The sequence below is a fragment of the Nocardioides hankookensis genome (assembly GCF_042658885.1).
In the GTDB taxonomy this organism is placed as follows: Bacteria; Actinomycetota; Actinomycetes; order Propionibacteriales; family Nocardioidaceae; genus Nocardioides; species Nocardioides hankookensis.
Genome location: NZ_JBHSRJ010000002.1, coordinates 56,594 through 112,633, shown reverse-complemented (window position 1 = coordinate 112,633; position 56,040 = coordinate 56,594). Strand labels below are relative to the sequence as shown.

The 56,040-nt window shown below is 72.5% G+C and carries 51 protein-coding genes and 1 tRNA gene (2 of these 52 only partly in view); 21 read left to right on the top strand and 31 right to left on the bottom strand.

The window, feature by feature from the left end:
• A protein-coding gene (locus ACFPYL_RS03445) for an alpha/beta hydrolase (protein ID WP_379150358.1) crosses the window boundary here: on the bottom strand, positions 1-432 show its 5' portion. It extends 186 nt beyond the left edge of the window; only the first 432 of its 618 coding nucleotides appear in the window; it begins with the start codon at positions 430-432; the stop codon falls past the left edge of the window.
• A 231-nt stretch (positions 433-663) separates the two neighbouring features.
• Between ACFPYL_RS03445 and ACFPYL_RS03440 the strand changes: the two genes are divergently transcribed.
• Both ACFPYL_RS03440 and ACFPYL_RS03435 read left to right on the top strand, forming a co-directional pair.
• Positions 664-1,461 carry a peptidoglycan DD-metalloendopeptidase family protein gene (locus ACFPYL_RS03440; protein ID WP_379150356.1) on the top strand — a complete coding sequence of 266 codons (798 nt, stop codon included), beginning with the start codon at positions 664-666 and terminating at the stop codon, positions 1,459-1,461.
• 16 nt (positions 1,462-1,477) lie between these two features.
• On the top strand, positions 1,478-2,179 hold the full coding sequence (locus ACFPYL_RS03435) for a hypothetical protein (RefSeq protein WP_379150354.1): 702 nt from the start codon (positions 1,478-1,480) through the stop codon (positions 2,177-2,179).
• On the opposite strand, the gene ACFPYL_RS03430 is transcribed toward ACFPYL_RS03435, so the two are convergent.
• Entirely contained in the window at positions 2,176-2,775 is a 600-nt protein-coding gene (locus ACFPYL_RS03430; protein ID WP_379150352.1) for an NADPH-dependent FMN reductase, read from the bottom strand. The genes ACFPYL_RS03435 and ACFPYL_RS03430 overlap by 4 nt on opposite strands.
• Before the next feature lie 137 nt (positions 2,776-2,912).
• Between ACFPYL_RS03430 and ACFPYL_RS03425 the strand changes: the two genes are divergently transcribed.
• Entirely contained in the window at positions 2,913-3,302 is a 390-nt protein-coding gene (locus ACFPYL_RS03425; protein WP_379150350.1) for a winged helix-turn-helix transcriptional regulator, read from the top strand.
• A gap of 12 nt (positions 3,303-3,314) precedes the next feature.
• Here ACFPYL_RS03425 and ACFPYL_RS03420 read toward each other — a convergent pair whose 3' ends face one another.
• The 3 genes from ACFPYL_RS03420 to ACFPYL_RS03410 form a co-directional block, all read right to left on the bottom strand.
• Positions 3,315-4,490 carry an MFS transporter gene (locus tag ACFPYL_RS03420; RefSeq protein ID WP_379150348.1) on the bottom strand — a complete coding sequence of 392 codons (1,176 nt, stop codon included), beginning with the start codon at positions 4,488-4,490 and terminating at the stop codon, positions 3,315-3,317.
• Between the two features lie 42 nt (positions 4,491-4,532).
• Positions 4,533-4,608 (bottom strand) — tRNA-Thr (locus ACFPYL_RS03415).
• 197 nt (positions 4,609-4,805) lie between these two features.
• Entirely contained in the window at positions 4,806-4,988 is a 183-nt protein-coding gene (locus tag ACFPYL_RS03410) for a hypothetical protein (RefSeq protein WP_379150347.1), read from the bottom strand.
• 144 nt (positions 4,989-5,132) lie between these two features.
• On the opposite strand from ACFPYL_RS03410, the gene ACFPYL_RS03405 reads away from it, so the two are divergent.
• The 4 genes from ACFPYL_RS03405 to ACFPYL_RS03390 are packed head-to-tail and all read left to right on the top strand — an operon-like array spanning position 5,133 to position 9,019.
• Positions 5,133-6,050 carry a LysR family transcriptional regulator gene (locus ACFPYL_RS03405; RefSeq protein WP_379150345.1) on the top strand — a complete coding sequence of 306 codons (918 nt, stop codon included), beginning with the start codon at positions 5,133-5,135 and terminating at the stop codon, positions 6,048-6,050.
• A 19-nt stretch (positions 6,051-6,069) separates the two neighbouring features.
• On the top strand, positions 6,070-6,462 hold the full coding sequence (locus tag ACFPYL_RS03400; protein WP_379150343.1) for a limonene-1,2-epoxide hydrolase family protein: 393 nt from the start codon (positions 6,070-6,072) through the stop codon (positions 6,460-6,462).
• 20 nt (positions 6,463-6,482) lie between these two features.
• Entirely contained in the window at positions 6,483-7,676 is a 1,194-nt protein-coding gene (locus ACFPYL_RS03395; RefSeq protein ID WP_379150341.1) for a carcinine hydrolase/isopenicillin-N N-acyltransferase family protein, read from the top strand.
• On the top strand, positions 7,673-9,019 hold the full coding sequence (locus ACFPYL_RS03390; RefSeq protein WP_379150339.1) for a flavin monoamine oxidase family protein: 1,347 nt from the start codon (positions 7,673-7,675) through the stop codon (positions 9,017-9,019). Before ACFPYL_RS03395 ends, ACFPYL_RS03390 begins: the two co-directional genes overlap by 4 nt.
• 14 nt (positions 9,020-9,033) lie before the next feature.
• Here ACFPYL_RS03390 and ACFPYL_RS03385 read toward each other — a convergent pair whose 3' ends face one another.
• The 6 genes from ACFPYL_RS03385 to ACFPYL_RS03360 are packed head-to-tail and all read right to left on the bottom strand — an operon-like array spanning position 9,034 to position 17,723.
• A complete protein-coding gene (locus ACFPYL_RS03385; RefSeq protein ID WP_379150337.1) occupies positions 9,034-11,376 on the bottom strand; it encodes an arylsulfatase in 2,343 nt (780 codons plus the stop codon).
• Positions 11,377-11,386: 10 nt separating this feature from the next.
• Complete coding sequence (locus tag ACFPYL_RS03380) at positions 11,387-13,036, bottom strand: dipeptide ABC transporter ATP-binding protein (RefSeq protein WP_379150335.1); 1,650 nt, start codon at positions 13,034-13,036, stop codon at positions 11,387-11,389.
• A gap of 14 nt (positions 13,037-13,050) precedes the next feature.
• A complete protein-coding gene (locus tag ACFPYL_RS03375) occupies positions 13,051-13,935 on the bottom strand; it encodes an ABC transporter permease (RefSeq protein WP_379150333.1) in 885 nt (294 codons plus the stop codon).
• On the bottom strand, positions 13,932-14,891 hold the full coding sequence (locus ACFPYL_RS03370) for an ABC transporter permease (RefSeq protein ID WP_379150331.1): 960 nt from the start codon (positions 14,889-14,891) through the stop codon (positions 13,932-13,934). Before ACFPYL_RS03370 ends, ACFPYL_RS03375 begins: the two co-directional genes overlap by 4 nt.
• A 12-nt stretch (positions 14,892-14,903) precedes the next feature.
• On the bottom strand, positions 14,904-16,478 hold the full coding sequence (locus ACFPYL_RS03365; RefSeq protein ID WP_379150329.1) for an ABC transporter substrate-binding protein: 1,575 nt from the start codon (positions 16,476-16,478) through the stop codon (positions 14,904-14,906).
• Between the two features lie 57 nt (positions 16,479-16,535).
• The gene (locus tag ACFPYL_RS03360) at positions 16,536-17,723 is read right to left on the bottom strand and encodes an ROK family transcriptional regulator (RefSeq protein WP_379150327.1); all 1,188 of its coding nucleotides are present in this window, start codon (positions 17,721-17,723) and stop codon (positions 16,536-16,538) included.
• 182 nt (positions 17,724-17,905) lie between these two features.
• Here ACFPYL_RS03360 and ACFPYL_RS03355 point away from each other — a divergent pair, with 182 nt between their 5' ends.
• Entirely contained in the window at positions 17,906-18,859 is a 954-nt protein-coding gene (locus tag ACFPYL_RS03355) for a TauD/TfdA dioxygenase family protein (protein ID WP_379150325.1), read from the top strand.
• Between the two features lie 56 nt (positions 18,860-18,915).
• Here the strand turns inward: ACFPYL_RS03355 and ACFPYL_RS03350 are convergent, their stop codons facing one another.
• The 3 genes from ACFPYL_RS03350 to tmk are packed head-to-tail and all read right to left on the bottom strand — an operon-like array spanning position 18,916 to position 22,297.
• A complete protein-coding gene (locus tag ACFPYL_RS03350; RefSeq protein WP_379150323.1) occupies positions 18,916-20,496 on the bottom strand; it encodes an alpha/beta hydrolase in 1,581 nt (526 codons plus the stop codon).
• Positions 20,493-21,647: a DNA polymerase III subunit delta' gene (locus tag ACFPYL_RS03345; protein WP_379150321.1), complete on the bottom strand. Its 1,155-nt coding sequence runs from the start codon at positions 21,645-21,647 to the stop codon at positions 20,493-20,495. The genes ACFPYL_RS03350 and ACFPYL_RS03345 overlap by 4 nt, the downstream gene beginning before the upstream one ends.
• A complete protein-coding gene (gene tmk / locus ACFPYL_RS03340) occupies positions 21,644-22,297 on the bottom strand; it encodes a dTMP kinase (RefSeq protein WP_379150319.1) in 654 nt (217 codons plus the stop codon). The genes ACFPYL_RS03345 and tmk overlap by 4 nt, the downstream gene beginning before the upstream one ends.
• A 518-nt stretch (positions 22,298-22,815) precedes the next feature.
• Between tmk and ACFPYL_RS03335 the strand changes: the two genes are divergently transcribed.
• Positions 22,816-23,097 carry a GIY-YIG nuclease family protein gene (locus ACFPYL_RS03335; RefSeq protein WP_379150317.1) on the top strand — a complete coding sequence of 94 codons (282 nt, stop codon included), beginning with the start codon at positions 22,816-22,818 and terminating at the stop codon, positions 23,095-23,097.
• A gap of 415 nt (positions 23,098-23,512) precedes the next feature.
• Here ACFPYL_RS03335 and topA read toward each other — a convergent pair whose 3' ends face one another.
• A complete protein-coding gene (topA, locus tag ACFPYL_RS03330) occupies positions 23,513-26,224 on the bottom strand; it encodes a type I DNA topoisomerase (protein ID WP_379150315.1) in 2,712 nt (903 codons plus the stop codon).
• Positions 26,225-26,485: 261 nt separating this feature from the next.
• On the opposite strand from topA, the gene ACFPYL_RS03325 reads away from it, so the two are divergent.
• Both ACFPYL_RS03325 and ACFPYL_RS03320 read left to right on the top strand, forming a co-directional pair.
• A complete protein-coding gene (locus ACFPYL_RS03325) occupies positions 26,486-30,706 on the top strand; it encodes a carboxypeptidase regulatory-like domain-containing protein (RefSeq protein ID WP_379150313.1) in 4,221 nt (1,406 codons plus the stop codon).
• A gap of 62 nt (positions 30,707-30,768) precedes the next feature.
• Positions 30,769-31,509 (top strand): hypothetical protein, encoded by a 741-nt coding sequence (locus tag ACFPYL_RS03320; RefSeq protein ID WP_379150311.1) that lies wholly within the window; start codon positions 30,769-30,771, stop codon positions 31,507-31,509.
• 4 nt (positions 31,510-31,513) lie between these two features.
• On the opposite strand, the gene ACFPYL_RS03315 is transcribed toward ACFPYL_RS03320, so the two are convergent.
• The 3 genes from ACFPYL_RS03315 to ACFPYL_RS03305 all read right to left on the bottom strand — a co-directional run bounded on the left by ACFPYL_RS03315 (position 31,514) and on the right by ACFPYL_RS03305 (position 35,944).
• Positions 31,514-32,971, bottom strand: coding sequence for a DUF7059 domain-containing protein (locus ACFPYL_RS03315; RefSeq protein WP_379150309.1), 1,458 nt, complete (start codon positions 32,969-32,971; stop codon positions 31,514-31,516).
• 76 nt (positions 32,972-33,047) lie between these two features.
• Complete coding sequence (locus ACFPYL_RS03310; protein ID WP_379150307.1) at positions 33,048-35,402, bottom strand: sodium-translocating pyrophosphatase; 2,355 nt, start codon at positions 35,400-35,402, stop codon at positions 33,048-33,050.
• A gap of 203 nt (positions 35,403-35,605) precedes the next feature.
• Positions 35,606-35,944 (bottom strand): anti-sigma factor antagonist, encoded by a 339-nt coding sequence (locus ACFPYL_RS03305; RefSeq protein ID WP_056157267.1) that lies wholly within the window; start codon positions 35,942-35,944, stop codon positions 35,606-35,608.
• A 212-nt stretch (positions 35,945-36,156) separates the two neighbouring features.
• Between ACFPYL_RS03305 and ACFPYL_RS03300 the strand changes: the two genes are divergently transcribed.
• Complete coding sequence (locus ACFPYL_RS03300) at positions 36,157-38,484, top strand: DEAD/DEAH box helicase (protein ID WP_379150305.1); 2,328 nt, start codon at positions 36,157-36,159, stop codon at positions 38,482-38,484.
• 175 nt (positions 38,485-38,659) lie between these two features.
• On the top strand, positions 38,660-38,968 hold the full coding sequence (locus ACFPYL_RS03295; RefSeq protein ID WP_379150304.1) for a hypothetical protein: 309 nt from the start codon (positions 38,660-38,662) through the stop codon (positions 38,966-38,968).
• Here ACFPYL_RS03295 and ACFPYL_RS03290 read toward each other — a convergent pair.
• The 7 genes from ACFPYL_RS03290 to ssd form a co-directional block, all read right to left on the bottom strand.
• Entirely contained in the window at positions 38,962-39,321 is a 360-nt protein-coding gene (locus ACFPYL_RS03290; protein ID WP_379150302.1) for an Rv3654c family TadE-like protein, read from the bottom strand. The genes ACFPYL_RS03295 and ACFPYL_RS03290 overlap by 7 nt on opposite strands.
• Positions 39,318-39,692: a TadE family type IV pilus minor pilin gene (locus tag ACFPYL_RS03285; protein WP_379150300.1), complete on the bottom strand. Its 375-nt coding sequence runs from the start codon at positions 39,690-39,692 to the stop codon at positions 39,318-39,320. The genes ACFPYL_RS03290 and ACFPYL_RS03285 overlap by 4 nt, the downstream gene beginning before the upstream one ends.
• The gene (locus ACFPYL_RS03280; protein ID WP_379150298.1) at positions 39,689-39,874 is read right to left on the bottom strand and encodes a DUF4244 domain-containing protein; all 186 of its coding nucleotides are present in this window, start codon (positions 39,872-39,874) and stop codon (positions 39,689-39,691) included. Before ACFPYL_RS03280 ends, ACFPYL_RS03285 begins: the two co-directional genes overlap by 4 nt.
• A gap of 152 nt (positions 39,875-40,026) precedes the next feature.
• A complete protein-coding gene (locus tag ACFPYL_RS03275; RefSeq protein WP_379150296.1) occupies positions 40,027-40,743 on the bottom strand; it encodes a type II secretion system F family protein in 717 nt (238 codons plus the stop codon).
• Positions 40,740-41,522 carry a type II secretion system F family protein gene (locus tag ACFPYL_RS03270; protein WP_379150294.1) on the bottom strand — a complete coding sequence of 261 codons (783 nt, stop codon included), beginning with the start codon at positions 41,520-41,522 and terminating at the stop codon, positions 40,740-40,742. Before ACFPYL_RS03270 ends, ACFPYL_RS03275 begins: the two co-directional genes overlap by 4 nt.
• Positions 41,519-42,676 carry a TadA family conjugal transfer-associated ATPase gene (locus tag ACFPYL_RS03265; protein WP_379150292.1) on the bottom strand — a complete coding sequence of 386 codons (1,158 nt, stop codon included), beginning with the start codon at positions 42,674-42,676 and terminating at the stop codon, positions 41,519-41,521. Before ACFPYL_RS03265 ends, ACFPYL_RS03270 begins: the two co-directional genes overlap by 4 nt.
• On the bottom strand, positions 42,673-43,722 hold the full coding sequence (ssd, locus tag ACFPYL_RS03260; RefSeq protein WP_379150290.1) for a septum site-determining protein Ssd: 1,050 nt from the start codon (positions 43,720-43,722) through the stop codon (positions 42,673-42,675). Before ssd ends, ACFPYL_RS03265 begins: the two co-directional genes overlap by 4 nt.
• A gap of 119 nt (positions 43,723-43,841) precedes the next feature.
• On the opposite strand from ssd, the gene ACFPYL_RS03255 reads away from it, so the two are divergent.
• A complete protein-coding gene (locus ACFPYL_RS03255) occupies positions 43,842-44,636 on the top strand; it encodes an HAD family hydrolase (RefSeq protein WP_379150288.1) in 795 nt (264 codons plus the stop codon).
• Positions 44,637-44,957: 321 nt separating this feature from the next.
• Here ACFPYL_RS03255 and ACFPYL_RS03250 read toward each other — a convergent pair whose 3' ends face one another.
• A complete protein-coding gene (locus ACFPYL_RS03250; RefSeq protein ID WP_379150286.1) occupies positions 44,958-45,683 on the bottom strand; it encodes an oxidoreductase in 726 nt (241 codons plus the stop codon).
• Between the two features lie 35 nt (positions 45,684-45,718).
• Between ACFPYL_RS03250 and ACFPYL_RS03245 the strand changes: the two genes are divergently transcribed.
• Genes ACFPYL_RS03245 through ACFPYL_RS03215 form a run of 7 tightly spaced genes read left to right on the top strand, consistent with a single transcriptional unit; the run spans position 45,719 to position 51,338 of the window.
• Positions 45,719-46,081 carry a hypothetical protein gene (locus ACFPYL_RS03245; protein ID WP_379150284.1) on the top strand — a complete coding sequence of 121 codons (363 nt, stop codon included), beginning with the start codon at positions 45,719-45,721 and terminating at the stop codon, positions 46,079-46,081.
• A gap of 14 nt (positions 46,082-46,095) precedes the next feature.
• The gene (locus ACFPYL_RS03240; protein ID WP_379150282.1) at positions 46,096-46,914 is read left to right on the top strand and encodes a class I SAM-dependent methyltransferase; all 819 of its coding nucleotides are present in this window, start codon (positions 46,096-46,098) and stop codon (positions 46,912-46,914) included.
• Between the two features lie 18 nt (positions 46,915-46,932).
• The gene (locus ACFPYL_RS03235) at positions 46,933-48,048 is read left to right on the top strand and encodes a histidine kinase (RefSeq protein WP_379150280.1); all 1,116 of its coding nucleotides are present in this window, start codon (positions 46,933-46,935) and stop codon (positions 48,046-48,048) included.
• Positions 48,045-48,776, top strand: a complete 732-nt coding sequence (locus ACFPYL_RS03230; protein WP_379150279.1) for a LytR/AlgR family response regulator transcription factor — start codon at positions 48,045-48,047, stop codon at positions 48,774-48,776. Before ACFPYL_RS03235 ends, ACFPYL_RS03230 begins: the two co-directional genes overlap by 4 nt.
• Positions 48,773-49,162 carry a hypothetical protein gene (locus ACFPYL_RS03225; RefSeq protein WP_379150277.1) on the top strand — a complete coding sequence of 130 codons (390 nt, stop codon included), beginning with the start codon at positions 48,773-48,775 and terminating at the stop codon, positions 49,160-49,162. The genes ACFPYL_RS03230 and ACFPYL_RS03225 overlap by 4 nt, the downstream gene beginning before the upstream one ends.
• Positions 49,159-50,664, top strand: a complete 1,506-nt coding sequence (locus ACFPYL_RS03220) for a sodium/solute symporter (protein ID WP_379150275.1) — start codon at positions 49,159-49,161, stop codon at positions 50,662-50,664. The genes ACFPYL_RS03225 and ACFPYL_RS03220 overlap by 4 nt, the downstream gene beginning before the upstream one ends.
• A gap of 23 nt (positions 50,665-50,687) precedes the next feature.
• Positions 50,688-51,338: a histidine phosphatase family protein gene (locus ACFPYL_RS03215; protein WP_379150273.1), complete on the top strand. Its 651-nt coding sequence runs from the start codon at positions 50,688-50,690 to the stop codon at positions 51,336-51,338.
• A gap of 1 nt (position 51,339) precedes the next feature.
• Here the strand turns inward: ACFPYL_RS03215 and ACFPYL_RS03210 are convergent, their stop codons facing one another.
• The 5 genes in view from ACFPYL_RS03210 to ACFPYL_RS03190 are tightly spaced (each overlapping or abutting the next) and all read right to left on the bottom strand, a layout consistent with a single transcriptional unit that may run on beyond the window.
• On the bottom strand, positions 51,340-51,963 hold the full coding sequence (locus ACFPYL_RS03210) for a sirohydrochlorin chelatase (RefSeq protein WP_379150271.1): 624 nt from the start codon (positions 51,961-51,963) through the stop codon (positions 51,340-51,342).
• Positions 51,960-53,075, bottom strand: a complete 1,116-nt coding sequence (locus tag ACFPYL_RS03205; RefSeq protein ID WP_379150269.1) for a uroporphyrinogen-III synthase — start codon at positions 53,073-53,075, stop codon at positions 51,960-51,962. The genes ACFPYL_RS03210 and ACFPYL_RS03205 overlap by 4 nt, the downstream gene beginning before the upstream one ends.
• Positions 53,072-53,413 carry a nitrite reductase small subunit NirD gene (gene nirD / locus ACFPYL_RS03200; protein ID WP_379150267.1) on the bottom strand — a complete coding sequence of 114 codons (342 nt, stop codon included), beginning with the start codon at positions 53,411-53,413 and terminating at the stop codon, positions 53,072-53,074. The genes ACFPYL_RS03205 and nirD overlap by 4 nt, the downstream gene beginning before the upstream one ends.
• Positions 53,410-55,926 (bottom strand): nitrite reductase large subunit NirB, encoded by a 2,517-nt coding sequence (gene nirB / locus ACFPYL_RS03195; RefSeq protein WP_379150265.1) that lies wholly within the window; start codon positions 55,924-55,926, stop codon positions 53,410-53,412. Before nirB ends, nirD begins: the two co-directional genes overlap by 4 nt.
• Positions 55,923-56,040, bottom strand: the 3' end of a protein-coding gene (locus tag ACFPYL_RS03190; RefSeq protein WP_379150263.1) for an FAD-dependent oxidoreductase. It continues 1,232 nt past the right edge of the window; 118 of the gene's 1,350 nt are visible here — the last part of the coding sequence; the start codon falls outside the window, past its right edge; its stop codon occupies positions 55,923-55,925. The genes nirB and ACFPYL_RS03190 overlap by 4 nt, the downstream gene beginning before the upstream one ends.

Below are 56,040 nucleotides of genomic sequence, written 5' to 3'. Positions count from 1 at the left end.
CACGACCAGGACCCGACGGCCCGCGAGGTCGGCACGGTCGGTCGGGTAGACCCAGGGGTTGAGGGCGACCACGGCGCGCACGCCGTCGAGGCTGCCGGCGAGCAGCGCCGCCCGACCGCCGAGCGAGTGGCCCACGAGGCCGACCGGCAGGTCGCCGTACCGCTCGCGCACCTGGCCGATCGCCCAGGCGACGTCGTCGATCGGGGTGTGCGTGGTGTCCCAGCCGCGGTGCGAGTTCAGCAGCCGGAGCACGGCCACCCGGCCGCGACCGGCACGGGCGATCCGGCGCGCGAGCGGCACCATCCGCAGCACCGAGAGCTGGGCAGGGTGCACGGCGGTCCGACCCGGACGGGCGGCGCCTCCGTGCAGCAGCAGGACGACCGCCTCCGGTCGCTCCGGGGCGTACGTCGTGATCAGGCGGCTCGCGGGCACCCGACCAGTGTGTCCGGGCGGTGGTAGCCCCCGCGCGCAACGGCCTTTCCTCAAGACCTCCGCAAGACTCCGGCGAGAGGCTTCCCGGACGCCGTACCGCCGCCTAGAGTTCTGATCGACCCGCTGGAGACCCGAGACTCCAGCGGGTCACTTACATTTCGGGCCGGCTCGGACGCGTCGATCCCCCATCCGTGTCTACCGACTGGCAGCTGTCCGAGGCCAGCATCGGACATGGTCACTCCACTCGCTCCCAAGATGATGCAGCTGGGCACGACGTGGCGGTACAGCGATCACAGCCTCCACGCGGCCTACGACTACCCCGTCCCCGTCGGCACCACGGCGCGAGCCGTCCGCGACGGGACGATCCTCGCGACCCACGACGGTGTCGCCAACAACGTCGCGCCGAACCACGGGTTCTCGGGCGCCCCGGTCAACTTCGTGATGCTGGGCAGCACCTTCCGCGGCAGACCGATCTCGATCCTCTACCTGCACCTGTCCCCGGGCCTCAGCGTCCGCACGGGCCAGCAGGTGAAGGCCGGCCAGAAGATCGGGAGGTCCGGCAACTCCGGCCACAGCTTCGGCCCGCACCTGCACGTCGCCGTGATGTTCGGGCACCACGACGAGGCGAGCAAGTTCGCCTACCTCAGCGGCATCCCGCACGACGAGGCGCCGCCGAAGCGGGTCGCCTCCAACGGCGTCACGATCTACCCGCCCAACCAGGTCTACGGTCGCGCGAAGCCGGGGCCGTTCGACGCGGGCCTCGTCGTCGTCGACGACCTCCACTTCGGCGTCCGCGACTCCGACAGCGTCCGCCGGCTCCAGCAGCGGCTCAACCACATCAGCCTGGACCGCGGCGTCGAGCTGCCGGTCACCGGCAACTACCTGAAGATGACGCGCGACGAGGTCCGCAAGTGGCAGGTCCAGAAGGACGTGGCCGAGCCCGGCACGGAGGCCGCGGACGGGAACCTCGGGCCGCTCCAGGCCAGGAAGCTCTTCCCGAAGGCCTACCGCGTGCGGGACCACGCCTGAGCGAGAAGGAGGGGCGATGGGGCTGACCGTCCTGCACGCTCCGCTGCACGCCCCCTCGGCCCGCCTGCACCCGACCGTCGTGACCCGGCAGATCCACAAGCACCGGGCCACGATGGTCGGGCTCACCGAGGCCTACGGGATCCTGCCCGCCCTCGGCCGGATGCGCGGCTACCGGCTCGTGGTCGAGAGCGGCGGCAAGGACCGGCACCGGGGACAGAAGGACAACCCGATCCTGATCCGTACGGCGATGCGCTCGCTCGGCTCGGGGCAGGTCCTCGGCTGCGACGCCGCGACCCCGCTGCGGATCGCGCCCGAGCGGTGGTTCACCTACTCGGCGTTCGAGGTGCCGCACGTCGGGGCCGTCTGCCACGTCGTCCTGCACCCGCACGCCGGCGTGCAGGACAAGGCCAGCGGCCTGCTCCGCACCGACAACGACCGGGCCCGTCAGTACGGCCGCCAGATGAAGGGCCTCGAGGCGATGCTCGACTTCGCGGCCGCGGTGGGCTGGCGCGCCGTGGTCACGGGCGACCTGAACTTCCGCGACCACGGCACCGACCCGCGCTCGCCGTACGACATCCTGCGTGGGCACGGCCTCAAGGTCGTGTCCCGCGGGCTCGACTGCATCGCCTTCGCCCCGGCGCTCGGCCTCGACGTCGACGTGGTCCACGCCCCGGCGTCGATCACCGACCACCCGTGGCTGGTGGGCCGGAGCCGCTAAGCCGCGACGCCGGCGCTCCGGGCCGCGCGCAGGGTGGTGGACCACCACACCAGGTCGTCGAACATCGCGTCGACGGAGGGGCGGATGGCGTCGGCGACGTCGTCGATCGGACCGTTGCCGCCGAACGGGTGGACCTTGAAGAGGTCGCTGCCGCTCAGGTGCACCGAGAACTTCGACGGCACCATCTGCAGCTCGATCGCGGCGCCGCGCAGGTGCTCGATCGCGCGGGCGCCACCGACACTGCCGTAGCCGAACGCCGCGAACGGCTTGCGCACCCACTCGACGTACGCCTGGTCGAGCGCGTTCTTCAGCGCGGCGGCCATCGAGTGGTTGTACTCCGCGACCATGAACACGTAGCCGTCGTACGGCCGGATCGCGTCCTGCCAGGCGACCGCCCGCGGGTCAGCACTGGGCAGGTGCAGGTTGGAGCCGGCCTCGGCGAAGAACGGCAGGTCGAAGTCACGCAGGTCGACGCTCTCGAGGGTGAGGTCGTCACGGGCTGACGCCTGGTCGAGCAGCCACTGGGCCGGCTTGTCGGCGAAGCGCTGGGGACGGGTGGAGCCGATCACGAGGGCCAGGCGGGGCGGGGTGCTCACAGCGGCTTCCTTCGGGTTCGTCTAGGTAGTAAGTTCCTTGTGGTAACCACCATTGCGCGGAGATCGCCCGCCTGCAAGAAGGCACTTCGGGCACACCAGGTCACCCGCAGGTGACCGCCCCTCGGAGGAGCAACGTCATGGTCGACAGCCGCACCTGTGCCCGCGACGGCTCGGACGGCGAGGCCTGCACCACGATCGCCGACATGCTCGCCCGCGTCGGCGACAAGTGGTCGCTGCTCATCGTCCGGACCCTGGGGGCCGGGCCCCTGCGCTTCAACGAGCTGCGCCGCCAGGTCGGCGACATCAGCCAGAAGATGCTCTCCTCGACGCTGAAGGTGCTCGAGCGCGACGGCCTGGTCAGCAGGACGGTCGTCGCGAGCGTGCCGCCGCAGGTCGAGTACGCCCTCACCGACCTCGGTCACGAGCTCCTGGGACCGGTGCGCGAGCTCGCCGAGTGGACGAGCACGAACACGCCCCGCATCCTCACCGCGCGCGCGGCGTACGACGCACGCGCGGCCGGTGGTTGAGCGGTCAGCGACTCAGCGACGAGGCGGGAACGCCGCGCGGGAGAGGAGCGCCAGCACGGCCGCTGACGCGACGATCGCCGCCGCCGTCCAGGCCACCGAGGTCAGCCCCGACTGGTCCATGACCGCGGCCCCGATGGCGGCTCCGCCGCCGATCCCGGCGTTGCTGCTCGCATTGATCCAGGCACCCGCGGTCTCCGGCGAGCTCGCCGACGTACGGATCGACGCCGACTGGTAGAGCGAGGCCGCCGGTCCGAACGCCGCGAGCCAGACCATGCCGGTCAGGACGACCGGGACGAGGTGCGGGTAGGCCATCGCCACCGCAGCGATGCCGACGGCCATCAGCGCCGGGACCGCGATCGCGCTCGCCCGCGGACGGTGGTCGAGCTGCGCGGCGGCGACCCGCAGGCCCACCAGCCCGCACGCCCCGAAGAGCAGCAGTGTCGGCCCGACCCACCGGTCACCCGCCCCCGAGTCGAGCAGCAGGACGCTGATGTAGGTGTAGAGCACGTAGGTGCCGAGGTAGGTCAGGCCGTTGGCCACGACGACGGTGGCGAGGTCGCGCCGGCGGCCGCGGTGCGCGCTGTGGTCGTCACCTGTCGCGACGACGGGCGGGAGCACGACCAGCGCGAGCACGAGGACAAGCGTGACCAGCACGGCCAGGCTCGCGAACGCGACCCGCCACCCGAAGGCCGTGCCGATCGCCGTCGACAGGGGTACGCCGAGGACGAGGCCGCCGGACACCCCGACCGCGGCGAGCGCCATCGCCCGCCCGGTCAGGTGCGGCGGGACCAGCCGGGCGGCGTACCCGATGCAGACCGAGAAGAAGAGCGCGTGGGTGATGCCGCCGACCACCCGGCCGGCCGCGAGCACCCCGAAGGTCGGCGCGAGCGCGGCGACCACGTTGCTCACGGCGTACCCGCCGATCGTGACGAGCAGGAGCGGCTTGCGCGGCATCCGCCTCGTGGCCAGCGCGAGCGGGACGGAGAGGACCGCGACCATCACGGCGTACGCGGTGACCAGCAGGCCGGCCCGGCCGTTGCTCACCTCGAACGCGTCGCTGATCTGCGCGAGCAGACCGACGGGCAGGAGCTCGGTCGTGACGGCGGCGAAGACGGCAGCCGCGAGGACCGTCAGACCCGTGCGCGCCTCGCCCAGCCCGGCGTGGAGGTCCGGCCGGGGCGACGTCACCGGCCCACCCTCTCACCCGCGTTCGAGCGGGAGCGACATGGATGGAGCCGCCTGTCAGAATCGAACTGACGACCTTCTCATTACGAGTGAGATGCTCTACCGACTGAGCTAAGGCGGCGTGCTGCCCGTCGTGGCGACCGGGCAACCCGAGGAAGTATAGGGAAGGGCCGGCCCGGGTGCGAAACCGGCGCCGCACCCCGGAGAAGCACCCCGAAATGCACGATGCCCGGATCGCACAGATCCGGGCATGCGGCCCCCGTCCGGGCGACGAACGCGACTACGTCGGCCGGCGGGTTGCTGAGGTGAGCCAGTGGCTCAGGCGGCGAGGACGACCTTCGGGGTGGCGGTCGACTTCTTGCCGGTGACCAGGGTCTGGTCGGCGCCGCACCAGCAGGTGAAGGCGACGACGATGCCGCGGTCGGTGTTGCTCATGGCGGTCACCATGCTCGGGAAGATGAGCTGGCGCTTCTCGCAGGCGGTGCACTGGTGGTCGAACATGGTGACCTCACTCTCTGGCCCTCGGACGGGGACTGCGGGACGGGGCTCCTGCCACCGTCGACGACTCCATTCTCCGACGGATGTAGACATAGGGGTAGCCTTAGTTTCCTTCAGAAACCGAAGGCAAGTCCTAGGGGTGTGACCGTGCTCTCGCTGCATCAGCTCACCTGCTTCCTCGCGACCTACGAGCACGGCTCGCTGACGGGCGCCGCGGAGCAGCTCGGCTACGCCCAGCCGTCGGTCTCGGAGCAGATCCGGGCCCTCGAGAAGTCGCTCGGCGTGCAGCTCTTCCGTCGGGTCGGGCGGGGCGTCGTCCCCACCACGGTGGCCGACACGCTGCGCCCGCACGCCGAGCGGGTGCTGGCCGCGGTCGAGGAGGCGCAGCAGTCGGTACGCCGGGTGAAGAGCTTCGAGACCGGCACCATCCGCTTCGGGATGTTCGGCACCGCCCGGTTGTACGCCGGGGCGGGGCTGGTCGCCGACGTCCTGTCCCGCTACCCGGGCGTCCGCGTCGAGCTGATCGGGCAGAACTCGACGGACGTGCAGGAGGACCTGCGCCGGGGCCGGATCGAGGCCGCGATGATCGCCGTACCGTCCGTCAACAGCGAGGGCTTCGAGGTCACGCCGGTCGCGCGCGACGAGCTCGTCTACATCAGCCGCGACCCGGCCCGGCTCGAGTCACCGGTGACCGCGCACCGGCTCGCGCTGGCGTCGCTGGTGATGCCCGAGACGACCTGGCGCGCGGACGACTCGACCCGCAAGGTGCTGCGCCAGATGCTGCACGAGACCGGTCGCAACCCGCAGACCCGGATCGAGGTCGAGGACGTCGAGACGGCGGTCGAGCTGGTCGGCATGGGCTACGCGGACTCGGTGATCCCCAAGGGCGCCGCAGTGCAGCTGCTCCCACGGCTCGCTCCGGAGGCGGGATGGGTGTCGCTGCGCCCGCGCACCTATGACACGTTCGCGATCGTGCACCGAGCCGGTGCGACGCTCTCCCCCGCTGCGCAGCTGATGATCCAGCTGGCGACCAACCGGATCCAGGCCATCGCCGACCCTCTGTGACGCACGTAGGCTCGACGGCATGACTGCCGAGTCCGTCGTCCGGGACCTGCTCGACCACCTCTCCGCCGGCGAGGTCGAGGAGGCGATCGAGCTGCTCGACGTGGACGTCGAGTGGCGCAACACCTTCCTGCCCACCTTCCGGGGTCCGCAGGTCGCCAAGGCGCTGCGGGACATGGTCGCGCGTGGCATCGGGTTCGAGGTCGAGCACCGCCACGTCGCGGCCACCGGCGACGTCGTCCTCACCGACCGCACCGACGTGCTCTCCTACGGTCGCTGGCGCAGCGAGTTCTGGGTGCGCGGGACCTTCGAGGTGCGCGACGGCAAGGTCGTCGTCTGGGACGACGCCTTCAGCTGGGTGGACGCGATCGGCTCCGGCGTCCTCGGCCTGGTGAAGGGCATCCTGCCGGCCTGACAGGCCCTACGCTTCGAGGCGTGTGCGACACCTTCGTGATCCGCGGGTCGGGCGGCATGCTGCTGGCCAAGAACTCCGACCGCGACCCCAACGAGGCGCAGCTCTGGGAGTGGACCCCGGCCGCCGACCACGAGGCCGACGAGGTCGTGCGCACGACGTACGTCGCGGTGCCGCAGGTCGCGCGCACCCACGCGACGGTCGTGTCCCGGCCGTGGTGGATGTGGGGCGCCGAGATGGGTGCCAACGAGCACGGCGTCGCGATCGGCAACGAGGCGGTGTTCACCAAGGAGAAGGCGTCCCTCGAGCCCGGGCTGCTCGGCATGGACCTGCTGCGGCTCGCGCTGGAGCGGGCGACGTCCGCGCGCGAGGCCGCCGAGGTGGTCGTCGCGCTGCTCGAGGAGCACGGGCAGAGCGGCCCGTGCAGCGCCGAGCACCGACGCTTCACCTACCACAACAGCTTCCTGGTCGCCGACCGCGAGAGCGCGATCGTGCTCGAGACCGCCGGCCGGCACTGGGCGACCGAGGACGTGCGCGGCCGCGCCCGCAGCATCAGCAACGGTCTGACGATCCCGGGCTTCGCCGAGACGTACGCCGACCAGCTGCGCGGCCGGGTCGCTGCCTGCGCCGTACGACGTGGGCTGACCGAGCAGCGCGCGGCGGACACCCACGGGGTGCACGGCGCGATCAAGGTGCTGCGCGACAACGGCACCGGCGCCGGGCCGCGGTGGTCGCCGCTCAACGGCTCGATGGTCGGCCCCAACATGCACGCGGGCGGCCTGCTCGCCTCCAGCCAGACGGTGTCGTCGTGGGTGAGCGACCTGGGCGCCGGGACGCACTGGGCGACCGGCACCAGCGACCCGGCGTTCTCGCTCTTCGCACCGCTGCGGGTCGACGAGCCGGTCACGGAGGCGGCCTACCCCACGAAGGACGTCGACAACCGGCGCGACCAGCACTCGCTGTGGTGGCAGCAGGCGGCGCTCCAGCGTCGCGCGCAGCGCCACTGGCTCCGGTCGGAGCGGGTGATCGCGGCGGACCGCGACCGGATCCAGCGACGGTGGTTGGCCGACCGGCCGACCGCCGAGGACGCGCTCGCGCAGGGCGCGGAGGCCCGCGAGCGGTGGCGCGCCGGGATCGACGGCGTGACCGCCCGGGACACCAGGCCGTGGTGGGTGCAGCGCCGGTGGGCCGGCTTCGAGCGGGCGGCGACGGCATGACCGACGTCATCGTCGTGGGCGCCGGTCTCGCGGGGCTCAGCGCCGCACGGTCCGTGCAGGCGAGCGGCCGGTCCGTCGTGGTCGTCGAGGCGCGCGACCGCGTGGGCGGGCGCACCGAGGCGGGGCGTCTCGAGGACGGTCAGTGGATCGAGCTCGGCGGGCAGTGGATCGGGCCCACGCAGGACCGGATGTACGAGCTGGTCGGCGAGCTCGGGCTGACCCCGATCCCGACGTACAACGACGGCGACATCGTCTTCGGGCTGTGCGGGCGCACCGGCCGCCTGGCCGGCAAGAAGGGCGCGATCCCGCGCCTCAACCCGTTCGCGATCGCCGACCTCGCCCAGGGCACGCTCCGCTTCGCCCGGCTGGCCAGGCGCATCGACCTCGAGCGGCCGTGGGAGTCGCCGGACGCCGAGCTGCTGGACGGGCAGACCTTCCGCACCTGGGTGCGCCGCAACCTGCGGACCCCGCAGGGCCGCGCCTACTTCGAGCTCTACTGCGAGGCCGTCTTCTCCGCCGGCCTGTCCGACGTGTCGCTGCTGCACGCGCTCTTCTACACGCACTCCGGCACCGACATGGACACCCTGATGGCGGTCGACCGCGGTGCGCAGCAGGACCGGATCGACGGCGGCTCCTTGCTCATCAGCGAACGCATGGCGGCCGACCTCGACGTCCGGCTGTCGTCGCCGGTGCGGACGGTCTCGCAGATGTCGTCCGGTGTCCGGGTGACGACGCGGGACGGCACGTCGTACGACGCGGCGCGGGCGATCATCACCCTGCCACCGACCCTGGCCGGGCGGCTCGAGTACGACCCGGTCCTGCCGTCGTGGCGTGACCAGCTCACCCAGAAGCTGCCGGCGGGCAGCGTCTTCAAGGTCTACGCCGTCTACCCGACGCCGTTCTGGCGCGAGGACGGCCTCAACGGCCAGGCCGGCTCGGACGTCGGGCCGGTCAAGGTCACGTTCGACAACACGCCGCCGGGCTACGAGCGCGGCATCCTGATGGGCTTCATCGAGGCCGGCGACGGCCGCCACTGGGCCCGGCGTACGCCGGAGGAGCGGCGGGCGGCCGTCGTCGAGTCGTTCGTGCGCTACTTCGGGCCGCGCGCCGCCGAGCCGCTGGAGTACGTCGAGCGCGACTGGATGGCCGAGGAGTTCAGCCGCGGCTGCTACGGCGCGCACCTCGCCCCCGGCGTCTGGACGTCGTACGGCGCGGCCCTGCGGGAGCCGGTCGGCCGCCTGCACTGGGCCGGCGCCGAGTGCAGCCCGGTCTGGAACGGCTACATGGAGGGCGCCGTCCGCTCCGGCGAGGCCACCGCCGCCGAGGTGCTGCGGCTCCTCTGACAGCCAACCCGGCGTCAGTGGGTGACCAGGTGCGCCTTGAGCAGCTGGTCGTCGGTGGGGGTGAGCGCGTCGTCGCCGGCCTGGAGGTCGACGTGGTGGATCGCGCCGGTGAAGGGGAAGCCGCGACTCCCCCCGGTGACAGGCCCGTAGTCGGTCGTCACCGGGGTGCCGCGGTCGAGGCCGACGTCGAGGGTCTGGTCCATCGAGAAGAAGAACGGCAGGGTCCGCTCGACCCGGCCGGAGCCGGCCTTCTCGCCGTCCACCACCAGCTGCACGTCGCCGCCGCGGCCGAGGCCGCCACCGTCGTACGTGAAGAGCACCTCGACCACGTGACTGCCTGCGGCCAGCGGCGTCGCGGCCCGCACGTGGGTGACCGTCACCGCGCCGAAGTTGTAGGCGTAGGTGAGCAGCCCGTCCTTCACGTAGAGCGACCAGCCGCCGAAGCCGCCGCCCTGCGCGACGAGCACGCCCTCGGTGCCGGTGCCGGACGCGAACGAGGCACGGATGGCGAAGGACGTGTTCTTCAGGCTGGGTACGGCGTCCTCGCGCAGCCGGCCGGCACCGGGCAGCAGCCGGATCGACCGCGGCGGCGCCGGGCGCCCGGCCGTGCGGGCGTCGAAGCGACCGGAGAGCTGGTCGTCCATCGGCAGCACGTGGTTGCGTCGCGCCTCGCTGAGGAAGAGCGCCTGCAGGTCGGCCAGCAGCTCCGGCTCGTCAGCGGCCACGTCGCGCGCCTGGGTCCAGTCGGTGCGGGTGTCGTAGAGCTCCCACCGGTCGCCGGACAGGCTCGGGGTGTCGGTCTGCGCGGTCGCCCACGGGGTCTTGTGCTTCGCGACCGCGGTCCAGCCCTCGTGGTAGATCCCGCGGTTGCCGAACATCTCGAAGTACTGCGTGGTGTGCCGCTCCGGCGCTCCTGCGTCGTTGAAGGAGTACCGGAACGACACACCGTCCAGGGGTTGCTGCTCGACACCGTCGACCACGGACGGCACCGGGACGCCGGCGGCCTCGAGCAGCGTCGGCAGCACGTCGACGACGTGGTGCCACTGGTGGCGGACCTCACCGCGCGCCTCGATGCCGTCGGGCCAGTGCACGACGAGGCCGTTGCGGGTGCCGCCGTAGTGCGAGGCGACCTGCTTGGTCCACTGGTACGGCGTGTCCATCGCGACCGCCCAGCCCACCGGGTAGTGCGCATAGCTCTCCGGGGTGCCGACCTTGTCGAGCTCGCTCGCGATCCGGGCGGTGTCGTCGTCGATGCCGTTGAGCCGCAGCGTCTCGTTGAGGGTGCCCTCGATGCCGCCCTCCGCCGAGGCGCCGTTGTCGCCCAGGATGTAGAGGACGATGGTGTTGTCGAGCTCGCCGGACTCCCGCAGCGACTCGACCAGCCGGCCGACCTGGGCGTCCGTGTGCTCGGCGAAGGCGGCGTACACCTCCATCAGCCGCTCGGCCACCTCGCGGTCGGCGTCGGAGATGTCGTCCCAGTGCGGGACGCCCGGCGTCCACGGCGCGAGCTCCGCGTCGGGCGGGACGACGCCGAGCTCCTGCTGGCGCCGGAGGGTGCGCTCGCGCTGCTCGTCCCAGCCGTGCGCGAACTCGCCGCGGTACTTGTCGGCCCACCCCTCGCGCACCTGGAACGGCGCGTGCGTGGCACCGAACGCGAGGTAGCAGAACCACGGCTTGTCCGGCGCGTGGGTGCGTACGTCGCGCACCCACCCCTGCGCCCGGTCCACCAGGTCCTCCGACAGGTGGTAGCCCTCCGCAGCCGTCCTCGGCGGGTCGACGAACGTCGTGCCCTCGACCAGGGTCGGCTCGAACTGGCTGGCCTCGCCGCCGAGGAACCCGTAGAAGCGGTCGAAGCCCTCGCGGGTCGGCCAGCGGTCGAACGGCCCGGCGGCGGTCTGCTCCCACGACGGCGTCTGGTGCCACTTGCCGAAGGCGCCGGTGGCGTAGCCGTTGTAGGACAGCGTCTGCGCCAGGGTGCCGGCACTGAGCGGCCGGGTGGCGTCGTACCCCGGACGGCCGGTGGAGATCTCCACGACCGTGCCCATGCCGACGGCGTGGTGGTTGCGCCCGGTCATCAGCGCGGCCCGCGTCGGCGAGCACAGCGCGGTGGTGTGGAAGCGGCTGTAGCGCAGACCGTCGTCGGCGAGCTGCTCGGCGACCGGCATCCGGCACGGACCGCCGAAGGCGGACGAGGCGCCGAAGCCCATGTCGTCGAGCAGGATCACCAGGACGTTCGGCGCACCCTCGGGCGCCTTCGCGAGCGGCCGGTGCGGCAGCGCCTCGGTCTGGTCGCGGACGTCGACCGCGGCGGAGTACGTCGGGCGGGTGCCGTCGAAGGGCAGGTGGGTGCGGTCCATGGAGATCTCCTCAGGCGATCTGCTCGCGCAGCGCCGGGCCGGTGGCGTCGCGCACAGTGGGGTCGGGGACGGGGACGGCGGCGAGCAGCTGCCGGGTGTAGTCGTGGGTCGGCGCGCCGAAGACCCGGGCGGCCGGGCCGGACTCGACAACCTTGCCGGCGCGCAGCACGGCGACCTGGTCGGCGACCTTGTTGACGACGGCGAGGTCGTGGCTGATGAAGACGCACGCGAAACCCAGCCGCTGCTGGAGGTCCGCGAACAGGTCCAGCACCTCGGCCTGCACCGACACGTCGAGCGCACTCGTCGGCTCGTCGGCGATCAACAGCTCCGGGTCGAGGGTCAGCGCCCGAGCCAGCGCGACCCGCTGGCGCTGGCCACCGGACAGCTCGCGCGGACGACGCCGGGCGAACGACGCCGGCAGGCGTACGGCGTCGAGCAGCTCGGCCACCCGGGTGTCCCGGTCCTTGCGGCCGCTGATCCCGTGGACGTCGAGCGGCTCCCGGATCGCCTCGGCGATGGAGAAGCGCGGGTCGAGCGACGCCTCGGGGTCCTGGTGCACGAACGCCAGCCGCCGCCGCAGGTCCACCCGCCGTCGGCCCCGGGCGCGGACCAGGTCCTCCCCGCCGACCCGCACCGAGCCGCCGGCGAGCGGCACCAGTCCGGCGGCCAGCCGGCCGAGGGTGGTCTTGCCGGAACCCGACTCGCCGACCAGGCCGAGCACCTGGCCGCGCTCGAGCCGCAGGGTGACGCCGTCGACGGCGGGCAGCACGCGGCCACGCATCCGCGACCCGTACTGGACCCGCACGTCGTCGTACTCCAGCGCCGCGACGGCGTCGGCCGGCACCTCGGGGGTGGGCACGGCGTGCACCCGCTCGTCCGGGCCGGGCAGCCGCGGCACCGCGGCGAGGAGCTGGCGCGTGTAGGCGTGCCGCGGGTCGACGAAGAGGTCGCGCGTGGACGCCTCCTCCACGACCTCGCCCTGGCGGAGCACGACGACCCGGTCGGCCAGGTGGGCGACCACGCCCATGTTGTGGGTGATGATCAGGATGCTGGTGCCGGTGCGGTCCCGGATCCGCCGCAGCAGCGCCAGGATCTCGGCCTGCACGGTGACGTCGAGGGCCGTCGTCGGCTCGTCGGCCAGCAGCAGCTCCGGCTCGTTGGCGAGCGCGAGCGCCAGGACCACGCGCTGCTTCTGGCCACCCGAGAGCTGGTGCGGGTAGAAGCCCAGCCGCTCCTCGGGGTCGGGGATCTCGACCTCGCGGAGCAGCTCGACGGCGCGCGCCTTGGCGGCCTTGCCGCGGACCCCGCCGTGCGCGCGCAACGCCTCGGCGATCTGCCACCCGATGGTGCGCACCGGGTTGAGCGCGGTCTGCGGCTCCTGGAAGACCATTGCCACCCGGCGGCCGCGGATCGCGTTGTACGACGTCTCGGGCAGGCCGAGCAGCTCGTCGCCGCGCAGCCGGATCGAGCCGGTCGCGACGGCGCCGTCGGGGAGCAAGCCGATGACCGCGCGCGCGGTCAACGACTTGCCCGACCCGGACTCACCGACGAGGGCGACGACCTCCCCCTCGTCGACGGTCACGCTGACCGACCGGACCGCCGGTCGGGGGTGGGAGAAGGAGATGGCGAGGTCGGTGACCTCGAGCAGGGGTGTGTTCACGGTTGCTTCCTTCCTCAAGCCCTGCGGGCTTCGGCGAGTGCCTGGGAGACGAGCAGCAGGCCGAGCACCAGCGCCACGACGACGGCGAGCGGGCCGACCGCGAAGAACGGCGCGTCGTACATGTTGCGGACGCCGTCGCGGATCAGGGAGCCGAGCGACGGCTGGGGCGGGCGCACGCCGAGGCCGAGGAAGCTCAACGCTCCCTCGATGAAGACGGCCACCGACATCGACACCGCGAGCTGGACCAGCAGCGGCTCCAGGGAGTTGGGCAGCACGTGCCGTCGCAGCTGCCACAGGGAGCCGGCGCCGACCACGTGGGCGGCCTCGACGTACGGCATCTCCCGGACGGTGCGCACCGAGGTGCGGGTCAGGCGGCCGAAGACCGGCAGCTCGACGGCCACGATGACGAAGAAGACGGTGCGCAGGCCCGGACCGACGAACGCCGTCAGCCCGATCGCCAGGATCAGCGTTGGGAAGGCCAGGACCAGGTCGAAGACCCGCTGGGCGACGACGTCGGTGAAGGTCCACCAGCTGGAGATCAGGCCGAAGAGGATGCCGATCGTCGCGCCGATGGGGACCGCGAGGAAGACGACGAGCAGGTCGGTCCGGATCCCGTAGAGGGTGCGCGAGAAGATGTCGCGGTTGACCTCGTCGGTGCCGAACCAGTGCGCACCCGACGGGCCGACCAGGTTGGCGCCCGGGATCTGCTCGGTCGGGCCGTGCGGGGCGAGCAGCGGCCCGAGCAGGCCGAGGGCGACCACGGCACCGATCAGGATCAGCCCGGCCAGGCCCTTGCCGCGGCGCAGCGCGGTCCAGATGCCGGGCCGGCGCCGGGTGTCGAACTGGTCGTCGGGGTGCGACGCCTCCGGCGCCGCGACGTCGATCAGGGACTCGCTCATGCCGTTCCTCCGATGCGGACGCGCGGGTCGAGCCACGCGTGGATGACGTCGGTCAGCAGCTGGATCGCGACGAAGACGACGACCGAGAGCAGCAGCAGCACCTGGACGAGCGGGTAGTCCCGCCCGGAGATGGCCTCCTCGATCAGCCCGCCGAGACCCGGCCAGGTGAAGATCGCCTCGACGAGCACGGCGCCACCGAGCAGGGTGCCGAACTGGATGCCGAGGACCGTGACAGCCGACGGCAGCGCGTTGCGGAGCGCCTGGGTGAGCACGATCCGGCGCCGCGGGATGCCGAGCGCCCGTGCCGTCGTGACGTAGGGCTGGCGCAGCTCGGTGCGCAGCGCCTCGGTGAGGAAGCGGGTGAGCGCCGCTCCCGCACCGAGGGCCAGGCAGACCGCGGGCAGCAGCAGGTACTGCGCGGCGATGTCGGGGCGGGCGAGGAACCCGTCCGGCGGGGTGCCGCCGGCCGGCAGCACCGGGAAGACGACCGCGAAGAGCAGGATCAGCACCAGCCCGGTGACGAACGTCGGCAGCGCGATCGCCAGGGTGTTGCCGAACGACAGCGCGGCGTTGACCCACCGGTTGTCGAGGACGACCGCCAGCACGCTGCACACGAGCGCGACGATCGCGGCGAGCAGCAGGGCGGTTGCGGTCAGCACGATCGTGTTGACCGCCCCGTCGGCGACCAGGTCCTTGACCTGGCCGCCGATCCGGTACGACGTACCGAAGTCGCCGTGGGCGAGCTGGCCCAGCCAGTGCACGTACTGCGTCACCAGCGGCTGGTCGAGCCCGAGGTCGGACCGGATCGCGGCCCGCGCCTCGGGGCTCGCGTCCGGTCCGGCCAGGGTGGAGACCGGGTCGCCCGGGACCATCCGCACCAGGGCGAAGATCCCGAACGACGCGATCGCCAGCACGACCAGCGCCGACGGCAGTCGACGGAGCAGGTAGTGACCCATGTCAGTCCGCCCTCAGTCCGAGAGGTACGTCGACCGGAGGTCGAGCTCGCCGCGCTTGGACATGTTCAGGTCGTGCACGGACTTCGTCTCGGCGGTCTGGAAGTGCAGGAGCGCCATCTCGATGAGGAAGAGGTTGTCGAGGAGGTCCTTGTTGAGCTTCTGGTACTCCGCGACCGCCTCCGGCGAGTCGCCGCTGTCCTGGTTCCAGGCCGCGTCCGCGTGCTCCTTGTACGCCTTGGAGACGAAGTGCGAGGCGTTCTTGTCGGCGTTGAACGGGTAGGCGCTGACCGCCAGCGTCGACGGCGTGTAGTGCGCGTAGCCGTGCTGGAGGATCCACAGGCCGCCGAAGGTGCCGCCGATGAGCTGCTTGATGAACTGGCTGTACTCGGCCGGCTGGAGCTGGGTCTTGATGCCGACGGCCCCCAGGTTGGCCTGCACGATCTGGGCGACGGCCTCGTAGTTGGCGTTGCCCGCGGGGTAGGCCAGCGGGATGGTCGGGCTGTCCCCGAGCTGGGCGACCAGCTCCTTGGCCTTGTCGGGGTCGTAGGTGTAGGTCTTGTTGGCCTCCGCGTCGTACGCCGGCGAGTAGTCGGGCCACGGCAGGTTGATCGGCGTGCCCTGGCCGCGGAAGACCTCGTCGACGATCCGCTCGCGGTCGATCGCGAAGGCGATCGCCTGGCGCAGCTTGACGTCCTGGAGGTCGGGGTTGGCCAGGTCGGCGCCGACGTAGATCTGCTGGACGGCACCGTCGAAGCCGGTGACGTCGAACTTGCTGTCCTTGCCGAGCGTCTCGAGGTCGCGGTTGGACGCACCGGTGACCAGGTCGAGCTGGCCCGAGCGGAGCTGGGAGACCTGGGCCTGCGGGTCGGAGACGATGTCGACCTCGATGCCGTCGAGGTGCGGCTCGTCGCCCCAGTAGTCGTCGTTCTTCGAGAAGGTCAGCTTCGAGCTCGGGGTCCAGGAGTCGAACTTGAACGGCCCGGTGCCGACGTAGGCCTTGCCGGTCTTGAGCTGGTCGAAGGTCTCGCTGTCGATGATCGGCAGCATGTCGAGCAGGTCGAACACGTTGCTGAGCTTGTGGTCGAAGCTCAGCGTGATCGCGTGCGGGTCGCTGGTGTCGAAGCCGGTGATCGCCGCGGCGGTGCGCTGGAGCTGGACGGTCCAGGTCGGGTCCGCCCAGGTCTTGATGCTGAACTCCACGTCCTTGGACGTGAACTCGCGTCCGGTGTGGAACTTCACGTCGTCGCGCAGCTGGAGGGTGATCGACAGCCCGTCCTTGGCCACCTGCCAGGAGGTCGCCAGCCGCGGCTGCGGCTCCAGGTTGTCGAGCGGGTAGTCGATGAGGCTGTCGTAGACGGCACCGATCAGGGTGTTGGTCGCGTCGGAGGAGTTGGTGAAGATCGACGCGGGGACGATGTCGGAGGTCGAGCCGATGCGCAGCGTGCCGCCGTCGGTGGGACCGGAGTCACCGCCGCTGGCGCCGCTGGCCTCGTTGACTGCCGACGAGCAGGAGGACAGGACGCCGACGACCAGCAGGCCGACGACGGCGAGCGCTAGGGCGTGGAGGGGACGGGTGGATCTACGCACAGGGGCGTCCTTTCGGAGGGTGGTGCATCTCGGGGAGGAGGGGTCGGGTGGGGCAGGTCAGGCGATGACGTGCTCGGGGCACGGGACGGCGCCCTGACATCGCTCCCGCGCCTGTCGGGGTACGGCGGCGAGCGGGTCGTCGTAGACGGGGCCGAGCGCGACGGTCCCGGCGGCGACGGCCTGGATGCCGGCGCCGAAGCGGGTGAAGCTCGGGGTGAGCTCGGGGAGCCTGGTCGTCTCGGCGAAGGAGGCGACGACCTCGTCCAGGAGGGGCGGGAAGCCGGTGAACGCCTGGCCGACGAGGATCAGCCGGTCGGGGTCGACCATGTCGCGCACGGTCGCGGCGACCCGGCCGAGCAGCCGGGCCCGCTTGCGCAGCAGCGCCATCGCCTGGTCCGAGCCGGAGCTCGCCGCGAGGTAGACGTCCTCGATCTGCCGACGCTGGACCAGGCCGGCGGCGTACGCCTCCTGGGCGGTCGCCTGGTCGCCGGCGCTCGCCGAGAAGCAGCCTGCGTGGCCGCAGTGGCAGGGCACATCGGTGCCGGACGGGAAGTGGGTGAGGCTGCCGACCCGGGACACCTCGACCTGGACGTCGCGGTCCACGGCCATCACGAAGCCGGCCGAGTTGCGCGCGTAGACGTAGGTCGTGATGCCGCCGGTGCCGTGCCTGCGGTGGATGAACTCCGCGGCGGCGACGGCGGCGATGTGGTCGGCGGTCGTGACGTCGAGCCCGAGCAGCTCCTCGAGCGCGGCACCCGTGGTGCGGGCGTCCAGGCCCAGGTCGCGCCAGGGCGCCACCAGCCCGGCGGCGAGCGGGACCCGGCCCGGCGAGGTCGCGAGCAGGTCGGCCGCCAGCCGGGCGATCAGCTCCAGGTCGAGCGCGGCGCCGAGGGCGTGCGGGCGGGACTCGCTGGCCACGACGCGCCCGCCGAGGTCGCAGAGCGCGACGGTGGTCTCGAGCACGCCCTGGTGCACGCCGACGACGACGTACGTCGTGGGGTCGATCTCGACCGGTGTCCCCGGCCTCCCGACGACGCCGGCGGGGATCAGGTCGCGACGCTCGCGCACCAGGCCTGCGTTGCTCAGCGACGTCACCGCGCGGGCGATGGTGGCCCCGCTCAGGTCGGTGGCCTTCGCGAGCTGGTCACGAGCCAGCGGACCGGCGCCGCGGAGCTCCTCCAGGACGCGCGTCGCCGCCGAGGCGAGCCTGCCCCGGGAGACGACGACCATCGGCGAACGCTGCACCCCGCACCCCTTCTCGATCCCTGGCGTAATGTCGAGTGACTTGATTGACTATAGGGATTAATAGCGGATGCGAGACGTCGTCTCAAACTCCGACGCGCCGTTCGAGTCAGCGTGAGAGAAACCCTTGGCCCGGGCCGCCGGGCTCCGGACAGTGGCGACAGACCAACTCTGAAAGGACCCTCATGACCATCAGCCTCGACCGGGAGACCGGCTCCGTCACCAGCAACGTCACCGTCACCAAGCTCGGTGGGCGCATCGGTGCTCGCATCGACGGCGTCCGTCTCGGCGCCGACCTCGGCGACGCGACCGTGGCCTCGATCCGGGCCGCGCTCCTCGAGCACAAGGTGATCTTCTTCCGCGGCCAGACGCACCTCGACGACGAGGGCCAGATCGCCTTCGCCGAGCAGCTCGGCCAGCTCACCACCGCCCACCCGACGGTCAACACCGGCAGCGCGCGGGTGCTCAGCCTCGCGGCCAACAAGGGCATGGCGGCCAACAGCTGGCACACCGACGTGACGTTCGTGGACCGGGTCCCGGCGATCAGCGTGCTCCGCGGCGTCGCCATCCCGGCGTACGGCGGCACCACCAACTGGGCCAACACCGTCACGGCGTACGAGACGCTGCCGGACTCGCTCAAGGCCCTCGTCGAGAACCTCTGGGCCGTGCACACGAACGACTACGACTACGCGGCGACGGCCGAGCGGGGCGACGCGGTCAACTACGACAAGGACAACGTCTTCAAGCGCCAGGAGTTCACGCGCATCCCGTTCCAGACCGAGCACCCGGTCGTGCGGGTGCACCCCGAGACCGGCGAGCGCGCGCTCGTGCTCGGCCACTTCGTGAAGAACTTCGTCGGCCTCAACACCGCCGAGTCGCACGCGCTCTTCCAGCTGCTCCAGAACCGGGTCACCAAGCTCGAGAACACCATCCGGTGGACCTGGTCGCAGGGCGACGTGGCGGTCTGGGACAACCGCGCCACGCAGCACTACGCGGTCGCGGACTTCGACGAGCAGTACCGCGAGGTCCGGCGGATCACCGTCGCCGGCGACGTGCCGGTCAGCATCGACGGCGAGCACAGCCGCGTGATCCAGGGCGACGCCTCGGCGTTCTCCCGCCTGGACGAGCTCATCTCCTGACGCTCGCCTCCTGATCCGGAGCCCCGGGGACGCACCCTCCCCGGGGCTCCGTCATGTCAACAGTCGAGCCCGTCCTCGGGCACCGTGTCCCGCAGGAGGTAGGCGTCCACGGCGTCGTCGACGCAGGTGTTGCCCTCGGTGTAGCCGGTGTGGCCGTCGCCGTCGCGGCTGACCAGGACGCCGGACTCGAGCTGGTCGGCGAGGTGCTCCGCCCACGCGTATGGCGTGGCCGGGTCGCGCGTCGTACCGATGACGACGATGGGGGCCGCACCCGCTGCCCGGATGTCGCGCGGCTTCTCGGACGAGGTCACCTGCATCCCGCCGCAGCCGGTCAGGCCCCAGGCGAAGACGTCACCGAACGTCGGCGACGCGGCCTCGAAGTCCGGCAGCTCGGCGGGCACCTGTGACGCCGGGATCGACCACGGGTCGTCGAGACAGCTGATCGCGTAGAACGCCTCGGTGCTGTTGTCGGTGTAGCCGTCGGCCCCGCGCGAGGAGTAGACGTCGGAGAAGCGCAGCAGCAGCGTGCCGTCGCCGTCGAACGCCGCCTTCAGGCCCTGGGTCAGCGCGGGCCAGTAGTCGCGGCTGTAGAGCGGCAGGACCAGGCCGTAGAAGGCGTTGCCGACGTCGAGGTCGCGGTCGCCGTCAGTGGGCAGCGGGTGGGCGTCGACGTCGGCGAGCAGCTGCTGGATGCGGGTGAGCCCGGCGTCCAGGGTGTCGCCGAGGAAGCAGTCGTCGCCCTCGTCCGCGGCGTCGAGGCAGCTCTGGACGTAGGCCCGCAGGGCGGTCTCGAACCCGCCGGCCTGCTGGAGGCTGAGGTCGCGCGAGCTCAGCGACACGTCGACCGCCCCGTCGAGGACCAGCCGTCCGACCCGGTCGGGGAAGAGGTCGGCGTACGTCGCGCCGAGCTTGGTGCCGTAGGACGCGCCGTAGTAGGCCAGCGTCGACTCACCGAGCGCGGCGCGCAGCACGTCGAGGTCGCGCGCCGCCTCGATCGTGGTCACGTGTGCAGCCAGGGCGCCCGACCGGTCGGCACAGCCGGCGCCGATGGCGTCGACGAACCCGGTGTAGGTCTGCACCTCGGCCGGCGTCTCCGGGTCGGGGTCCTGCGCCACGTAGGCGTCCAGCTCGTCGTCGGAGAGACAGTCGACCGGGTCGCTCGAGCCGGTGCCGCGGGGGTCGAAGCCGACGACGTCGTAGGCCGCGAGCACCGGTGCCGTGAAGACGTTGCCGGGGACAGCGGCGTTCTCGGCGTAGTCGGTGCCGGGAGCGCCCGGCCCGCCCGGGTTGACCACGAGCGAGCCGATCCGCTTCCCGGGGTCGGCGGCGGGCACCCGGAGCACCGCGAGCTCGATCGTCTCACCGTCCGGGTGCCGGTAGTCGAGCGGCACCTCGAGACTGGCACAGAGCTCGATGCCGTGACACCACTCCCAGTCGAGGGTCTGGGAGTAGAAGCGGGCGAGCCCGGGGCGCGGCGGGGTGTCCGAGCCGGGTGCGGGGGTGCTGGTGGGGACCGACGCCGGGTCCGGCAGCCCGTCGTCGCCGCCGAGCACGGCGAGAGCCGCGACCCCCACGCCGGCCAGGACGAGCGCGGCGACGAGGAGCAGCGCGACCCAGCGCACGACCCGCGGCGTCACCCGGTGCGCACCTCCGGCGCGACGAGGGCCAGCATCATCGACTCCAGGGCGAGCGCCGGCTGGACGTTGAACTCCAGCATCTGCTCGCGGGCCTCGAAGATGGCGGCGATCCGGCGCAGCTGCGCCTCCGGCGTGCCGGTGCGGGCCAGCAGCTCGACGTCGCCGCGGATCTCCTCGTTGACCAGGGACCCTGCCGCGCCGACCGAGACCGCGATCGCGTCGCGGTAGACCGAGACCAGGTCCATCAGCCCGCGGTCGACGACGTCGAGGTGACGACGCTTGGCGCGGGTCTTCTGGTCCTTCTCCAGGTCGCGGAGGGCGGGGGCGTACTCACGCGGGCGGCGGCCGCGGTCGACCACGCCGTACGCCGCGTCGAGGTCGGCCTTGTCGCGGGCGTCGAGCGCGGACGTGATCGCGTCGGCCTCCTGCTTGGCGACGTCGTTGAGCGTCGAGGCGCGGCTCATGCAGGCGCCCAGCGAGGTGAGCTGCGCCGGGATCGCCACGACCTCGCGCCGGCGGTTGCGGGTGTCCTCGTCGCGCGCCAGCGCCCGGGCCCGGCCGATGTGGCCCTGGCTGGCGCGGGCGGCGTACGACGCGAGCGCCTCGTTGACGCCCTCGGTGCGGTGCAGGAACGCGGCGACCGCCTCGGTGGTCGGCGTCGCGAGCGTGATCAGGCGGCAGCGCGAGCGGATCGTCGGGAGCACGTCCTCGACCGTCGGGGCGCAGAGCATCCACACGGTGCGGGCGGCGGGCTCCTCGATCGCCTTGAGCAGCGCGTTGCAGGCGCCCTCGGTGAGGCGGTCGGCGTCCTCGACGATGACGATCTGCCAGCGCGGGCCGACCGGGCTCAGGGCGGAGCGACGGACCAGCTCGCGGACCTCGTTGATGCCGATCGAGAGCCGCTCGGTGCGCACCACGGAGACGTCGGCGTGCGAGCCCGCGAGCACCGTGTGGCAGGCGTGGCAGCTGCCGCAGCCGGGCGTCTCCTCGGCGCACTGGAGGGCGGCGGCGAACGCGACCGCGGCGTTGGAGCGACCCGACCCGGGCGGGCCGGTGAAGAGGAAGGCGTGGCTCATGCCGTGGCCGGCCGCCGCGGCCTGGAGCGCCTCGACCGCCCGGTGCTGGCCGACCAGCGTGTCCCAGACGCTCATCGTCGGGTGGCCATCTCGAGGAGCGGGGCGACCGCGGCCCGGATCTGGGCGGCGATCTCGTCGATGTCGGCGCGGGCGTCGAGGACGAGGTAGTGGTCGGGGTCGGCCTTCGCCATGTCGACGAACGCGTCACGCACCCGCTCGTGGAACTCGATCGACTCCCCCTCGATGCGGTCGCGGCCGGCGAACCGGCTCAGCCCCCGGCGCGGGTCGAGGTCGAGGACGACGGTCAGGTGCGGGCGCAGGTCGTGGGTGGCCCAACGGGCGACGTGCTCGACCTCTCCCGGCACCAGGCTCCGACCCGCCCCTTGGTAGGCGAGCGTCGAGTCGACGTAGCGGTCGGTGATGACGACGTCACCGCGCTCCAGCGCCGGCAGCACCACGGTGTCGACGTGCTCGGACTTGTCGGCGGCGTAGAGCAGCGTCTCGGTGCGGTCGGACAGCTGGCCGGTCTCGGGGCTGAGCACGATCCGGCGCAGCTCGCGGCCCACGATCGTGTCGCCGGGCTCGAAGGTCAGCAGCACGGAGTACCCCTGCTCCTGCAGCCAGTCGCGCAGCAACCCGGACTGCGTCGACTTCCCCGACCCCTCGCCGCCCTCGAAGCACACGAACACGCCCGTGTCGGCGTACGCACCCGGCCAGTCGCTCACGTCGTACACCCTAGGCGGCGCCGCCGACGCGGGCTCTCCACAGGTCCACCGTCGCTGGTCGAGCAGCCGTCGCGAGGAACGAAACTCCTCGCTGGTCGAGTAGCCGTCGCCAGGAATGAGACTCCTCGCTGGTCGAGTAGTCGTGGTGAGGAACGAACGACGGCGTATCGAGACCCAACGCCCCAGGGGTCTCGATACGCTCGCTGGCGCTCGCTACTCGACCAACGAAGACCCCGCTGGCGCCCGGTCCTCGACGAACCAAACTCCTCGCTGGTCGAGTAGCCGTCGTGAGGAACGAACGACGGCGTATCGAGACCCAACGCCCCAGGGGTCTCGATACGCTCGCTGGCGCTCGCTACTCGACCAACGAAAACCCCGCTGGCGCCCGGTCCTCGACGAACCAAACTCCTCGCTGGTCGAGTAGCCGTCGTGAGGAACGAACGACGGCGTATCGAGACCCATCCACAGGCCGGCCGACGTCGGTGGCCGACCGTCCCGTCACCGATCGAGAATCACGGATGGCCGCCTTCACCTACATGCTGCGTTGCGCCGACGGGACCTACTACGTCGGCAGCACGCGAAGTCTCGAGCTCCGCCTCCACCAGCACCAGTCCGGCGAGGGCGCGACGTACACCCGCGAGCGGCTGCCTGTGGAACTGGTCTGGCACGAGGAGCACGAGCACATCGGTGACGCCTTCAACCGCGAGAAGCAGGTCCAACGGTGGAGCCGGGCCAAGCGCGAGGCGCTGATCCGGATGGACTACGGGGCCTTGCCCTCCCTCTCGAAGAAGAAGTTCTGAGCGGGGTCTCGATACGCTCGCTGGCGCTCGCTACTCGACCAACGAAAACCCCGCTGGCGCCCGCTCCTCGACCAACCAAACTCCTCGCTGGTCGAGTAGCCGTCGTGAGGAACGCGCTCGCTACTCGACCAACGAAAACCCCGCTGGCGCCCGGCCCTCGACCAACCAAACTCCTCGCTGGTCGAGTAGCCGTCGTGAGGAACGAACGACGGCGTATCGAGACCCAACGCCCCAGGGGTCTCGAAACGCTCGCTGGCGCTCGCTACTCGACCAACGAAAAGGCCGCTGGCGCTCGCTACTCGACCAACGAAAACCCCGCTGGCGCTCGCTACTCGACCAACGAAAACCCCGCTGGCGCTCGCTACTCGACCAACGAACAAATCACCCTCGCCGGAGCGAGCCGGCACCGGCACGCCTACGACTTCTTGGCGGCGGCCTTCTTGGTGGTCTTCTTCGCGGTCTTCTTCGCAGCGGCCTTCTTGGCCGGGGCCTTCTTGGTCGTCTTCTTCGTCGCCTTCTTGGCGGGGCCCTTGGCGCGGCGCTCGGCGAGGAGCTCGGCAGCGCGCTCGGGGGTGATCGCCTCGACGGAGTCCTCCTTGCGGAGGGTGGCGTTGTACTCGCCGTCGGTGACGTACTCGCCGAAGCGGCCGGCCTTCACGACGATCGGCTGGCCGGAGACCGGGTCGTTGCCGAGCTCCTTGAGCGGCGGGGCCGCGGCGGCACGGCCGCGCTGCTTGGGCTGGGCGTAGATCCGCAGCGCCTCGTCGAGGGTGATGCTGAGCAGCTGGTCCTCGGAGGTCAGCGACCGGGAGTCGGTGCCCTTCTTGAGGTAGGGGCCGTAGCGACCGTTCTGCGCGGTGATCTCGTCACCGGACTCGGGGTCGGCGCCGACCACGCGCGGCAGCGAGAGCAGCTTGAGCGCGTCGTCGAGGGTGATCGTGTCGAGCGACATCGACTTGAAGAGCGAGCCGGTGCGCGCCTTGTCGTTCTTCTTCGCGTCCTCGGGGAGCACCTCGGTGACGTAGGGGCCGAAGCGGCCGTTCTTCGCCACGATCTGCAGCCCCGACTCCGGGTGCACGCCGAGCTCGATCTCCTCGCCGGCCGGGTTGGCCAGCAGCTCCTTGGCCTTCTCGAGCGTGAGCTCGTCGGGCGGCAGGTCGTCGGGCACGTTCGCGCGGACGGCGTACGGCGTGCCCTCGTCGTCCGGACCCTCGAGGTAGGGGCCGTAGCGGCCGACGCGCAGGTTGATGCCGCTGTCGGGGCCGCCGACCGGGAAGGTCGCGAGCTCGCGCGCGTCGATGTCGCCGAGGCCGTCGACCAGCGGCTTCAGGCCGGCGACGGTGTCGGAGCCGTAGTAGAACTCGCCGAGCTCGGTCTGCAGGTCCTTGCGGCCGCCGGCGATGTCGTCGAGCACGTCCTCCATGCCCGCGGTGAACTCGTAGGAGATCTGGCGCGGGAAGTGCTCCTCCAGCAGCCGGGTCACCGAGAACGCCAGCCAGGCCGGCACCAGCGCGGTGCCCTTCTTGTAGACGTAGCCGCGGTTGAGGATCGTGCCGATGATCGAGGCGTACGTCGAGGGCCGGCCGATCTCGCGGTCCTCGAGCTCCTTGATCAGCGTGGCCTCGGTGTAGCGGGCCGGCGGCTTGGTCTCGTGGCCGTTCGCGCTCAGCGACGCGGCCGAGACGGCGTCTCCCTCGTGCAGGTCGGGCAGCGGCACCTGGTCGTCGTCGCTGCGCTTGCCGCCCTCGGTGCCCTCGACGTACGCCTTGAGGAACCCGTGGAAGGTGATGACGCGACCGGACGCGGCGAAGACCACGTCACGCCCGTCGGCGGCGGCGCCACCGATCCTGACCGACACCGACTGGCCGACCGCGTCCTTCATCTGCGACGCGACGGTGCGCATCCAGATCAGCTCGTAGACCCGGAACTGGTCGCCGGTCAGGCCGGTCTGCGCGGGCGTGCGGAACGACTCACCGGCGGGCCGGATCGCCTCGTGCGCCTCCTGGGCGTTCTTGACCTTGCTCGTGTAGGTGCGCGGCGCGTCGGGCAGGTACTCCGCGCCGTACAGCTCGCGCACCTGGGTCCGGGCCGCGTTGATCGCGCCGCCCGACAGCGTGGTCGAGTCGGTGCGCATGTAGGTGATGAAGCCGTTCTCGTAGAGGCGCTGCGCGACCGACATGGCCACCGACGCGCTCATCCCGAGCTTGCGGCTCGCCTCCTGCTGGAACGTGGTCGTGCGGAAGGGCGCGTACGGCGAGCGCCGGTAGGGCTTCGCCTCGACGGAGCGGACGTCGTACGTCGTGTCGCTCAGCGCGGACACGAGCGCCTCGGCCGCGGTGCGGTCGAGGTGGACGCGCTCCTCCTTCTTGCTCTTGATCAGGCCGTCGGGCCCGAAGTCGGAGCCGCCGGCGACCCGGCTGCCGTCGATCGAGTGGAGCTTGGCCGGGAACATCCGGGGCTCCTTGGACGCGCCGGCGTCGAAGGTGCCCTCGAGGTCCCAGTAGGACGCGACCCGGAAGGCCATCCGCTCGCGCTCGCGGGCGACCACCAGACGGGTGGCGACGGACTGGACGCGGCCGGCCGAGAGGCCGGACATGACCTTCTTCCAGAGGACCGGGCTGACCTCGTAGCCGTAGAGGCGGTCGAGGATGCGGCGCGCCTCCTGGGCCTCGACGAGGTCCATGTCGAGCTCACGCGGGTTGTCGGCGGCGTCGAGGATCGCCTGCTTGGTGATCTCGTGGAAGACCATCCGCTTGACCGGGATGTCCTTCTTCGGCTTCAGCTCGTCGAGGAGGTGCCAGGCGATGGCCTCTCCCTCACGGTCCTCATCGGTGGCGAGGTAGAGCTCGTCGGCGTCCTTGAGCAGGCCCTTGAGCTTGGTGATGTGCGACTTCTTGTCGCGCGGCACGACGTAGTAGGGCTCGAAGCCGTTGTCGACGTCGACCGCCAGGCGGCCCCACGGCTTGTCCTTGATCTTCGCCGGGGTGTCCGCGGCGCTCTGCGGGAGGTCGCGGATGTGGCCGATGGAGGACTCGACGACGTACCCCTGACCGAGGTACCCGCCGATGGTGCGGGCCTTCGCCGGGGACTCGACGATCACCAACTTGTGTGCCACTGGACCTGTCATTCCTTCGCTGTGCGGGGGGCGGGGCACCCGACGAGGGGGCCCACGGCCGAACACGGTAGCGCGTGCTGACGACTTCTCATTCCCGACAGCTCGCTCGGCAGACGCTCCCGACCTCCGACCGATCCGGGTTTCAATGGTCTAGATGACCTTGTGAACTGTGCCAGGACCGCCCCGGACGAGCGTCTCCCCGGCGAAGATTCTCGCGTCACCCACGGCCCCTGGAGGCACCGCATGTCCTCGTCCCCGACCACCCTGCGTCGCATGGTCGCCCTCCTGGGCGCGCTGCTGCTCGTGCCGCTGGCTGTCGTACTCGGCTCCGCGCCGGCGCAGGCCGCTCCGGCCACGCTGATCGGAACCGTCGTCGACGGGCTTGGCGCGCAGCTCGTCGGCGTCACGGTGCAGGCCGTCGACAGTGCCACCCTCACCGACGTCCCGGGCGCTGGGGCGAGCGACGTCACCGACGGCACCGGCAGCTACTCGCTCGAGCTCTCCGCCGGCACCTACAAGATCCGCTTCTCGAAGACCGGCTACACCTCGGACTGGTACGGCGGGGAAGACGCCTTCGTGATCACCGTCGACGGCGACGGGGTGGCCTCCGTCGACGACGAGCCGATCGAGGACGGCGACCTCGGGCCGATCGTGATCAACAGCGTGACGACCCACACGATCTCGGGCACCGCGACGAAGGCCGGCGGCGACCCGCTGGCGGGCATCCTCGTGGAGGTCTACGCGAACGACGACCACGACGACGTCGTGCAGACCCTCACCACCTCCTCCGACGGCGCGTTCAGCTTCACCCTCCCCGAAGGCGTCTACCACGTGGCGCTGAGCGACCCTGCCCACATGTACCTCCCGCGCTGGTACGGCATGGGCAGCACCCCGGACGACATCACCCTCAGCTCCAACCGGGCGCTCGGCGCGATCGTCCTCTCCCCCGTGCCCGCAGGCTCGGAGTTCCCGATCGCCGGACGGGTGCTGGACGCCAACGGCGACACCGTCACCGGGGTGACCGTCGCGGTGGGCGTATCCGAGGGGACCGGCGACTCCGGCAGCGACACCACCGGCGCGACCGGTGACTACAGCGTCACGGTGCTGCCCGGCACCTACCGGGTGACGTTCTCGGGAACCGGCTTCCAGACCCGGCAGTACGGCGTCGACGGCGGCACCTCGACCATCACGGTGGCCGCTGACGGGCAGCTGTCCACGGCCCCGACGGAGTCCCTGGTCGACAACAAGCTGGGTGACTTCACCCTGCCGAGCACGCCGTACGCCAAGACCGGGACGGTGCACGCTGCCAGCGGCGGCGCCGCCGTGCCCAACGTGACCGTGCGGGCCTTCCCCGCCGACTCGGACCTGCTGGCCGACGTGGTCGACACGACGACCACGGACGCCGGCGGCACCTACTCCCTCGACCTGCCGATCGGCACCTACCACGTCCAAGTCGTCGACCTGGACGGCGTGGCGCCCGACTACCAGCCGACCTGGATCGGCGGAGCGACCCCGGTCGTCGTGAAGGTCGCCCAAGGCGGCACGCTGACGGTCAACGGCGGGTCCTCCGTGACCACCCTCGGCGACGTGCTGCTCAGCGTTGCCAGCGTGACGACGACGTACGACGTCAGCGGGGACGTTGTGGATGCCAACGGTGACCCGATCCCGTCGGCGACGGTGACGGCCGTGCCCCAGAGCGGTACTCCTGCGGAGAACCAGGCCACGGCGACCACCAACGGCACGGGCCACTACGTCCTCTCGGTCAAGGCGGGAACCTACCGGATCAGCTACGCGGCGACGGACTTCAACTCGAGCGCCTACACCGGCAGCGGGAGCGTGCCCGTCGACGTCGTCGTGTCCGGCACCGGCACCGTCACCGCGGGCACCACCGAAGCGCCGGGCGGCGCTCTCGAGGACGTGGAGCTGACCGGCACCGCGACATACCAGGTGACCGGCACCGTCGAGGACGCGACGAACGACGCCTCCATCGTCGGCATCCACGTGACTGTGCACCCAACGAGCGACCCGAGCGCGACCGCGGGCACCGGCACCACCAACGCCTCCGGCGTGTACACGGTGCCCGGGCTGACGGTCGGCACCTACACGATCGACTTCACGGACACCGACGGATCCGGCTTCCAGTACGTCGGCGCCTCCTACGGCGGCAGCCCGGCGACCGAGGTCAAGATCGCCCGCGGCGGCGCGGCGATCGTCGCCAACGCGACCCGCCCCGGCAACGACCTCGGCGTCACCAAGCTCGCCCGGTCGACCGCCGACACGACGTACGCCGTGAGCGGCGACCTCACCGACGCCAACGGCGATGCGATCGTCGGCGCCAGCGTGACCGCGGTCCCGCAGGGCGCCACACCGGGTGCCAACCAGGTCGCGAAGACCACGGACAGCGACGGTCACTACGTGCTCGACCTGAAGGTCGGGACCTACCGCATCAAGTACGACGCCGCCGCATTCACCACCTCGTACTACAGCAACGACAACGACCCGCCCGTCGTCGTCGACGTCGTGGTCGCCAGCGGCGGTACGGTCACGGCCGGCGGCGTCGCGGTGCCGAACAGGGAGCTCGAGGACACCGCCCTCGTGGGCACGAACACGCACACGATCACCGGCTCGGTGAAGAGCGGTGGCGCCGCCGTGAGCGGACTGACGGTGAAGCTGTACTCCACCGCGGACAGCTCCACCGCGATCGACACGGCCACCACCAACGGGTCCGGCGTCTACACCTTCGGGGGCCTGAAGATCGGCACCTACCTGGTGCAGGTCGAGAGCACCAGCAGCTACGTCGGAGCCTGGTACGTCGACAGCCAGACCTCCGCCGGAGCGACCGAGGTGAAGATCGGGCAGAGCCTCCTGATCTACTCGGGCGGCTCGCCCACCGCACCCAACGGCACGCTGCTCGCGATGAACCTCGCCCCGGTCACGGCCGAGACGACGTACGTCGTCAGCGGAGAGGTCGTCGACGCCAACAGTGACGGCATCGTCGGCCGTCCGGTGACCGCGACCGCGATCTCCACCGGAGTGACCGCGAGCACTTTCTCTGGCGACGACGGCCAGTTTGTCCTCAACCTCAAGCCGGGGACCTATCACGTCACCGTCGCGGGCAACGCGGACTTCGGCAGCGGCTTCCTGACGTCCGACGACGAGACCCCGTCGGCGCTGGTGGTCGCCTCCACGAGTCCCAACGTCACGGTCGACGGCGAGCCGGCGACCGACGGCGACGTCGGCTCGATCACCCTGGCCGGGCTCAAGACCTACTCGGTGACCGGCACGGCGACCAACGGCAGCACCGGCCTCCCCGGGATCACGGTGGAGGCCCTTCCCTCCGGATCGACACCCGGCGCGACCACGACCACCGGCAGCGGCGGTGCCTTCGGCTTCAGCCTCAAGATCGGCTCCTACCGGCTGCGGTTCACCGACAACACCTCGAACGCGACCCGCTACCAGCAGACCTACTTCGGTGGCGAGCCCCCGAAGGAGGTGCAGGTCGGTCAGAGTGGCGTGGTCACCGTCGACGGCACTCCCTCGAGCCTCACGACCGTGCTCACCGCGGTCACCGCGGACACGGCGTACGACCTGAAGGGCACGGTCTACGAGCCGGTGAACTTCGATCCGCTCGACGGCGTCGTCGTCACGGCCATCCCCGTCGCCGGGACGGCGACGGCCAACCAGCGCGAGGGAACGACCGGTCCGGACGCCAGCCTCGGCGACGGTGGGGTCTACCGGATCCCGGTGAAGCCGGGTAAGTACCAGCTCAGGTTTGAGAAGCCGGGCTACCAGACGGCGTACCTGACGAACTACGACGACACCACCGCACCGGTGACCGTGACCGTCGGCCCGACGGGTGCGATCAGCGCCCCTGGGCTGGACCTCGTCGACGGCGTCCTGGACGACGTCCAGATGCTCTTCCCACCGGCGGCCTTCAAGGTCCAGCCCAAGCTCAGCGGCAAGGTCGCCGTCGGCCAGGTCGTCAGCACGACGTTCGGGACGCTCCAGGGCGCCTCGATCGACAAGGACTACGTGATCGTGGAGTGGTTCATCGACGGCAAGCCGGCTGACGACTACTCGACGGGCAACTACTTCGAGAAGTTCAAGATCCCGGCGGTGGCGGCGACCAAGAAGCTGAGCTACCGGATCACCATCGACGACCCCGACGGGGTGCGCGCCTCGACGGTCTTCACGAGCAAGGCGATCGCGGTGCCGAAGGCGCCGGCGACGGTGAAGGGCGTCTTCAAGAAGGGCAAGCTCACGGTGACCCTCACGGTGCCGACGCTGCCCAAGCCGACCGGCGTGATCGTGGTCAAGGACGGCAAGAAGAAGGTTGCCACGATCAAGCTGACGGCCAAGAGCAAGGGCAAGGCGGTGCTGCCGCTGAGCAAGCTCAAGCTCAAGCCCGGCAAGCACACGCTCACGCTGGCGTACGCCGGCAGCAAGACCATCAACAAGGCAGCGGGCAAGGTGAAGCTGACCGTCAAGAAGTAGGTCCCGAGCGGACCTGTGGATGAGCCACGCGCCGGGTCGCCGGCGCGTGGCACCGTCCCACCATGTACTCAGACCACTACACCGAACCGTGGCGCACGCCTCTGGTCACGCATCTCGTCTTCGTCGACGGCCGCCTCGTCGAGTCCTGGCAGGAGCCGGCGGTCGGGACCGAGTGGGAGCCGCACGTCCGGCCGCCTGCCCCACCGCCACCGCCCCCGCCGCCCCCCGTCCACGAGCAGGTGCACACCTGGCTGGAGAGCGTGTGCGGCGGCCGCGCGGCCGTCGAGGGCCTCACCGCTGAGCCGCTCGACGACGACGTGATCGACCTGCCCGTCGAGTACCCGCAGGCGGCCCAGCGCCAGCGGATGGAGGCGACGGCCGAGCTGCTCGACTCGGTCGCCGCCCGGCTCTTCGACCAGGAGATGTCCTACGCGTTCCGCCACGCGTTGCTGGCGCTGTGGGCCGACGACCCGGACTCCGTGACCCGCGCGAGCACGGCGGCCCACCTCGCCGCCGGGATCTGCTGGGCGGTCGGCAAGGCCAACGGGACGTTCCACCCGGTGGGCACCAAGCGGGTGGGCACGATCCAGGACGCGTTCGACCTCCGCTCGGCGGCGTCGTCGTACGGCACCGTGGTCGCGTCGACGCTGCGTGGCTTCCGCCCGCATGCCGAGCGGTGGGGGCGTCCCGCGGGCGTGCCGGACCTCGAGCCGCTCGGCCGGCCGGAGCTGCTGACCGGAGCCACCCGGGCACGTCTGATCCGCCTGCGGGACCGGGCCCGCGCGGCGGCGGCCGCCGCGTGACCGGTCAGACCTCGAGGAAGGCCTCCGCGACCAGCTCCCGCACTGTCGGGAGGTAGGTCGCGCGGGTCTCCTCGGGGTCGAGTCCGAGGAGGTCGGCGAGGGCGTCGAGGATCTGGCCGACACTGAGCTCGCCGTCGCACGCGCCCACCAGGGCGGCCTCGACGGTGTCGGCCTGACGGGCCCGGCGGAGGCCGCGCTGCTGCCGGAGCACGACCACCTCGGGGTCGGCGGCGCCCGGCGCACCGACGGTCTCCTGCTGGACGTCCGGGCGGACCACGAGACGGGAGTCGAGGTCGACCACGGCGTCGCCGGCGGTCGCCCAGCCGAGGAGCGCGGGCGCGATCGGCTGCTCCACGTCGTACGGCCACTCGAGGAGCTCGCGCTTCGGCTGGGCCGCGCCGGAGCGGCGCAGGTTGATCCAGCCGAAGCCGACCGCCTCGATGCCCTGCCGCTCGAACCACGAGACCCAGGTGTCGTAGCGGACCGCGTAGTCCGGGCCGCCGCCGTGCTGGCCGGCGTCCTTGAGCCAGAGCTCGACGTACGACGCGGGATCGACGACCTCGCGCTGGACGACGTAGGCGTCGCAGTCGTCGGCGACCCAGGAGCTCAACCGGTCCTCCCAGGCGGCGCCGGTCGGGATCACCCAGTTGGCCAGCACCTGGCACCAGCCGCCCTCGGTCAGGTGGTCGGGCGCCGACCGGACGATGTGCTCGACGACCCGGTCGCCGGGGAGCCCGGAGTCGCGGTAGACGAGGCGCTCACCGGTCGCCGGCGAGATGACGAACGGCGGGTTGGTCGCGATCAGGTCGAACCGCTCGCCCGCGACGGCCTCGAAGAACGAGCCGGCCCGGACGTCGACCGGGGTGCGGATGTCGTTGAGGGCCACGGTGAAACGGGTGAGCCGCAGCGCGCGCTCGTTGACGTCGGTCGCGACGACGGCGCCGCTGTGGCCGGCGAGGTGCAGGGCCTGGACGCCGCACCCGGTGCCGAGGTCGAGCGAGCGGCCGACCTCTTCGCGAATCGTCAGCTGGGCAAGGGATGTGGACGCCGAGCTGATCCCGAGCACGTGGTCGGGACCGACCCGGTTGGGGCCGCCGTCGAGCCCGGGCGTCAGGTCGCTGACGACCCAGAGGTTGTCGCCGTCGGCGGCGTACGGCCGGACGTCGAGCCGGGCCGCGACCTCGCCGACGGACCTCTCGAGGAAGCCCTCGGCGGCGAGCCGGTCGACGAGTCCGGGGAGCGCGCGCTCGGCAGCGTCGAGATCGACGACCGTCTGGAGCAGGAAGAGGCGGGTCAGCGTCTCGAGCGTGCTGCCGCCGGTCGTACGGCGCAGGGCCGGCGTCGTCTCGTTGCGGGCCAGCGCGTCGTACGCCGCCGGCCCGAGCAGGTCGGCCACCCGGTCGTAGGTGAAGTCGGCGTCGAGCAGGGCGGCCCGCAGGCGCAGCGGCAGGGACTCGGTCACCGCCCGAGCCTAGGGGCAGTGAAATGACGACGACCCGCCCTCCCCTCGCGGGGCGGACGGGTCGACGTCGTGACTGCTACGGCTGGCCTGGCGCGTCGAACTGCTGCGTCGGGGCCGGGTCCGGCTGCGCGACCGGCGGCGGGGGCGGCGGCGGTGCCGTCGTACCGGCGTCGTCGCCGAGGGTGGACTCCCGCTGCTTGGAGACGATGACCGCACCCGCGATGATCGCGACCGCCACCAGGGCGATCAGGATCCGCAGGACGTCGTGCTGGTCCTTGCCCACGCTCATCGAGACGACGGCACTGGCGATCAGCAGCGAGACCAGGTTCATCACCTTGATCAGCGGGTTGATGGCCGGGCCGGCGGTGTCCTTGAACGGGTCGCCGACGGTGTCGCCGATGACCGTGGCCGCGTGGGCCTCGGAGCCCTTGCCGCCGTGGTTGCCGTCCTCGACGAGCTTCTTCGCGTTGTCCCAGGCGCCGCCCGAGTTGGCCAGGAAGACCGCCATCAGGGTGCCGGTGCCGATGGCTCCCGCGAGGAAGCCGGCCAGGGCAGTGGCGCCGAGGCCGAAGCCCACGGCGACCGGGGCCAGCACCGCGAGGATGCCCGGCGTGATCAGCTCACGCAGGGAGTCCTTGGTCACGATGTCGACGACCTTGCCGTACTCAGGGCGACCGGTGCCCTCCATGATCCCGGGGATGTCGCGGAACTGGCGACGCACCTCGTAGACGACCGCGCCCGCAGCCCGCGCCACGGCGTTGATCGCCAGGCCCGAGAAGAGGAACACCACCGCCGCGCCGAGGAGCACGCCGACCAGGACCGCCGGGTTGTAGACGGCGAAGTCGAGCAGGTTGGTCTCCTCCTCCGACGGCCGCGCCTTGAGGACGGCCTCGAACACCGACGTCGAGTAGGAGCCGAAGAGCGCCGTCGCCGCGAGCACCGCCGTCGCGATCGCGATGCCCTTGGTGATCGCCTTGGTCGTGTTGCCGACCGCGTCGAGGTCGGTGAGGATCTGCGCGCCCTCCTCGCTCACGTCGCCCGACATCTCCGCGATGCCCTGGGCGTTGTCGGAGACCGGTCCGAAGGTGTCCATCGCGACGATCACGCCGACGGTGGTCAACAGACCGGTACCGGCCAGGGCGACCGCGAAGAGCGAGACCGTCAGGGCCGCACCACCGAGCAGGTAGGCGCCGAACACCGCGGCCCCGATGACCAGGGTCGTGTAGACGGCCGACTCGAAGCCGACCGAGAGACCGGACAGGATGACGGTGGCCGCGCCGGTGAGCGAGGTCTTGCCGACGTCCTTGACCGGTCGGTACTCGGTGCCGGTGTAGTAGCCGGTGAGGGCCAGGATGCCGGCCGACATCACGATGCCGATGACGACCGCGCTCGAGGCGATGATCCGCGGGTCGCCGTCGAAGCCGGCGTACAGGACCCCGAACTCGCGGAAGCTGCCCGGCAGGTAGACGAACGACAGCACCACGCTGGCGACCGCGGCGATCGCGGACGAGAGGTAGAACGACCGGTTGATCGTCGTCAGCCCGCTCACGCCGGCCTTCGGGTTCGTCAGGTAGACGCCCGCGACGGCCGTCAGGGCGCCGATGGCCGGGATCAGCAGCGGGAAGACCAGGCCCTTGTCGCCGAACACCTGGGAGCCCAGGATCAGCGCGGCCACCAGCGTCACGGCGTACGACTCGAAGAGGTCGGCCGCCATGCCGGCGCAGTCGCCGACGTTGTCGCCCACGTTGTCGGCGATCGTCGCGGCGTTGCGCGGGTCGTCCTCGGGGATGTTCTGCTCGACCTTGCCGACCAGGTCCGCGCCGACGTCGGCGGCCTTGGTGAAGATGCCGCCGCCGACCCGCATGAACATGGCGAGCAGCGCGGCACCGAAGCCGAAGCCCTCGAGCACCTTCGGCGCCTCGTCCTGGAAGCAGATCACCACGATGCTGGCTCCGAGGAGGCCGAGGCCGACCGTCAGCATGCCGACCATCGCGCCGGTCCGCAGACCGATCCGCATGGCCGGCTCGCGGCCCTGCTCGTTGGCGGCCGCCGCCACGCGCAGGTTCGCGCGGACGGCGAGGTTCATGCCGAGGTAGCCCACCGAGGCGGAGAAGCCCGCACCGACGAGGAAGAAGACGGAGCGGAAGATCCGCACCGTGGCGTCGTCGGCTGGGAGCGCGAGCAACGCGAAGAACGCGATCGCCGCGAAGATGGCGAGCGTCCGGAACTGACGCGTGAGGTACGCGTTGGCCCCTTCCTGCACCGCTTGGGCGATGTTCTTCATGTTGTCGGTGCCTTCACCGGCAGCAAGGACCTCCTGGCGGAACATCGCCGCCATCGCGAGCGCGCCCAGCGCGATCAGTGCGACGACGATGACCAGGACGAGATTGCCCCCGGAGAGCTCCACGACAGCGGGACTGATCCCCGTCATGCGGTTCCTCCTGAGTGTGATGCTGGAAGTGATGCAGATCTCACACGGACGGGCCGGAGTCTACGCACGACGAGACGGGCGAGAGCACCGATATGTGACCTGGAACACACGGCGAGTCTCGATCATCGGGAAATCGCGCCGGAAATGACCTCACCCCCGCCGTCCTTGCGGACGGCGGGGGTGAGGTGAGGTGTGAGGTCCGGTCAGCTGCCGGCGAGCGCCGCCTCGGCGGAGTCGTGGATCACGAACACCTTGGCGAGGCCGGTGATCCGGAAGATCTTGAGCAGGCGGTCCTGGTTGCAGACCAGCTCGAGCGAGCCGTCGTGAGCGCGGACCTTCTTCAGGCCGCCCACCAGCACGCCGAGCCCGGTGGAGTCGAGGAACTCGACCTCCTCCATGTCGACCACGATGTCGTAGGCGCCGGCCGCGACCAGCTCGGTGATCTTGTCCCGCAGCTTGGGTGCCGTGTAGACGTCGATCTCGCCGCCGACCGCAACGATGGTCTTCCCACCGGCGTCGCGCGTCGTCAGAGTCAGGTCCACTACTTGTCTCCCGGTGCAGTTCGTTCGGTCGACCGGTCCGATCGGGCTCTCGCCCGGTGTCCGGCCTGGTCAATGAAACCACGCTCGTGCCGTCCCGCGCACAAAGTAGGCCACAAGCCCGAGACGATCGTCCGAGGCAGGGTACGACGCTCGGCGCCTCCGTGGGGCCTCCGGGGTCCACCGATGTCGGCGGACTCGGGGAGAATGACCGGGTGTCAACGGCCCCCCGCTCCCCGTCGGTCGACCTGGGAGACCTGGTCGACCGGCTGGCCTCGGTGCCCGGGCGCGAGGACCGGCTGCGGCACCTCGAGGTGCTCCCGCCGCGGGCCGCGCGGCCGGCCGACTGGCCCGCGTGGGTGGCGTCCGACGTGGTCTCCGCGCTGCGCGCTCGAGGGGTGGAGCGGCTCTGGGAGCACCAGGCCGTCGCCGCCGAGGCCGCCTGGGAGGGCCAGCACGTCGTGCTCGCGACGGGCACGGCGTCCGGCAAGAGCCTGGGCTACCAGCTGCCAGCGCTGACCGCGATCCGCGGGTCGCGGGGGTCGCGCGGCCAGCGCGGTGCCACCGTCCTCTACCTCGCGCCGACCAAGGCGCTCGCGCAGGACCAGCTCGCCAGCATCACGTCGCTGGGGCTCGACGTCCGCGCGACCACCCACGACGGCGACAGCGGCATGGAGCAGCGCGACTGGGCCCGCGACCACGGCGAGTACGTCCTCACCAACCCCGACATGCTGCACCGGTCCCTGCTGCCCGGCCACCAGCGCTGGTCGTCGTTCCTGGGCTCGGTCAAGTACGTCGTCGTCGACGAGTGCCACCACTACCGCGGGGTCTTCGGCGCACACGTCGCCCAGATCCTCCGGCGGCTGCGCCGCCTGTGCGCGTCGTACGGCGCGCACCCGACGTTCGTGCTCGCCTCCGCGACCGTGGCCGAGCCCGACCTCGCCGCCCGACGCCTCACCGGCCTCGACGTCCTCGCCGTCACCGGCGACGGCTCGCCCCGCGGGCGGGTGGCGCTGGCCCTGTGGGAGCCGCCGTTCACCTCCCACACCGGCGAGAACGGCGCGCCGGTACGACGAGCCGCGTCCTCGGAGACCGCCGACCTGCTGGCCGACCTGGTGTCGTCGGACGTCCGGACCCTGGCGTTCATCCGATCGCGACGCGGCGCGGAGCAGGTGGCGATGACGGCCGCCGAGCTGCTGGCCGACGTCGACCCGTCGCTCCCCGGCCGGGTCGCGGCGTACCGCGGTGGCTACCTGCCGGAGGAGCGTCGCGCCCTCGAGGAGGCGCTGCGCAGCGGCGCCCTGACCGGGCTGGCCGCCACCAACGCCCTCGAGCTCGGCATCGACATCAGTGGCCTGGACGCCGTGCTGATGGCCGGCTTCCCCGGCACCCGCGCGGCGCTGTGGCAGCAGGTCGGCCGTGCCGGTCGCGGCGCCCGCGACGCGCTGGGCGTCCTCGTCGCCCGCGACGACCCGCTCGACACCTACCTCGTGACCCACCCCGAGGCGCTGCTCGGCCGCCCGGTGGAGGCCACGGTCTTCGACCCGGCCAACCCGTACGTGCTCGGGCCGCAGCTGTGCGCAGCAGCGCAGGAGCTGCCTCTCACCGAGGACGACCTGCCGCTCTTCGGGCCGACCGCCCGCGAGGTGGTCGACGCGCTCACCGAGGGCGGCCTGCTGCGTCGGCGTCCGCGCGGGTGGTTCTGGACCGACCGGCGCCGGGCCAGCGACCTCGCCGACATCCGCTCGGCAGGCGGGGCGCCCGTCCAGCTCGTCGAGAGCGGCACCGGCCGGGTGATCGGCACCGTCGACGCGTCCAGCTCGCACGCGACGGCACACCCAGGTGCGGTCTACGTGCACCGGGGCGAGACCTGGCTGGTGCGATCCCTCGACCTCGAGGAGCAGGTCGCGGAGATCGAGCGCGCCGAGCCGGACTACTCGACGACCGCACGCGAGGTCACCGACATCGCGATCGTCGAGGAGCGCGAGCACGTCGGCTGGGGGTCGTGCCGGCTCTCCTTCGGCGTGGTCGACGTGACCCACCAGGTGGTGGCGTTCCTGCGCCGCCGCCAGCCCGGTGGCGAGGTGCTCGGGGAGGAGCCGCTCGACCTGCCGGAGCGCTCGCTGCGCACGGCTGCGGTCTGGTGGACCGTGCCCGAGCACGCGCTGGCCGAGTCCGGTCTCTCCGCCCGCGACCTGCCCGGGGCCGCCCATGCCGCCGAGCACTGCTCGATCGGGCTGCTGCCGCTCTTCGCGACCTGCGACCGCTGGGACATCGGTGGTGTCTCGACCGCCCTGCACCCGGACACCGGGCAGCTGACCGTCTTCGTCTACGACGGGCACCCGGGCGGCGCCGGATTCTCCGAGCGCGGCTACCGGACCGCGCGGGCCTGGCTCACCGCCACCCGCGACGCCATCCTCGCGTGCTCCTGCGAGGACGGCTGCCCGTCGTGCATCCAGTCGCCGAAGTGTGGCAACCAGAACAACCCGCTCGACAAGACCGGCGCGTCCGCCCTCCTCGACCTCCTGCTCCAGGGGGGATAGGCATGCCTCGCGCTTCGGCGCCGTCGCGAGCCGGGTTTCGCGCCGTATCTGGCAAGGCAGAGGTGCGAAGGCGGGACGGAGTCCCGTCGAGTCGCCTTCCGGCGCCGCCAGATCGGATGCGAAACCTGGCGCAGCAGACGTTCCCGAAGCGCGTGGGATGCCTTAGTGTCCGCGCATGGTCTTCGGTCTCCTGCTCATGCTCGTCGGCGCACTCGCGGTCGTGGCGGCGGTGCTGACCGCCGACGGCACCAACGTCGAGCTGCTCGGTCTCGACATCACTGCCCTGGGTCTCTACCTCATCGGCCTGGGCAGCGGCGCCGCCATCCTCTGGGGCTTCGCGATCAGCAAGTGGGGCACCAAGCGCTCCCTGCGCCAGCGGCGCGAGTCCAAGCAGCTGAGCGAGCTGTCCGAGAAGCTGGACAAGCGCGAGGCCGAGCGCCGCGACGACGACGACCGCGACAAGAACACCGACCGCGACTACTGAGCCGCCCGGTCCACGGGTCCGGCGCGCGCCTCGGCGCTGAGGTCGCCGGTCTGGCCCAACCAGCGCGGCCCGAGCACGACCACCTCCAGCCGCACGTCGCGGCCCGCGGCCCGGCAGGACGTGACTTCGGCGTCGTTCGCCGTCACGACCCGTGCGCCCGCCGCACACCCGTCCTCGCCGCGGGCCACCGCCTGGGCCGCTGCCAGCGCACCCAGGTCGGCGGCCGACTGGGCGCGCCGCTCGGCGTGCACCATCGCCGACACCACACCGAGCGCGGCGGCGAGCAGCACGAGCAGGCCGAGGCAGGCGATCGCGAACGGCGTCGCAGAGCCGTGCTCGTCGCGGGACCTCACGGCGTCGTCTCCTCGGTCGCCGCGATGGCTTCGGCCGACACCCGCGCGAACGGGAGGTCGAACAGCCCTCCGGGTCCCGGCACCCGACCTGTGACGACGGCCGTGACCTCGTCACCGCCGCCGTCACGGACCGTCACGGCGCTGCCGGGCGGCGCGACCCGCTCCCCGCGCGCGATCGCGGTGCCAGCGGCGTCGCCCCGCGCGACGGCCCGTGCCGTCTCGCGGGCGGCGTCGACCGCGCGCACCTGAGCCGCGCCGACCGAGAGCAGCCACACCAGCCCGATCGTCACCGCCAGCAGCAGCGGCAGCGTCATGGCGAGCTCGGCCGTGGCCGCACCACGCTCGTCGCGTCGGGGAGCGGGCGTCCTCATCCGATGCCCAGCAGCCCGAGGACGTGGTCGAACAGGGTCTTGAGCAGCTGGTCGCCGAAGCCGCCGGTCAGCAGCTTGTAGAGCAGCCCGGCCAGACCGGCACCGGCGGCCGTGCCGACGGCGTACTCCGCCGTGGTGATGCCGCGCTCGTCGCGGGGGTGGCGGCGTGATCGCAGAGACATGTGTTCCTCCATTTCCCGGCCGCCCGATGCGGCCCGTGGGCCCCGACCTTCCGGGATATCGACGGATCCCGCTGGCGGGCGGTCGGCGACTGTGGAGAGCCCTGCGGCGGAGGCCCCGGTGGACGGTTCGTGGCCCGACCGGCCGGCGGCCGTCACAGGTCGAGGCTGGCCAGCAGGGCCACCACGAGCGGGACGATCCCGATCAACACGAACGCCGGGAGCAGGCACAGGCCGAGCGGCACCGCCGCCTGGACGCCGACGGCGCGGGCGCGTTCCTCGCTGTCGGCGCGCCCGCTCCGGGCGAGCTCGTCGGCGAGCCGCTCGACGGCCGGGACGACCGGGGCACCGCTCGCGTGCGCCCGCGCCATCGTGCGGCCGAGGCCGGCCAGCGCGGGGTCGTCGGTCAGGGAGGACCACACCTGGGCGGGGTCGAGCCCGAGCGACAGCCGGGCGGTGACCCCGGACAACCGGTCGGCGGCCGGCCCGGGGAGTGCCCGGCAGACCTGGTCGATGGCGTCGGCCGGCGCGGCACCGGCCCGGAGTGCGGCCGCGAAGAGGGCGACCACGTGCGGCAGGTCGCGGGCGACGGCCAGACGGGCGGCGCGGACGGCGGCAGGCTCGGCCCGGCCGATCGCGACCCAGGTCACGACGGCGGCCGCGGCACCGGCCGGGACCCCCACCGGTCCGGAGACGAAGACCATCGCGGCGACACCAGCCAGGCCGGCCCAGAGCAGCCGGTGCCGGTGCAGCCAGCCTGCGTCTGCGGGCCCGGTCGCCACCGGCTCGGCGCCGGCCGTCGGCAGACGTGGACGCACCCGGACCAGCAGCGCGACCGCTGCCGCCGCCGCGAGCGCCGCCAGCCAGCTCATGCCGCGTCCTCGGCAGCGCGGGCGATGGCCTCGATCCACCAGAGCCCGGCCAGCCCGAAGGCCAGGCCGAGCGCGAGGCAGGCGAGGCCGGCCGGCGTACCGACCAGGAACCCCCACGGGTCCCCGCCGGCGCCGGAGCCCATGACCAGGGCGAGCACGGGGAGGCCGGCGACCAGGCGCGCGGTCGCCCGGGCCGAGGCGAGCTCGCCGGCGACGACCCGACGCGTCGCCGCGGCCGCGCGCAACGACTCCGCGACCCGGTCGATCGTCGAGGCGAGTCCCTCACCGGTGCGGTGCGCGACCTGCCAGGCGGCAGCGACGACCCGAAGGTCGCCCGCGCCGTCCACGTCGGTCGCGAGGTCGCGCATCGCGGCGGGCACGTCGGCGCCGACGCGGAACGCCGCGGCCACCGGCGCCAGCGGTGGCCAGGTGGTGGCCGCCCGGTCGAGGCACTCCCCCGGCGCCTGGCCCGAGGCGAGCTCGCTCGCCATCACCTCGCAGGTCTCGAGCACCCGTGCCGAGACGGTCGCAGCCGCCCGCCGCAGCCGCTGGCGCCGCACGAGCGCCACGCCCGCGGATCCCGCGCCGGCGAGCACCAGGAGCAGCGCACCGGCGCCGGGCGCGACGACGGCGGCCACGACCACCGCGGCGACGGCCACCGGCAGCACCCGCCGAGGTGATGTGCCCGGGGCGGCCGAGCCCGCCAGTCGCGTCGGCGGTCGGACCAGCAGCATCACGGCGAGCGCGGCACTACCGGCGGCGAGCAGCTGGGCGCTCACGGCGCCGCCCGGATCCGATCGGCGAGGAGCCCCGCCGCGGGGCCGGGTCGCGGGCGGGCGTCCGGTCCCACGTCGAGGGCCGAGGCCATCGACACCAGCCCGTCGTCGCCCCGCGCCGGCACCGCGACCTGCCGGAGCCGGCGTACGCCGTCGGCGCCCCGGACGAGGTGGAGCACCACGTCGACCGCGGAGGCGAGCTGGCTGTGGGCGGCTGCCCGGCCGAGGCCGGCGGCCAGCGCGAGGGCCTCGACCCGGGCGGGGACGTCGAGCGCCGAGTTGGCGTGCAGGGTGCCGCAGCCACCTTCATGGCCGGTGTTGAGGGCCGCGAGGAGGTCGACGACCTCGGCGCCGCGGACCTCACCGACCACCAGCCGGTCGGGCCGCATCCGCAGCGCCTGCCGGACCAGGGTGCGGACGTCGACGGCTCCGGCGCCCTCGAGGTTGGCGGGCCGGCCCTCCAGGGCGACGATGTGCGGGTGGTCCGGGCGCAGCTCGCTGGCGTCCTCGACCACGACGAGCCGCTCGGCGGGGTCGACCCGGGCCAGCAGCGCCGCGAGCAGCGTGGTCTTGCCCGACCCGGTGCCGCCGCTGACCAGGAACGCGAGACGCGCGGTCACGATCGCGTCGAGCAGCTCGGCCGTGGCCGCGTCGACGGTGCCGTGCTCGACCAGCTCGTCGAGCGTGAAGGCCTGGCGCCGCGGGACGCGCAAGGAGATCACCGTCCCCGGCCGGGCGAGGGGCGCCAGCACCGCGTGGAACCGCGAGCCATCGGGCAGCCGCAGGTCGACGTACGGCGTCGCGTCGTCGAGCCGCCGACCGCCGAGCGCGGCCAGCCGCTGCGCGAGTCGGCGCACCGACTCCTCGTCGGGGAACCGGACCGTGGTGAGCTCCAGGCCCTGGCCACGGTCGAGGAACACCTGCTCGGCGCCGTTGACCAGCACGTCGGTGACGTGCGGGGTGCGCAGCAGCGGCTCGAGAGGGCCGGCTCCGACGACGTCGCGGCGCAGCGTCTCGTAGACGGCCAGCACCTCGGCGTCGCCGACGGGCCGTCCGGTCTCGCGCAGCGCCTCCGCGACCCGGTGCGGGGTGAGCGCGCCCGGTGTCCGGGCCAGCCGGTCCCGGACCGTCTCCAGGTCGGTCGCCTGCGTCGTCATGCGGCGGCCGCGTGGAGGAGGGTCAGCTGGTCGAGCACCTCACCCGCCGCCCGGCCGAGCGCCCCGCGGCGCGAGCGGACCGGCCCGAGGCCGAGGTCGATGGACTCCGCGAGGCCACGCTGGTCGGGCATCGTGGCGAGCACGGGGACCCGGGTCGCGCGGGCGATCGCCGAGGCGGGGACACCGGTGCCGCGGACCACCAGCCGCACCCGGCCGGGGTCCGGCTGACGGGCACAGATCCGGACGGCGGAGGCGACCCCGGCGACGGACGGGACGACGACCACGAGCAACCGGTCGCAGCGCGCCACGAGCTCGTCGACCAGCGGGTCGTCTGAGCGGGGCAGGTCCACGACCACGAAGTCGTGCCCACGCTGAGCTGCGGAGAGCACCTCGCGCACCGCGAACGCCTGGAGGGTGCCCGGTGCACCCGCGTGCCAGGTGAGGGCCGCGAGGTCCTCGCGCCGGGGCAGCGCCTCGCGCAGCGACCGGGCGCTCAACCGACCGGTCGTGTGGCAGAGCCCGTCCCAGCGCACACCGTCGCGGTCCTCCAGCCCGAGCACCCGGTCGACGCCCGGGCCGAGCGGGTCGGCGTCGACGACGACGGCGCGGCCGCGCCGCGAGGCGAGCTGGCCGAGGGCGCACGCGAACGTCGTCGCCCCCGCCCCACCGCTGCCCCCGATCACCCCGATCACCGCCCCGGCGGGCCGTTGCGGGTCGCCGAGGTCGGTCAGCGCCTCGACGAGCCATCCCTCGGAGGACGGGAGCTGGGCGACGCTCTCGCCGCCCAGGGAGACGGTCACCCGGAACAGCTCGTCGGGGACCGGCCCCCACGCCACCACGTGCACCCGGGGCCGGCGCGCCGGCGAGATGGCGGCCAGCTCGGCAGCGACGTCGTCACCGACCAGGACGAGCGGGGCGACCGGCCAGCGCCGGAGGGCCGCGCCGAGATCCGGCGCAACGTCAGGCGTGATGCCCGCGGCCGCGGCCAGGCGCAGCAGCTGGTCCAGGAGGGACTGGTCGCGGGTGACGATGAGGGGAGCGGTCATGGGCCGATGCTTCCCGGCGCTCAGATCGACCGCCACCGCGCCGATTTCCCTTGTGGACAAGGAGGTTCGACATCGGCACTGTGGACGAAACCCGGCTCGCCGCCACCTACGATGGGGGCATGGCGCACACCGCGGCGTTCTTCGACCTGGACAAGACGATCATCGCCAAGTCGAGCACGCTGGCCTTCAGCAAGCCGTTCCAGGCCGGGGGCCTGATCACGCGGCGCGCGGTGCTGCGCTCGGCGTACGCCCAGTTCGTCTACCTCGTCGGCGGCGCGGACCACGACCAGATGGAGAAGATGCGGCAGTTCATGTCGCAGCTGTGCACCGGCTGGGACGTGGCCACCGTGCGCGAGATCGTCGCCGACACGCTCCACAACGTCGTCGAGCCGATCGTGTACGACGAGGCCGTGTCGCTCATCGAGGAGCACCGGCTCGCCGGCCGCGACGTCGTCATCGTCTCCGCGTCGGGCTCCGAGGTGGTCGAGCCGATCGCCGCGATGCTGGGCGCCGACCGGGTGATCGCGACCCGGATGGAGATCGTCGACGGCCGCTACAGCGGCGAGATCGAGTACTACGCGTACGCCGAGGAGAAGGCGCGCGCGATCCGCGAGCTGGCCGAGGAGGTCGGCTACGACCTCGACAACAGCTTCGCCTACAGCGACTCCGTCACCGACGTGCCGATGCTGGAGGCCGTCGGTCACTCCTTCGCCGTCAACCCGGACAAGGAGCTGCGCAAGGCCGCGACCGCCCACGAGTGGCCGGTGCTGGTCTTCACCAAGCCGGTCGCGCTGCGCGCCCGGATGCCGCTGCCGCCCGCCAAGCCAGCCCTCGCGGCACTCGCCGTCGGCGGCGTCGTCGCGGTCGGCGGGGTGCTCTGGGCCAACGCCCGCAAGCGCCGGCTCGGGGCCTGACCCGCCTCACGCGTCACCCACCGATCACCCGCCAAGTCAACCCTTGCGGACCGGTCGGGACCGGCGTACACATGAAGTCAGAACTCCACATCCTGCACGTGAGCCTGGTACCCACGCGGCGATCTACCCTTCATCAGGGCGTTGGCCGAGCCGGGATACACCCGGGGCCGCAGTTAGAGAGTGCACGCTTGGTAGCCAACGGCGTCACGTGTCAGCGACGGCACCCGGCCCACCACTCGAGAACCGGGTGCCGTTCGCACGTCCGAGCGCAACGACCCGTGACGGCGCGTCTCGAAACCCCGGTGAGCCGAGAAGCAGTCTCTACTCCGAGGCCCTTCTGAGCGGACTCGCCTCCGCACCCGCGGCGTACGCCTCGGCGGCGTAGAGCAACCACGCCTGCACACCGGCGCCGCCGCCGTCGCGGTAGCCGCGCAGGTTCGACTCGTACGCCGGCCGCAGCGCCAGGTGGCCGGCCTCGGGCACGACCAGCGACTTCTCGTCGACGCCGCGTGCGACCAGGACGAGGCGCTCGGCCGCCCGCGCCACGATGCCGTTGTGGGAGGTGAAGGGCGCCGCCGTCGCGAGCGTCGCATGCACGATCGCCGCGACCAGCAGCGCCGGGGCCTCGGTCGGGGCGGTGAGCAGCTGCCCGACCCCGCGCAGCGTCTCGGCGGCCGCGCCGTCGCGCGGGCGGCCGCGGCTCTCGGCCGGCAGCCCGGCGGCGGCCAGCGCGTGGATGCGCGCGAGCGCCTGGAGGGGCGCGCGGCCGAGCGCCGGCGCGAGCCCGAGCAGCTCGGTGGACACCCGCACGGCATCGGCGGAGGTCTCGTCGCCGGTCCCCTCGCGCACCTCGGCGAGCGTCGCCGACGACCCCTCCAGCACCGCGCTCGCGTGCGCGCCGCGCAGCAGGCTCTCGGTGGTCGTCTCGGGGGACGTACGGCGCAGGCCGCGGTCGCGCAGCATCACGTCGATGCCGTCCCGGGCGGCGGCGTACGCCGAGGGGACGCCCTCGAGGGACACCAGGTGCGACAGCGGATCGGTGCTCACCGACGGAACGCTACCGACGCCGGTAGCGTCGCCCCATGGCCGACCTGCCCCGTCGACTCCGCGACGACCTGACCGCGGCTCTCCGGGCCCGCGACAAGGACGCGGTGCGGGTGCTGCGCACCGCGCTCGCCGCGATCGCCAACGCCGAGGCGCAGCCGGAGGTCGACGAGACGCCCACGAGCCTTCGCTCGGAGGGCGTGATCGCGGGCGCGTCCGAGGGTCTCGGTTCGGCCGACGTCGCCCGCAAGGAGCTCGGCCCCGACGACGTCGTCGCGATCGTCCGGGCGGAACGGGACGATCGCCTCGCCTCGGCCGACGACCTGGAGGGCCGGCGCGCGGGCGAGGCAGCCAAGGCACTGCGCGCCGACGCGGCGCTCCTCGATCGGTACCTCGACTGAGTACGGTGGCCCTGATGAGTGACCAGCCCTCCCCCGCCCGTTCCTTCGGCTCCGTCGCCGATGCCTACGACCGTGGCCGGCCGGGCTACCCGGCCGAGGCTGCGCGCTGGCTCGTCGGCGACGAGCCGGTCACCGTCCTCGAGATCGGCGCCGGCACCGGCAAGCTGACCGAGGCGCTGGTGGCCGTCGGCCACGACGTGCACGCCACCGACCCGGACGACGCGATGCTCGCCGTGCTGCGCACGCGGCTGCCCGACGTCCCCACCTCCGTCGCGGGTGCCGAGGAGCTGCCCGCAGCGGACGCGTCGTACGACGTGGTGGTGGCGGGTCAGGCGTTCCACTGGTTCGACCTCGACCGGGCGCTGCCGGAGATCGCGCGCGTGCTGCGGCCCGGCGGCCGGCTCGCCCTGGTCTGGAACGAGCGCGACGAGCAGATCCCGTGGGTGCGCAAGCTCGGCCGGATCATCGGCACCCAGGAGCAGCTGCGCAGCGCGGACCCGCTGGTCGAGTCGGTCCACTTCGACGAGATCGAGTCGGAGTCGTTCCGGCACTGGCAGCTGATCGACCGCGACTCCGTGCAGGACCTGGCGCTCTCCCGCTCCAACCTCGCCGTCATGGACGACGCCGCGCGGCAGGCCAAGCTCGCCGAGGTCCTCGCGCTGTACGACGACTACGGGCGCGGGATGGACGGCATGCAGCTGCCGTACCTGGCCTCCTGCTTCCGGGCGACGGTCGCGCAGCGACCGACCTCCCCCGACCCGACGCCGGACGCCGAGCCCGCGGCGAAGGCGCCCGCCGAGAGCGACGACGTCCTGCTCATCGACTTCAGCTGAGCGCCGCGGCCCACGACGATGCCCCGACCATGGCGCCGCCGGCACCTGGGCACCGAGGCCGACCGCGCCACGTTCCGCACCCTGCACAACGCCTCCCTGGCGGCTCCGCCGCTGCGCGCGGGGCTGACCGGTGAGAGCGCCGAGCGCAGCATCCGGCACCTGCACGACCTGCTCGGCAGCCCGGCGCTGGCGCTGACCGACACCGCCGGACCGCTCGCGTGGCACGGGCACGGGCAGCACCACGAGGAGCAGTGCGCGCGCCTGGCCGCGGTGACGATCGAGGTCGGCCGCACCCGCGTCTTCGACCGCGGCGACCTGCCGTGCGACGTCGCGGGCTGCGAGATCCGCTCGGCCGTGGTGAGCCCGCTGGTCACCGACGAGCGGGTCGTCGGCACCCTCCAGGTGTTCGCCGCCGAGCCCACCGCCGGCCTGGCCCGCGCCGCCGACGAGGTCGCGCTCTGGGTCGGCGCCCAGCTCGAGCTCGCCGAGCTCGACGCCTCGCGCACCCGGCTGATGGAGGCCGAGGTGCGGGCGATGCGCGCCCAGATCAGCCCGCACTTCATCTACAACTCGCTCGGCGCGATCGCCAGCTTCGTGCGCACCGACCCCGACCGGGCCCGCGAGCTGCTGCTGGAGTTCGCCGACTTCACCCGCTACTCCTTCCGCCGCCACGGCGAGTACACGACGCTCGCCGAGGAGCTCCGCTCCGTCGAGCGCTACCTGCTGCTGGAGCAGGCCCGTTTCGGCGACCGGCTCCGGGTGACGCTGCGGATCGCCCCCGAGGTGCTGCCCGTCGCCGTGCCGTTCCTGTGCATCCAGCCGCTGGTCGAGAACGCCGTACGCCACGGCCTCGAGTCGGCCGAGGGCGGCGGCTCGATCAGCATCGTCGCGCGCGACCAGGACCAGGAGTGCGTGATCGAGGTCGAGGACGACGGCGTCGGCGAGGACCCCGACGTCGTACGCCGGGCGCTCGCCGGCGACGCGGCCCTCGACTCGGTCGGTCTCGGCAACGTCGACGGCCGGCTGCGCACGACGTTCGGTGACGACTACGGCCTGGTGGTGGAGACTGCACCGGGAGCGGGTACGAGAGTGACGGTCCGCGTCCCCAAGTTCGCCCCGGGAGTCCACGTATGAGGGTCCTCGTCGTCGACGACGAACAGCCAGCGCTCGACGAGCTCGCCTTCCTGCTCGCGGCCGAGCCACGCGTCACCGACGTCGTCACCAGCTCGTCGGCGACCGACGCCCTGCGCATCCTCCGGGAGAGCGCGGTCGACGCCGTCTTCCTCGACATCCAGATGCCGGGCCTCACCGGGCTGGAGCTGGCGCAGGTGCTGAGCCGCTTCCGCACCCCGCCCCCGGTCGTCTTCGTCACCGCCCACGAGCAGCACGCCGTCGAGGCCTTCGACCTGCACGCGGTCGACTACGTGCTCAAGCCGGTGCGCGCCGACCGGCTGACCGAGGCGGTACGCCGGGTCGTCAGCACCGTCGAGGGCAAGGCCGAGTCGGGCGGCGCCCGGGACGATGCTCAGGTGGCGGTCGAGCGCGGCGGGGTCACGCGCTTCCTCAACCGCTGCGACATCACGCACGTCGAGGCGCAGGGCGACTACGCGCGGCTGCACACCGCCACCGAGTCGCACCTGGTGCGCAGCCCGTTGACCACGCTCGAGGAGGACTGGGCGAGCGCCGGGTTCGTGCGGATCCACCGATCGCTGCTGGTCTCCCTCGACCACGTCACCGAGGTCCGGATGGACGGCGGCCGCTGCACCGTCGTCGTCGGCGCGGGAGTCGAGCTCGTCGTCAGCCGGCGGCACACCCGCGAGCTGCGCGAGATGCTGCTGGCCTCGCGGACCGCCGGGCCGTGAGCGAGCCGGACCAGCACTCCGGCGGGCCCCCGACGCGGGTGCGGGTCACCGGTCCGCCGAGCCGGCGCCAGGCTGCCGCGCGCACCTCCGACATCGACGCCGGCACCCGGCTCGGCGGCGTCTACATGCGCTCGCTGCTGCGCGAGCAGCTCCGGCTGGCGCTCGGCGTGCTGACCGTGATGGCGCTGACGATCGGCCTGCTGCCGCTCGCCTTCTACCTCGCGCCCGAGCTCTCCGACGTACGCCTGCTCGGCGTACCTCTCGGCTGGCTGCTGCTCGGCGTCGTGGTCTACCCGGCGCTGGTCGCGCTCGGCTGGGGGTATGTACGGCGGGCCGAGCGCAACGAGCGCGACTTCGCCGAGATCGTCTCGGAGGCCGAGCGGTGAACGCGGCTCCCGGCGTCATCGCGATCACCCTGGTCACCGTCGCGACGCTGGTGATCGGCACGTGGGGGCTGAGGTTCTCGCGGACGACGAGCGACTTCTTCGTGGCCTCGCGCACCGTGCACCCGCGGCTCAACGCGAGCGCCATCGGCGGCGAGTACCTCTCGGCCGCGTCCTTCCTCGGCGTCGCCGGGCTGGTCCTGCTCAACGGCGCGGACATGCTCTGGTACCCGGTCGGCTGGACGGCCGGCTACCTCGTGCTGCTGGTCCTGGTGGCCGCCCCGCTGCGCCGCTCGGGCGCCTACACGCTGCCCGACTTCGCCGAGGCCCGGCTCGGCTCGCGCGGCGTCCGGTCGGCCTGCTCGGTGCTGGTCGTCGCGATCGGCTGGCTCTACCTGCTGCCGCAGTTCCAGGGCGCGGGGCTGACGCTGCGCTCGGCGGTCGGCGCCCCGACCTGGGTGGGTCCGGTGATCGTCGGCGTCGTGGTGCTCGCCAACGTGACGTCCGGCGGGATGCGCAGCATCACCTTCGTGCAGGCGTTCCAGTACTGGCTCAAGCTCACCGCCCTGCTCGTCCCCGCCGCGGTCCTGCTCGTCGTCTGGGCCGGCGACTCCTCACCCCGGCCGTCCGGCGACGGCGACTGGTCGGTGCCGCTGGCGTCGGGCGGCGCGCCCGGCCTGTACGTCACCTACTCGCTGATCATCGCCACGTTCCTCGGCACCATGGGGCTGCCGCACGTGGTGGTGCGCTTCTACACCAACCCCGACGGCCGGGCGGCGCGGCGTACGACCCTCGTGGTGCTGGTGCTGCTCGGACTCTTCTACCTGCTGCCGCCGGTCTACGGCGCCCTCGGGCGGATCTACGCACCCGAGCTGGCCGTCGCCGGGCGGTCGGACGCCCTGGTGCTGGAGCTGCCGCGGATCATGGTCGACGGGCTGCTCGGCGAGGTGCTGACCGGGATGGTGACCGCCGGTGCGTTCGCGGCCTTCCTCTCGACCTCGTCGGGGCTCTCGATCGCGGTCGCCGGCGTGCTCAGCCAGGACGTCACCGGCCGTGCGTGGGGAGGCCGCCGACTCGGCGGGGTCACCGCGTTCCGTGTCGCGGCGGTGGTGGCGGTGACCGTGCCGTGCGTCGTGGCGCTGCTGGTCCCCAACCTCGGCGTCGCCCGCGCCGTCGGGCTCGCCTTCGCCATGGCGGCGGCCACCTTCTGCCCGCTGCTGCTGCTCGGCATCTGGTGGCGCCGCCTCACGTCGTACGGCGCGGTCGCCGGCCTGGTCGTCGGCGGCCTCAGCTCCGCCGTCGCGATCGCCTGGACGGTCCGCACGCCGTCGCCGTCCGGCTGGGTCGACGCGCTGATGGGTCAGCCCGCGGCGTGGACCGTGCCGCTCGCCCTCCTCACCATGGTGACCGTCTCGCTGGCCACCCGGACGCGGGTCCCCGACCACGCCGACCGGTTCCTGGTGCGGCTGCACACCCCGGAGACGGTGGAGCTGGACCGAGGGTGACCGGGCGTCCGTAGGCTGGCCGCGTGCGCCTCATCCTGATCCGCCACGGCGAGACCCCCTCCAACGTGGCGGGCGCGCTCGACACCGCGATCCCCGGCGCACCGCTGACCCGGCTCGGCCACCGCCAGGCCGCCGCGATCCCGGCGGTCCTGACGACCGAGCCGATCAGCGCGGTCTACGCCTCGCCGCTGATCCGCACCCAGCTGACCGCGGCGCCGCTCGCGACCGCCCGCGGCCTCGACGTCGTCGTCACGGAGGGGCTGGAGGAGATCGGCGCCGGCGAGCTGGAGATGGCGACCGACCAGCTGTCGATCGCGTCGTACGCCTCCACCGTCACCGCCTGGATCGCCGGCGACCTCGCCGTACCCATGCCAGGCGGGCCCGACGGGCACTCCTTCTTCGGCCGGTACGACGCAGCCGTCGGCGCCATCGCGGCCCGCCACACCGACGCGGAGACCGTGGTCGCGGTCAGCCACGGCGCAGCGATCCGCACCTTCGCCGCCCGGCACGGCGGACCCCGCGAGGAGCGGCTGCTCAACACCGGAGCCGTGGTGCTCGACGGCGACCCGTCGTCCGGCTGGACGGTCACCCGGTGGTCGCGCGACCCCCTCGGCGGCGCCCACCTCGTCGACGAGCAGGCGCTCGACCCGACGGGCGACCCCGACCCGGTCTGACTCAGGCCGAGCGCAGGTCCGCCAGCGCCTCGACCGTCCGCGACACGACCAGGTCGACGACCGCGGCGTGCGCGCCGATCACGTCGGCGACGACGGCCGCGGCGCTCGACTCGGAGCGGGCGCGCGACGCGAAGTGCCCCGGGGCCAGCAGGTAGGGCGACACGGCGTCGTCCGGCGTCACCACCTCGACCGGTCTGCGACCGACCCCCGACAGGGTGGCGAGCCGCACCGGGCCACCCCAGTGCTCGGAGAGGTACGCCGCGGCCAGCACCTGGTCGCGGGTGGCGAGCGGATCCCGCGAGCCGGCGGCCACCATCACGACCGGCTGTCCCGGACGCGCGCCGGCCGCCTCCAGCCGCGCGGCCTGCGCGACCGCCAGCAGCGGGTCGGGACCGAGCGCACGGGCGCCCCGCAGGTCGTGGCGCACGTGGTGGCCGGTCGACAGCAGCAGCGGGACGAGCACCGACGGCTGGTCGGACAGCGACGAGAAGAGCGGCGTGCAGAGCTCGACGTACGACGCGATCCACGGCATGCCGAGCCGGGTGCCGGCGGCCCCCGTGATGTCGCGGGCCACGGCGTTGCCCTCGGGCGAGCGGGTGCCGTGCGCGACGGTCACCAGCCTCACGACGCCACCGCCAGCCGGTAGCCGCGCTTGACGACGGTCTGGACGGTGCGGGTGCCGAGGGCGGCGCGCAGCCGGGCGACCGCCATCTCGACGGCGTGCTCGGAGCCGGCCGTGCCCGAGGGCAGCATCGCGAGCAGGGCCTGGCGGGAGACGACGTTGCCGGGGTTGGCGACCAGCGCCTGGAGCACGGCCGCCGGCGCGGGCGTCAGCTTCACGTCGGCGCCGTCGAGCAGCACGTCCTCGCCGTGGAGCAGGAGCTGGTGGCCGCCGAGCAGCTCGATCGACAGGCCCGAGCGGCGCGAGGGCAGCTCGGTCTCGAGCTGCTTGACCATCGCCGCGAGCCGGGAGCGGTCGGGGTAGATCGTGGGCACGCCCCACATCTCGAAGGCGGCCGCGGTGACCGGCCCGACGCACGAGGCGACGACGTCGGCCTGGAAGGCGGAGATCAGGTCGTCGCGCCGACCGGTCGAGCCCGCGGCCTCCATCAGCGCCGCGACGGCCGGGGCCGAGGTGAAGGTGACCGCATCGAGCTTGCGCTCGGCGATCAGGTCGATCATCGCGAACATCGGTCCCGGGTCGTCGGCGGCCGCCACGCGGTAGACCGTCACCGTCGTGACCTCGGCGCCCTGGCGGCGCAGGGCGTGCGCGACCATCGAGAGCGACTGCCCGTGCTCCTGCACGACGATCCGGCGACCGGCGAGCGGCCGTCCGCGCAGGTGCTCGAGCACGTCCTCGAAGCACTCCGACTCGGGCGCCCACAGCTCGCGCAGGCCCTGGCGGCGCAGCGCACCGACGCTCTTCGGGCCCCGGGCCAGGATCTCGGCGCCCTCGAGCGCGGCCAGCAGGTCGGGCAGCACGCCCCACCGCTCCGCGGCCTCGAACCACGCCTTCATCCCGATCCCGGTCGTGGCCAGGAACATGTCGACCGGCCGGCTCAGCACCTCGTCGGTCGCGGCTCGCAGCTCCTCGTCATCGACGTGGTTGGGGTCCAGCGACAGCGCCGGCGCCCACTCCACGGTCGCGCCGCGACGCTCGAGCAGCCCGACCTGCTCGTCGACCTTCCGCGCGGCGGTCACGCCGATGCGGAAGCCTCCCAGCGGACTGTCGGTCACGGACTCTCCTCGTGCGGCCGGCCGACCAGGACCATGCCGTCGTCGACCCGGACGTCGTACGTCGGGACCCGGATCGCCGCGTCGTCGAGGCACTGACCGGTGCGCAGGTCGAAGGCCTGCTTGTGCATCGGCGAGGCCACGAACGAGACGTCGCCGCGCGTTCCGACGATGCCCCGAGCCAGCACCGATGCCTGGGAACAAGGGTCGTAGTTGGAGATCGCGTAGACGTTTCCGTCGTGTGTCCGGAAGATTGCGACCGCAGCGCCGTCGACCAGCGCGGCCACGCCGCCCTCCACCTCGATCTGGTCGAGACGGCAGACGGGGACTCCCCCGATCACTGGGGAGCACCGACCGGGATCGTCGCCCCGAGCGAGACCGGACCGTCCGAGTCGGCCGGCTGCACCTGCCCGCGCTCGGTGGTGAACGAGATGTGCGGGTCGGGGGTGTCGGGTGCGTTCACGAAGGACACGAAGCGGGCCAGCTTGTCCGGGTCTTCGAGCGTCGCCGACCACTCGTCGACGTAGGTGTCGACGTGGCGCGCCATCGCCACCTCCAGCTCGGAGCCCAGCCCCAGCGCGTCGTCGACGACCACGGCGCGCACCCGGTCGAGCCCGCCGTCGAGGCTGTCCACCCAGGGCGCCGTGCGCTGCAGGCGGTCGGCGGTGCGGATGTAGTACATGAGGAAGCGGTCCAGGTAGCGGACCAGCGTCTCGCGGTCGAGGTCGCCGGCGAGCAGCTGCGCGTGGGCCGGGTTGGCGCCGCCGTTGCCGGCGACGTAGAGGTTCCACCCCTTCTCCGTGGCGATGACGCCGAAGTCCTTCGACCGCGCCTCCGCGCACTCGCGGGCGCAGCCGCTGACCCCGCCCTTGAGCTTGTGCGGCGAGCGCAGGCCGCGGTAGCGCAGCTCGAGGTCGATCGCGAGCTGGGTGGAGTCCTGCACGCCGTACCGGCACCAGGTCGAGCCGACGCAGGACTTCACCGTGCGCAGCGACTTGCCGTAGGCGTGCCCGGACTCGAAGCCCGCGTCGACGAGCCGGCGCCAGATCGCCGGCAGCTGCTCCATCCGCGCACCCAGGAGGTCGATGCGCTGGCCGCCGGTGATCTTCGTGTAGAGGTCGAAGTCGCGCGCCACCTCGCCGATCACGATCAGCTTGTCGGGCGTGATCTCGCCGCCCGCGATGCGCGGCACGACCGAGTAGGTGCCGTTGCGCTGGATGTTGGCGAGGTAGGCGTCGTTGGTGTCCTGGAGGGTACGACGGTCGCCCTCGAGCACGTGGCCGCCCAGCTGGCTCGCGAGGATCGACGCGATCGCCGGCTTGCAGATGTCGCAGCCGCGGCCGGTGCCGTGGGCCTCGACGATGTCGTCGAAGCGCGTGTGGCCGTGGACGGCGATGACCTCGAAGAGCTCCTGACGGGTCAGCGCGAAGTGCTCGCAGATGCTCCGGTCGACGACCTTGCCCTGCGACTCGAACCAGTCCTCGATGATCTTCTTCGTCTGCGCCTTGCAGGAGCCGCAGGTGCTGCCGGCACGCGTGGTCTCGTCGGCCGCGGCGGCCGCGATGATGTCGCCCTTGGTCACGTCGTTGCAGGAGCAGACCTGCGCCTCGTCGGGCAGCTCGACGCCGCCACCGCCGCGGGAGGCCGGGAGGATCAGCTCCTCCGGGTTGTCGGGCAGCACGATGCCGGAGGCGACCATCGGCCGGAGCACGCCGTACGCCGAGGCGTCGCCGACCAGGATGCCGCCGAGCAGCTGCGTGCCGTCCTCGCTGACGACGAGCTTCTTGTAGACGCCGGCGACGGCGTCGGAGAAGACCAGCTCGAGGGCGCCCTCGGTCGCGGCGAAGGCGTCGCCGAAGAACGCCACGTCGACGCCCATCAGCTTGAGCTTGGTGGACATGTCGGCGCCGGCGAAGGAGCCGGGTCCGCCGAGCAGGGCGTCGACGACGACCTCGGCCATCGCGTAGCCGGGTGCGACCAGGCCGTACATCCGCCCGCCCGGCGCAGCGCACTCGCCGATGGCCCAGACGTGCTCGTCGGAGGTGCGGCACCGCTCGTCGACGAGGACGCCACCGCGCTCGGCGAGGTCGAGGCCGGCATCGCGGGCGAGCCGGTCGCGCGGCCGGATGCCGGCGGAGAACACGACGATCTCGGCCGCGACCGGGTCGGCGTCCTTGAGGGCGAGCCCGGTGACCCGGTCCTCGCCCAGGACCCGCTCGGTCGCCGAGCCGGTGTGCACGGTGAGGCCGAGCTCCTCGATGTGGCGGGTCAGCACGGCGCCGCCCGCGTCGTCGACCTGCACCGCCATCAGCCGCGGCGCCATCTCGACCACGTGGGTCTCGAGCCCGAGCTGGGCGAGCGCGTTCGCGGCCTCGAGCCCGAGCAGGCCACCACCGATCACCGCACCGACCTTCGCGGTGGCGGCGGCGGAGCGGATCGCCTCCAGGTCCTCGATGGTCCGGTAGACGAAGCAGCCGTCGAGGTCGTGGCCGGGGATCGGCGGCACGAACGGCGCGGCGCCGGTGGCCAGCACCAGCTCGTCGTACTGGACGACCTCGCCGCCGGAGAGCAGCACGCACCGCGTCTCGGGGTCGAAGCCCTCGACCTCGGTGCCGGTCAGCAGCCGCACCCGCGGATCGTCGTACACCCCCGCCGGCAGGAACGAGAGCTCGTCGGCGCCGACCTCGAAGAAGGAGGTGAGGGCCACGCGGTCGTACGCCGCGCGCGGCTCGTCGCCGACGACGACGAGGTCGTAGGTCTCGGTGAGGCCGCGCTCGATCGCGGCCTGCACGAAGCGGTGGCCGACCATGCCGTGGCCGGCGACGACGAGGGTCTTGCGGTGGTGCGGGCTCATCTGTTCGTTCCCTCCAGGGTGCGGGTGGCGAGGAGCTGTCGTACGGCGGGCGCGCAGCCGCCGCAGCCGGTGGTGGCGCGCGTGGTGGTGCGGACGTCGTCGAGCGAGGCGCAG

What these genes read in the sequence shown, in the direction of transcription:
- ACFPYL_RS03440 (WP_379150356.1), top strand. Translation starts at nt 664, where the DNA reads ATGGTCACTCCACTCGCTCCCAAGATGATGCAGCTGGGCACGACGTGG.
- ACFPYL_RS03435 (WP_379150354.1), top strand. Translation starts at nt 1,478, where the DNA reads ATGGGGCTGACCGTCCTGCACGCTCCGCTGCACGCCCCCTCGGCCCGC.
- ACFPYL_RS03425 (WP_379150350.1), top strand. Translation starts at nt 2,913, where the DNA reads ATGGTCGACAGCCGCACCTGTGCCCGCGACGGCTCGGACGGCGAGGCC.
- ACFPYL_RS03410 (WP_379150347.1), bottom strand. Translation starts at nt 4,988, where the DNA reads ATGTTCGACCACCAGTGCACCGCCTGCGAGAAGCGCCAGCTCATCTTC.
- ACFPYL_RS03400 (WP_379150343.1), top strand. Translation starts at nt 6,070, where the DNA reads ATGACTGCCGAGTCCGTCGTCCGGGACCTGCTCGACCACCTCTCCGCC.
- ACFPYL_RS03390 (WP_379150339.1), top strand. Translation starts at nt 7,673, where the DNA reads ATGACCGACGTCATCGTCGTGGGCGCCGGTCTCGCGGGGCTCAGCGCC.
- ACFPYL_RS03385 (WP_379150337.1), bottom strand. Translation starts at nt 11,376, where the DNA reads ATGGACCGCACCCACCTGCCCTTCGACGGCACCCGCCCGACGTACTCC.
- ACFPYL_RS03375 (WP_379150333.1), bottom strand. Translation starts at nt 13,935, where the DNA reads ATGAGCGAGTCCCTGATCGACGTCGCGGCGCCGGAGGCGTCGCACCCC.
- ACFPYL_RS03370 (WP_379150331.1), bottom strand. Translation starts at nt 14,891, where the DNA reads ATGGGTCACTACCTGCTCCGTCGACTGCCGTCGGCGCTGGTCGTGCTG.
- ACFPYL_RS03355 (WP_379150325.1), top strand. Translation starts at nt 17,906, where the DNA reads ATGACCATCAGCCTCGACCGGGAGACCGGCTCCGTCACCAGCAACGTC.
- ACFPYL_RS03345 (WP_379150321.1), bottom strand. Translation starts at nt 21,647, where the DNA reads ATGAGCGTCTGGGACACGCTGGTCGGCCAGCACCGGGCGGTCGAGGCG.
- ACFPYL_RS03335 (WP_379150317.1), top strand. Translation starts at nt 22,816, where the DNA reads ATGGCCGCCTTCACCTACATGCTGCGTTGCGCCGACGGGACCTACTAC.
- topA (WP_379150315.1), bottom strand. Translation starts at nt 26,224, where the DNA reads ATGACAGGTCCAGTGGCACACAAGTTGGTGATCGTCGAGTCCCCGGCG.
- ACFPYL_RS03325 (WP_379150313.1), top strand. Translation starts at nt 26,486, where the DNA reads ATGGTCGCCCTCCTGGGCGCGCTGCTGCTCGTGCCGCTGGCTGTCGTA.
- ACFPYL_RS03320 (WP_379150311.1), top strand. Translation starts at nt 30,769, where the DNA reads ATGTACTCAGACCACTACACCGAACCGTGGCGCACGCCTCTGGTCACG.
- ACFPYL_RS03310 (WP_379150307.1), bottom strand. Translation starts at nt 35,402, where the DNA reads ATGACGGGGATCAGTCCCGCTGTCGTGGAGCTCTCCGGGGGCAATCTC.
- ACFPYL_RS03295 (WP_379150304.1), top strand. Translation starts at nt 38,660, where the DNA reads ATGGTCTTCGGTCTCCTGCTCATGCTCGTCGGCGCACTCGCGGTCGTG.
- ACFPYL_RS03285 (WP_379150300.1), bottom strand. Translation starts at nt 39,692, where the DNA reads ATGAGGACGCCCGCTCCCCGACGCGACGAGCGTGGTGCGGCCACGGCC.
- ACFPYL_RS03280 (WP_379150298.1), bottom strand. Translation starts at nt 39,874, where the DNA reads ATGTCTCTGCGATCACGCCGCCACCCCCGCGACGAGCGCGGCATCACC.
- ACFPYL_RS03275 (WP_379150296.1), bottom strand. Translation starts at nt 40,743, where the DNA reads ATGAGCTGGCTGGCGGCGCTCGCGGCGGCGGCAGCGGTCGCGCTGCTG.
- ACFPYL_RS03265 (WP_379150292.1), bottom strand. Translation starts at nt 42,676, where the DNA reads ATGACGACGCAGGCGACCGACCTGGAGACGGTCCGGGACCGGCTGGCC.
- ssd (WP_379150290.1), bottom strand. Translation starts at nt 43,722, where the DNA reads ATGACCGCTCCCCTCATCGTCACCCGCGACCAGTCCCTCCTGGACCAG.
- ACFPYL_RS03255 (WP_379150288.1), top strand. Translation starts at nt 43,842, where the DNA reads ATGGCGCACACCGCGGCGTTCTTCGACCTGGACAAGACGATCATCGCC.
- ACFPYL_RS03245 (WP_379150284.1), top strand. Translation starts at nt 45,719, where the DNA reads ATGGCCGACCTGCCCCGTCGACTCCGCGACGACCTGACCGCGGCTCTC.
- ACFPYL_RS03240 (WP_379150282.1), top strand. Translation starts at nt 46,096, where the DNA reads ATGAGTGACCAGCCCTCCCCCGCCCGTTCCTTCGGCTCCGTCGCCGAT.
- ACFPYL_RS03235 (WP_379150280.1), top strand. Translation starts at nt 46,933, where the DNA reads ATGCCCCGACCATGGCGCCGCCGGCACCTGGGCACCGAGGCCGACCGC.
- ACFPYL_RS03230 (WP_379150279.1), top strand. Translation starts at nt 48,045, where the DNA reads ATGAGGGTCCTCGTCGTCGACGACGAACAGCCAGCGCTCGACGAGCTC.
- nirB (WP_379150265.1), bottom strand. Translation starts at nt 55,926, where the DNA reads ATGAGCCCGCACCACCGCAAGACCCTCGTCGTCGCCGGCCACGGCATG.